The sequence below is a fragment of the Haladaptatus marinus genome, from assembly GCF_051194195.1.
The window spans coordinates 708,369-760,138 of record NZ_JBLZNK010000003.1; the positions used below are offsets into that span (position 1 = coordinate 708,369).

At 59.6% G+C, this 51,770-nt stretch carries 71 protein-coding genes and 2 tRNA genes (2 of these 73 cut by a window edge); 23 read left to right on the forward strand and 50 right to left on the reverse strand.

Annotation, left to right across the window (positions count from 1 at the left end; genetic code table 11):
* The 25 genes from secY to ACN2TU_RS09725 form a co-directional block, all read right to left on the reverse strand.
* Positions 1-1,352 carry the 5' portion of a preprotein translocase subunit SecY gene (gene secY / locus ACN2TU_RS09605; RefSeq protein WP_435154957.1) on the reverse strand. Its footprint begins 115 nt before the window's first position, so the window shows 1,352 of its 1,467 coding nt (coding positions 1-1,352); the start codon lies at positions 1,350-1,352; the stop codon falls past the left edge of the window.
* A gap of 322 nt (positions 1,353-1,674) precedes the next feature.
* Positions 1,675-2,154 carry an uL15m family ribosomal protein gene (locus tag ACN2TU_RS09610; protein WP_435154958.1) on the reverse strand — a complete coding sequence of 160 codons (480 nt, stop codon included), beginning with the start codon at positions 2,152-2,154 and terminating at the stop codon, positions 1,675-1,677.
* A 2-nt stretch (positions 2,155-2,156) separates the two neighbouring features.
* Positions 2,157-2,621: a 50S ribosomal protein L30 gene (rpmD, locus tag ACN2TU_RS09615; RefSeq protein WP_435154959.1), complete on the reverse strand. Its 465-nt coding sequence runs from the start codon at positions 2,619-2,621 to the stop codon at positions 2,157-2,159.
* Positions 2,621-3,268 carry a 30S ribosomal protein S5 gene (locus tag ACN2TU_RS09620; protein WP_435154960.1) on the reverse strand — a complete coding sequence of 216 codons (648 nt, stop codon included), beginning with the start codon at positions 3,266-3,268 and terminating at the stop codon, positions 2,621-2,623. The genes rpmD and ACN2TU_RS09620 overlap by 1 nt, the downstream gene beginning before the upstream one ends.
* Position 3,269: 1 nt before the next feature.
* Positions 3,270-3,824, reverse strand: a complete 555-nt coding sequence (locus ACN2TU_RS09625) for a 50S ribosomal protein L18 (RefSeq protein WP_435154961.1) — start codon at positions 3,822-3,824, stop codon at positions 3,270-3,272.
* A gap of 2 nt (positions 3,825-3,826) precedes the next feature.
* Positions 3,827-4,267: a 50S ribosomal protein L19e gene (locus tag ACN2TU_RS09630; protein ID WP_435154962.1), complete on the reverse strand. Its 441-nt coding sequence runs from the start codon at positions 4,265-4,267 to the stop codon at positions 3,827-3,829.
* The gene (locus ACN2TU_RS09635; protein ID WP_435154963.1) at positions 4,264-4,965 is read right to left on the reverse strand and encodes a 50S ribosomal protein L32e; all 702 of its coding nucleotides are present in this window, start codon (positions 4,963-4,965) and stop codon (positions 4,264-4,266) included. Before ACN2TU_RS09635 ends, ACN2TU_RS09630 begins: the two co-directional genes overlap by 4 nt.
* Before the next feature lie 3 nt (positions 4,966-4,968).
* The gene (locus ACN2TU_RS09640) at positions 4,969-5,505 is read right to left on the reverse strand and encodes a 50S ribosomal protein L6 (protein WP_435154964.1); all 537 of its coding nucleotides are present in this window, start codon (positions 5,503-5,505) and stop codon (positions 4,969-4,971) included.
* 4 nt (positions 5,506-5,509) lie between these two features.
* Positions 5,510-5,902, reverse strand: coding sequence for a 30S ribosomal protein S8 (locus ACN2TU_RS09645; RefSeq protein WP_435154965.1), 393 nt, complete (start codon positions 5,900-5,902; stop codon positions 5,510-5,512).
* Between the two features lie 2 nt (positions 5,903-5,904).
* Complete coding sequence (locus ACN2TU_RS09650) at positions 5,905-6,081, reverse strand: 30S ribosomal protein S14 (protein WP_435154966.1); 177 nt, start codon at positions 6,079-6,081, stop codon at positions 5,905-5,907.
* Positions 6,078-6,596 (reverse strand): 50S ribosomal protein L5, encoded by a 519-nt coding sequence (locus ACN2TU_RS09655; protein ID WP_435154967.1) that lies wholly within the window; start codon positions 6,594-6,596, stop codon positions 6,078-6,080. The genes ACN2TU_RS09650 and ACN2TU_RS09655 overlap by 4 nt, the downstream gene beginning before the upstream one ends.
* Positions 6,593-7,294 (reverse strand): 30S ribosomal protein S4e, encoded by a 702-nt coding sequence (locus ACN2TU_RS09660; protein WP_435154969.1) that lies wholly within the window; start codon positions 7,292-7,294, stop codon positions 6,593-6,595. The genes ACN2TU_RS09655 and ACN2TU_RS09660 overlap by 4 nt, the downstream gene beginning before the upstream one ends.
* Entirely contained in the window at positions 7,291-7,647 is a 357-nt protein-coding gene (gene rplX / locus ACN2TU_RS09665; RefSeq protein ID WP_435154971.1) for a 50S ribosomal protein L24, read from the reverse strand. Before rplX ends, ACN2TU_RS09660 begins: the two co-directional genes overlap by 4 nt.
* Complete coding sequence (locus ACN2TU_RS09670; protein ID WP_049969849.1) at positions 7,644-8,042, reverse strand: 50S ribosomal protein L14; 399 nt, start codon at positions 8,040-8,042, stop codon at positions 7,644-7,646. Before ACN2TU_RS09670 ends, rplX begins: the two co-directional genes overlap by 4 nt.
* Entirely contained in the window at positions 8,042-8,368 is a 327-nt protein-coding gene (locus ACN2TU_RS09675; RefSeq protein ID WP_435154973.1) for a 30S ribosomal protein S17, read from the reverse strand. Before ACN2TU_RS09675 ends, ACN2TU_RS09670 begins: the two co-directional genes overlap by 1 nt.
* Positions 8,359-8,742, reverse strand: a complete 384-nt coding sequence (locus ACN2TU_RS09680; protein ID WP_435154975.1) for a ribonuclease P protein component 1 — start codon at positions 8,740-8,742, stop codon at positions 8,359-8,361. Before ACN2TU_RS09680 ends, ACN2TU_RS09675 begins: the two co-directional genes overlap by 10 nt.
* 1 nt (position 8,743) lies before the next feature.
* The gene (gene rpmC / locus ACN2TU_RS09685) at positions 8,744-8,950 is read right to left on the reverse strand and encodes a 50S ribosomal protein L29 (protein WP_435154977.1); all 207 of its coding nucleotides are present in this window, start codon (positions 8,948-8,950) and stop codon (positions 8,744-8,746) included.
* Positions 8,950-9,843 carry a 30S ribosomal protein S3 gene (locus ACN2TU_RS09690; protein ID WP_435154979.1) on the reverse strand — a complete coding sequence of 298 codons (894 nt, stop codon included), beginning with the start codon at positions 9,841-9,843 and terminating at the stop codon, positions 8,950-8,952. Before ACN2TU_RS09690 ends, rpmC begins: the two co-directional genes overlap by 1 nt.
* Positions 9,843-10,304 (reverse strand): 50S ribosomal protein L22, encoded by a 462-nt coding sequence (locus ACN2TU_RS09695; protein WP_435154981.1) that lies wholly within the window; start codon positions 10,302-10,304, stop codon positions 9,843-9,845. The genes ACN2TU_RS09690 and ACN2TU_RS09695 overlap by 1 nt, the downstream gene beginning before the upstream one ends.
* Before the next feature lie 3 nt (positions 10,305-10,307).
* Positions 10,308-10,733 carry a 30S ribosomal protein S19 gene (locus ACN2TU_RS09700; protein WP_435154982.1) on the reverse strand — a complete coding sequence of 142 codons (426 nt, stop codon included), beginning with the start codon at positions 10,731-10,733 and terminating at the stop codon, positions 10,308-10,310.
* Positions 10,730-11,452, reverse strand: coding sequence for a 50S ribosomal protein L2 (locus tag ACN2TU_RS09705; RefSeq protein WP_435154983.1), 723 nt, complete (start codon positions 11,450-11,452; stop codon positions 10,730-10,732). The genes ACN2TU_RS09700 and ACN2TU_RS09705 overlap by 4 nt, the downstream gene beginning before the upstream one ends.
* A gap of 2 nt (positions 11,453-11,454) precedes the next feature.
* Positions 11,455-11,706 carry a 50S ribosomal protein L23 gene (locus tag ACN2TU_RS09710; RefSeq protein WP_266078300.1) on the reverse strand — a complete coding sequence of 84 codons (252 nt, stop codon included), beginning with the start codon at positions 11,704-11,706 and terminating at the stop codon, positions 11,455-11,457.
* Positions 11,703-12,449, reverse strand: coding sequence for a 50S ribosomal protein L4 (rpl4p, locus tag ACN2TU_RS09715; protein WP_435154985.1), 747 nt, complete (start codon positions 12,447-12,449; stop codon positions 11,703-11,705). Before rpl4p ends, ACN2TU_RS09710 begins: the two co-directional genes overlap by 4 nt.
* 3 nt (positions 12,450-12,452) lie before the next feature.
* The gene (locus ACN2TU_RS09720) at positions 12,453-13,469 is read right to left on the reverse strand and encodes a 50S ribosomal protein L3 (RefSeq protein WP_435154987.1); all 1,017 of its coding nucleotides are present in this window, start codon (positions 13,467-13,469) and stop codon (positions 12,453-12,455) included.
* A 4-nt stretch (positions 13,470-13,473) separates the two neighbouring features.
* Positions 13,474-14,316 carry a putative RNA uridine N3 methyltransferase gene (locus ACN2TU_RS09725; protein ID WP_435154988.1) on the reverse strand — a complete coding sequence of 281 codons (843 nt, stop codon included), beginning with the start codon at positions 14,314-14,316 and terminating at the stop codon, positions 13,474-13,476.
* A gap of 213 nt (positions 14,317-14,529) precedes the next feature.
* On the opposite strand from ACN2TU_RS09725, the gene ACN2TU_RS09730 reads away from it, so the two are divergent.
* Positions 14,530-14,600 (forward strand) — tRNA-Gly (locus ACN2TU_RS09730).
* A 233-nt stretch (positions 14,601-14,833) separates the two neighbouring features.
* On the opposite strand, the gene ACN2TU_RS09735 is transcribed toward ACN2TU_RS09730, so the two are convergent.
* Positions 14,834-15,808 (reverse strand): DMT family transporter, encoded by a 975-nt coding sequence (locus ACN2TU_RS09735; RefSeq protein ID WP_435154989.1) that lies wholly within the window; start codon positions 15,806-15,808, stop codon positions 14,834-14,836.
* 250 nt (positions 15,809-16,058) lie between these two features.
* Here ACN2TU_RS09735 and ACN2TU_RS09740 point away from each other — a divergent pair.
* The 6 genes from ACN2TU_RS09740 to ACN2TU_RS09765 all read left to right on the forward strand — a co-directional run bounded on the left by ACN2TU_RS09740 (position 16,059) and on the right by ACN2TU_RS09765 (position 19,030).
* Positions 16,059-16,129 (forward strand) — tRNA-Gly (locus ACN2TU_RS09740).
* Positions 16,130-16,306: 177 nt separating this feature from the next.
* On the forward strand, positions 16,307-16,930 hold the full coding sequence (gene dps, locus ACN2TU_RS09745) for a DNA starvation/stationary phase protection protein Dps (protein ID WP_435154991.1): 624 nt from the start codon (positions 16,307-16,309) through the stop codon (positions 16,928-16,930).
* 55 nt (positions 16,931-16,985) lie between these two features.
* The gene (locus tag ACN2TU_RS09750) at positions 16,986-17,297 is read left to right on the forward strand and encodes an MTH1187 family thiamine-binding protein (protein ID WP_435154993.1); all 312 of its coding nucleotides are present in this window, start codon (positions 16,986-16,988) and stop codon (positions 17,295-17,297) included.
* Positions 17,298-17,374: 77 nt separating this feature from the next.
* A complete protein-coding gene (mch, locus tag ACN2TU_RS09755) occupies positions 17,375-18,307 on the forward strand; it encodes a methenyltetrahydromethanopterin cyclohydrolase (protein WP_435154995.1) in 933 nt (310 codons plus the stop codon).
* Positions 18,304-18,789 (forward strand): double winged helix-containing putative transcriptional regulator, encoded by a 486-nt coding sequence (locus tag ACN2TU_RS09760; RefSeq protein ID WP_435154997.1) that lies wholly within the window; start codon positions 18,304-18,306, stop codon positions 18,787-18,789. The genes mch and ACN2TU_RS09760 overlap by 4 nt, the downstream gene beginning before the upstream one ends.
* A 67-nt stretch (positions 18,790-18,856) precedes the next feature.
* Positions 18,857-19,030: a hypothetical protein gene (locus ACN2TU_RS09765; RefSeq protein ID WP_435154998.1), complete on the forward strand. Its 174-nt coding sequence runs from the start codon at positions 18,857-18,859 to the stop codon at positions 19,028-19,030.
* A 27-nt stretch (positions 19,031-19,057) separates the two neighbouring features.
* Here the strand turns inward: ACN2TU_RS09765 and ACN2TU_RS09770 are convergent, their stop codons facing one another.
* From ACN2TU_RS09770 to ACN2TU_RS09785, 4 genes are all read right to left on the reverse strand, one after another.
* Positions 19,058-19,402 carry a hypothetical protein gene (locus ACN2TU_RS09770; RefSeq protein ID WP_435155000.1) on the reverse strand — a complete coding sequence of 115 codons (345 nt, stop codon included), beginning with the start codon at positions 19,400-19,402 and terminating at the stop codon, positions 19,058-19,060.
* Between the two features lie 31 nt (positions 19,403-19,433).
* Complete coding sequence (locus ACN2TU_RS09775; RefSeq protein ID WP_435155001.1) at positions 19,434-21,077, reverse strand: GTPBP1 family GTP-binding protein; 1,644 nt, start codon at positions 21,075-21,077, stop codon at positions 19,434-19,436.
* A gap of 90 nt (positions 21,078-21,167) precedes the next feature.
* Positions 21,168-22,319, reverse strand: a complete 1,152-nt coding sequence (locus ACN2TU_RS09780; protein ID WP_435155002.1) for a DUF7827 domain-containing protein — start codon at positions 22,317-22,319, stop codon at positions 21,168-21,170.
* A 183-nt stretch (positions 22,320-22,502) separates the two neighbouring features.
* Complete coding sequence (locus ACN2TU_RS09785; RefSeq protein ID WP_435155003.1) at positions 22,503-23,018, reverse strand: J domain-containing protein; 516 nt, start codon at positions 23,016-23,018, stop codon at positions 22,503-22,505.
* A 77-nt stretch (positions 23,019-23,095) separates the two neighbouring features.
* Here ACN2TU_RS09785 and ACN2TU_RS09790 point away from each other — a divergent pair, with 77 nt between their 5' ends.
* Entirely contained in the window at positions 23,096-23,323 is a 228-nt protein-coding gene (locus ACN2TU_RS09790; RefSeq protein ID WP_435155004.1) for a hypothetical protein, read from the forward strand.
* Positions 23,324-23,344: 21 nt separating this feature from the next.
* Here the strand turns inward: ACN2TU_RS09790 and pyrF are convergent, their stop codons facing one another.
* Positions 23,345-24,142: an orotidine-5'-phosphate decarboxylase gene (gene pyrF / locus ACN2TU_RS09795; RefSeq protein ID WP_435155005.1), complete on the reverse strand. Its 798-nt coding sequence runs from the start codon at positions 24,140-24,142 to the stop codon at positions 23,345-23,347.
* 72 nt (positions 24,143-24,214) lie between these two features.
* Here pyrF and ACN2TU_RS09800 point away from each other — a divergent pair, with 72 nt between their 5' ends.
* Complete coding sequence (locus ACN2TU_RS09800) at positions 24,215-24,871, forward strand: HAD family hydrolase (protein WP_435155006.1); 657 nt, start codon at positions 24,215-24,217, stop codon at positions 24,869-24,871.
* Here the strand turns inward: ACN2TU_RS09800 and ACN2TU_RS09805 are convergent.
* Together ACN2TU_RS09805 and ACN2TU_RS09810 are read right to left on the reverse strand one after the other, a co-directional pair.
* Positions 24,868-25,245 carry a DUF7993 family protein gene (locus tag ACN2TU_RS09805; protein ID WP_435155007.1) on the reverse strand — a complete coding sequence of 126 codons (378 nt, stop codon included), beginning with the start codon at positions 25,243-25,245 and terminating at the stop codon, positions 24,868-24,870. The two genes, ACN2TU_RS09800 and ACN2TU_RS09805, sit on opposite strands and share 4 nt — an antisense overlap.
* A gap of 24 nt (positions 25,246-25,269) precedes the next feature.
* Complete coding sequence (locus tag ACN2TU_RS09810) at positions 25,270-25,716, reverse strand: DUF2240 family protein (protein ID WP_435155008.1); 447 nt, start codon at positions 25,714-25,716, stop codon at positions 25,270-25,272.
* Between the two features lie 91 nt (positions 25,717-25,807).
* Here ACN2TU_RS09810 and ACN2TU_RS09815 point away from each other — a divergent pair, with 91 nt between their 5' ends.
* Positions 25,808-26,185 carry a 30S ribosomal protein S8e gene (locus ACN2TU_RS09815; RefSeq protein WP_435155010.1) on the forward strand — a complete coding sequence of 126 codons (378 nt, stop codon included), beginning with the start codon at positions 25,808-25,810 and terminating at the stop codon, positions 26,183-26,185.
* 78 nt (positions 26,186-26,263) lie between these two features.
* Here ACN2TU_RS09815 and ACN2TU_RS09820 read toward each other — a convergent pair whose 3' ends face one another.
* The gene (locus ACN2TU_RS09820; RefSeq protein ID WP_435155011.1) at positions 26,264-27,262 is read right to left on the reverse strand and encodes a PhoU domain-containing protein; all 999 of its coding nucleotides are present in this window, start codon (positions 27,260-27,262) and stop codon (positions 26,264-26,266) included.
* A 320-nt stretch (positions 27,263-27,582) separates the two neighbouring features.
* Here ACN2TU_RS09820 and ACN2TU_RS09825 point away from each other — a divergent pair, with 320 nt between their 5' ends.
* The 5 genes from ACN2TU_RS09825 to phoU all read left to right on the forward strand — a co-directional run bounded on the left by ACN2TU_RS09825 (position 27,583) and on the right by phoU (position 32,924).
* Positions 27,583-28,602, forward strand: a complete 1,020-nt coding sequence (locus ACN2TU_RS09825; protein WP_435155012.1) for a PstS family phosphate ABC transporter substrate-binding protein — start codon at positions 27,583-27,585, stop codon at positions 28,600-28,602.
* Positions 28,603-28,676: 74 nt separating this feature from the next.
* On the forward strand, positions 28,677-29,633 hold the full coding sequence (gene pstC, locus ACN2TU_RS09830) for a phosphate ABC transporter permease subunit PstC (protein ID WP_435155013.1): 957 nt from the start codon (positions 28,677-28,679) through the stop codon (positions 29,631-29,633).
* A 1-nt stretch (position 29,634) separates the two neighbouring features.
* Positions 29,635-31,311 (forward strand): phosphate ABC transporter permease PstA, encoded by a 1,677-nt coding sequence (gene pstA / locus ACN2TU_RS09835; protein WP_435155015.1) that lies wholly within the window; start codon positions 29,635-29,637, stop codon positions 31,309-31,311.
* Positions 31,312-31,395: 84 nt separating this feature from the next.
* The gene (gene pstB / locus ACN2TU_RS09840) at positions 31,396-32,196 is read left to right on the forward strand and encodes a phosphate ABC transporter ATP-binding protein PstB (RefSeq protein WP_435156164.1); all 801 of its coding nucleotides are present in this window, start codon (positions 31,396-31,398) and stop codon (positions 32,194-32,196) included.
* A 50-nt stretch (positions 32,197-32,246) separates the two neighbouring features.
* Complete coding sequence (phoU, locus tag ACN2TU_RS09845) at positions 32,247-32,924, forward strand: phosphate signaling complex protein PhoU (protein ID WP_435155017.1); 678 nt, start codon at positions 32,247-32,249, stop codon at positions 32,922-32,924.
* 243 nt (positions 32,925-33,167) lie between these two features.
* On the opposite strand, the gene ACN2TU_RS09850 is transcribed toward phoU, so the two are convergent.
* Complete coding sequence (locus ACN2TU_RS09850; RefSeq protein WP_435155019.1) at positions 33,168-33,584, reverse strand: hypothetical protein; 417 nt, start codon at positions 33,582-33,584, stop codon at positions 33,168-33,170.
* A gap of 405 nt (positions 33,585-33,989) precedes the next feature.
* On the reverse strand, positions 33,990-36,212 hold the full coding sequence (locus tag ACN2TU_RS09855; protein WP_435155021.1) for a CDC48 family AAA ATPase: 2,223 nt from the start codon (positions 36,210-36,212) through the stop codon (positions 33,990-33,992).
* A gap of 204 nt (positions 36,213-36,416) precedes the next feature.
* Here ACN2TU_RS09855 and larC point away from each other — a divergent pair, with 204 nt between their 5' ends.
* Together larC and ACN2TU_RS09865 are read left to right on the forward strand one after the other, a co-directional pair.
* Positions 36,417-37,787 (forward strand): nickel pincer cofactor biosynthesis protein LarC, encoded by a 1,371-nt coding sequence (gene larC / locus ACN2TU_RS09860; protein ID WP_435155022.1) that lies wholly within the window; start codon positions 36,417-36,419, stop codon positions 37,785-37,787.
* Between the two features lie 25 nt (positions 37,788-37,812).
* Entirely contained in the window at positions 37,813-38,037 is a 225-nt protein-coding gene (locus ACN2TU_RS09865) for a hypothetical protein (RefSeq protein WP_435155024.1), read from the forward strand.
* A 16-nt stretch (positions 38,038-38,053) separates the two neighbouring features.
* Here ACN2TU_RS09865 and ACN2TU_RS09870 read toward each other — a convergent pair whose 3' ends face one another.
* A complete protein-coding gene (locus ACN2TU_RS09870; RefSeq protein WP_435155026.1) occupies positions 38,054-38,782 on the reverse strand; it encodes a hypothetical protein in 729 nt (242 codons plus the stop codon).
* An 85-nt stretch (positions 38,783-38,867) separates the two neighbouring features.
* On the opposite strand from ACN2TU_RS09870, the gene radB reads away from it, so the two are divergent.
* The 3 genes from radB to ACN2TU_RS09885 all read left to right on the forward strand — a co-directional run bounded on the left by radB (position 38,868) and on the right by ACN2TU_RS09885 (position 40,917).
* On the forward strand, positions 38,868-39,566 hold the full coding sequence (radB, locus tag ACN2TU_RS09875) for a DNA repair and recombination protein RadB (RefSeq protein ID WP_435155027.1): 699 nt from the start codon (positions 38,868-38,870) through the stop codon (positions 39,564-39,566).
* 225 nt (positions 39,567-39,791) lie between these two features.
* Entirely contained in the window at positions 39,792-40,670 is an 879-nt protein-coding gene (locus tag ACN2TU_RS09880) for a homoserine kinase (protein ID WP_435155028.1), read from the forward strand.
* A gap of 40 nt (positions 40,671-40,710) precedes the next feature.
* Positions 40,711-40,917, forward strand: a complete 207-nt coding sequence (locus ACN2TU_RS09885) for a hypothetical protein (protein ID WP_435155030.1) — start codon at positions 40,711-40,713, stop codon at positions 40,915-40,917.
* 11 nt (positions 40,918-40,928) lie between these two features.
* Here the strand turns inward: ACN2TU_RS09885 and ACN2TU_RS09890 are convergent, their stop codons facing one another.
* From ACN2TU_RS09890 to ACN2TU_RS09900, 3 genes are all read right to left on the reverse strand, one after another.
* Complete coding sequence (locus ACN2TU_RS09890; protein WP_435155031.1) at positions 40,929-41,816, reverse strand: Vms1/Ankzf1 family peptidyl-tRNA hydrolase; 888 nt, start codon at positions 41,814-41,816, stop codon at positions 40,929-40,931.
* 90 nt (positions 41,817-41,906) lie between these two features.
* Positions 41,907-42,134 carry a hypothetical protein gene (locus ACN2TU_RS09895; RefSeq protein WP_435155033.1) on the reverse strand — a complete coding sequence of 76 codons (228 nt, stop codon included), beginning with the start codon at positions 42,132-42,134 and terminating at the stop codon, positions 41,907-41,909.
* A gap of 54 nt (positions 42,135-42,188) precedes the next feature.
* Positions 42,189-42,722, reverse strand: a complete 534-nt coding sequence (locus ACN2TU_RS09900; RefSeq protein ID WP_435155034.1) for a DUF5815 family protein — start codon at positions 42,720-42,722, stop codon at positions 42,189-42,191.
* Between the two features lie 179 nt (positions 42,723-42,901).
* Between ACN2TU_RS09900 and ACN2TU_RS09905 the strand changes: the two genes are divergently transcribed.
* A complete protein-coding gene (locus tag ACN2TU_RS09905) occupies positions 42,902-43,168 on the forward strand; it encodes a helix-turn-helix domain-containing protein (protein WP_435155035.1) in 267 nt (88 codons plus the stop codon).
* A 141-nt stretch (positions 43,169-43,309) separates the two neighbouring features.
* Here ACN2TU_RS09905 and ACN2TU_RS09910 read toward each other — a convergent pair whose 3' ends face one another.
* From ACN2TU_RS09910 to ACN2TU_RS09930, 5 genes are all read right to left on the reverse strand, one after another.
* Positions 43,310-43,723 (reverse strand): DUF7124 domain-containing protein, encoded by a 414-nt coding sequence (locus ACN2TU_RS09910; RefSeq protein ID WP_435155036.1) that lies wholly within the window; start codon positions 43,721-43,723, stop codon positions 43,310-43,312.
* A gap of 57 nt (positions 43,724-43,780) precedes the next feature.
* Positions 43,781-44,038, reverse strand: coding sequence for a hypothetical protein (locus tag ACN2TU_RS09915; RefSeq protein WP_435155037.1), 258 nt, complete (start codon positions 44,036-44,038; stop codon positions 43,781-43,783).
* Between the two features lie 72 nt (positions 44,039-44,110).
* A complete protein-coding gene (locus ACN2TU_RS09920) occupies positions 44,111-44,320 on the reverse strand; it encodes a DUF7979 domain-containing protein (RefSeq protein WP_435155038.1) in 210 nt (69 codons plus the stop codon).
* Positions 44,321-44,447: 127 nt separating this feature from the next.
* On the reverse strand, positions 44,448-44,867 hold the full coding sequence (locus ACN2TU_RS09925) for a hypothetical protein (protein ID WP_435155039.1): 420 nt from the start codon (positions 44,865-44,867) through the stop codon (positions 44,448-44,450).
* 79 nt (positions 44,868-44,946) lie between these two features.
* Positions 44,947-46,191 carry an NAD(P)/FAD-dependent oxidoreductase gene (locus ACN2TU_RS09930; RefSeq protein WP_435155041.1) on the reverse strand — a complete coding sequence of 415 codons (1,245 nt, stop codon included), beginning with the start codon at positions 46,189-46,191 and terminating at the stop codon, positions 44,947-44,949.
* A 146-nt stretch (positions 46,192-46,337) separates the two neighbouring features.
* Between ACN2TU_RS09930 and ACN2TU_RS09935 the strand changes: the two genes are divergently transcribed.
* Positions 46,338-46,922, forward strand: coding sequence for a DUF6149 family protein (locus ACN2TU_RS09935; protein ID WP_435155042.1), 585 nt, complete (start codon positions 46,338-46,340; stop codon positions 46,920-46,922).
* Positions 46,923-47,023: 101 nt separating this feature from the next.
* Here the strand turns inward: ACN2TU_RS09935 and ACN2TU_RS09940 are convergent, their stop codons facing one another.
* The 4 genes from ACN2TU_RS09940 to ACN2TU_RS09955 form a co-directional block, all read right to left on the reverse strand.
* Positions 47,024-47,464, reverse strand: a complete 441-nt coding sequence (locus ACN2TU_RS09940; protein WP_435155043.1) for a universal stress protein — start codon at positions 47,462-47,464, stop codon at positions 47,024-47,026.
* A 77-nt stretch (positions 47,465-47,541) separates the two neighbouring features.
* The gene (locus tag ACN2TU_RS09945; RefSeq protein ID WP_435155044.1) at positions 47,542-48,189 is read right to left on the reverse strand and encodes a DUF5828 family protein; all 648 of its coding nucleotides are present in this window, start codon (positions 48,187-48,189) and stop codon (positions 47,542-47,544) included.
* 169 nt (positions 48,190-48,358) lie between these two features.
* The gene (locus tag ACN2TU_RS09950; RefSeq protein ID WP_435155045.1) at positions 48,359-49,528 is read right to left on the reverse strand and encodes an inorganic phosphate transporter; all 1,170 of its coding nucleotides are present in this window, start codon (positions 49,526-49,528) and stop codon (positions 48,359-48,361) included.
* Positions 49,529-49,637: 109 nt separating this feature from the next.
* Entirely contained in the window at positions 49,638-51,017 is a 1,380-nt protein-coding gene (locus tag ACN2TU_RS09955; RefSeq protein WP_435155046.1) for an NAD(P)/FAD-dependent oxidoreductase, read from the reverse strand.
* A gap of 154 nt (positions 51,018-51,171) precedes the next feature.
* Between ACN2TU_RS09955 and ACN2TU_RS09960 the strand changes: the two genes are divergently transcribed.
* Complete coding sequence (locus ACN2TU_RS09960; RefSeq protein WP_435155047.1) at positions 51,172-51,330, forward strand: hypothetical protein; 159 nt, start codon at positions 51,172-51,174, stop codon at positions 51,328-51,330.
* 150 nt (positions 51,331-51,480) lie between these two features.
* Here ACN2TU_RS09960 and ACN2TU_RS09965 read toward each other — a convergent pair whose 3' ends face one another.
* Positions 51,481-51,770 carry the 3' portion of a phosphotransferase family protein gene (locus tag ACN2TU_RS09965; RefSeq protein WP_435155048.1) on the reverse strand. It continues 667 nt past the right edge of the window, so only the last 290 of its 957 coding nucleotides appear in the window; the start codon falls outside the window, past its right edge; it ends in the stop codon at positions 51,481-51,483.

Genomic DNA, 51,770 nt, shown 5'->3' on the forward strand with positions numbered 1-51,770 from the left:
ACTGCACCGATGGTACCGAGCATGTTCGCCATGACGGCCAGCAGGCCGACCAGCGCGCCGCCGAGGACGGTGACTTGCGGGATGTACCGCTCCATCACCTTCTCGATGACGCCGGTATTCTGGCGGAAGCCGGGAATCTGCATGCCGGAGTTCTGAATCTGCTTCGCCGTCGCCTCCGGCCCCATGTCGGTCGTCTCGACCCAGAAGATGGCGAAGATAGCGCCGCCGACCACCATGAATCCGAGGTCGATTGCGACGCGGAGCAGTACCTGCCACGGCTCTTGGGCGATCGTTCCGCCCCACCACATCCAGTCCTGTGGTCGTTGGATTGGTGCGAAGTAGTAGAACAGCCCGCCGGTGGGGTTACCGAATCGGTTGTAGGAGCCGAGCCATGCGGGCATGCCATTTCCGAGTTGACTACTCAGAATGCGCCCGAGGAACTGGATGTTCGCCTGCAGGGCGCGGACGAGGATCATCGGCAGGACGCTCGCGTAGATGAGCTTCACGGGGAAGCGACCGCGGGCACCCTTCACTCGCGCGTGGCTGAGCGGAATCTCGACGCGAACGCTCTCCGCGTACACGACGATGGCGAAGATGAACACAGTGGTCAGAAGGGCGATGAGTTGCCCCTGACCGAGCAGGAGATACTGGATACCCTCACCAGTCAGCAACGACGGGACGTTCCCCGCGTTGCCGGTGATGATGTCAAACCACTGTGGGATGAGACCGACCTGGTTGCCGATTCCACGCGGCGAGAACAGCCCCCCGACGAGGCTCTGGCTGACACCGGCGATGATGAACAGCCCGATACCGCTCCCGACGCCCCACTTGCTCACGATTTCGTCCATGAACAGGACGAGAATCGCGCCGATGAATATCTGCGCGAAGATGACCCATTTAACGGCCATCGCGGAGCCAAGCGTTCCGACAAGTGCCTGCTCCGGTTGGAAGAACCCACCGATGAAAACCATCGGCAGGCCGGTCAGGCAAATCATCACGACGACCAGCAGTTTCTGAAGGCCTTGATAGAGCACTTGGTCACGCGGGTCGTTCGTATCAAGTCCGAGCAGGTCGGCACCGCCGAGCAACTGGAGAACAATGCTCGCGGTAACGATGGGACCGATACCGAGGTGTAGGACGGACCCCTGTGAACCCGCGAGTAGGGAGCGGAACTGACCGAAGAGGTCTGTACTCGTGTTCACCCCGTAGAGAGTGACGTTCGTCAAAAAGAAATACAACACGAGGATTCCTGCCGTCCAAGTCAGCTTGCGCTTGAAGGGGACGTGCCCCTCCGGGCGCTGGACGGCGGGCATCCGTGTTAAAACCGGTTCTGCGGTTTCTTTCCAACCCATTGACTATACCTCCGACTTCATCACACGTATCTCCTTCGACTTCGTAATGTGACAGTCAGTGGGGTTTCCCCCATTTCCCCTCCCGTCGAGGAATCCTCATCTCCCCGGAAAGGCGATATCAAATCGGTTACGAGAACGTTTCAGTGGCTGTCGGGGGATCGGCTTCGACTACCGACGCAGAACCTATCTGTCAATCACATACTTACCTATGCGACGACAGTAGAATCACACGATCCCGACAGCAGAACTGACTGTGTTGGTCGAAAGAACGTTCCCATCGGTAGCGAGGAAATACTATCGCAGAGAATGAATTCGAGTAAGACTACTCGGCTTCGTCTTCTTCGTCGTCGGATGCTTCTTCCTCGGCGCGGTCGCTGAGGACGGCGCTGCCGTCCGCTTCCTCAATGAGTTCGACTGCGGTCGCCGAGAAGGCGTCCGCCGTCACGTCGAGGCTGTTGCGAACCTGGCCACTGCCGAGCACCTTGACGGCGTCGGCGTCCCAGCCATCATCGACGACATCGCGTGCGTCGATTTCGTAGCCGTCGTCGGTCTCTTCTGCGACACCCTCTGCCGCGAAGAGAGCAGCGTCTTCGTCGAGTTTCTGCACGGACACGGTGAGTACCGTCTCCTTTGCGTCTTCGGGTCGTTTGAACCCGTGCTTTCCGAGCGGTTCGTAGTTGTGGAACTCGTGTTTGGCGCGGCCTGCGCGTCCGCGTCCTCCGCGGTTACCCGCACCGCGGCGGTTCTTGTGCGTCCCGCCGCCGTGCGTGCGCGAGCCACGTTGGCGTCGTTTCTTACTCATGGTTATCGCATCGACTTGAGGAGTTCGTTGATTTCCTCAGTCGTGTGTTTGCCGAGTTGGCCACCCTCTTTCGTGGGGTGTTTGATGCCCTCGTGACCACCGCGTGGCGGGTGGAGTCGGAGGACCGGAGTGAGGCCCTGTTCTCGAAGGGTCGTTTCCTCGTCGAGCAGTGCCTCCGAGAGCTCGGCGAAGTCGGCGTACTCCGTGTTCTCTGCGAGCCATTCCTCATCAACGTCGTCGCTTCCTTCGAGCGGTTGTGCTCGCTTGGACAGCACCGTTTCCAGGACTTCCTGGTCGGGTTCGCCGTGTGCGACCCAGTCGTTGACCTTGGTCACCATTCCGCGGTAGGTTTCCGTTTCCGGAACCAGCGCGCAGTGGTTGACCTTGTGGAGATTGAGCATGCCGAGGGTATCGCGGACACCCTGCGTCATGTCGACCTCTCCGCGAACTTGGACGACTGCTCGCATCAGTCAGCCACCTCCGGCTCTTCCTCAGTTCGGGTGCGCGGGCCACGTGCCTGCGACGCGTTCTCGAGGGCGTTGTAGGTCGCCTTGGCGAGGTTGAGTGTCGTTCGCGTGTTGCCGTGGCTTTTCGTCCATGCGTTCTCGATACCGGCGAGTTCGAGGATTTTACGCACGGTGTCGGTTGCCGCGAGACCCAGTCCGGCGGGTGCCGGGATGAGTTCGACTTCCACACTGCCTGCCTTACCGGTCGTCCGGTGGGTGAGCGAGTGCGGTCGGTCGCTGCGGTCTTCCCACGACCCTGCGCCGCGGGGAACGTCGATGATGTTCAGCTTCGCGATCTCGATCGCCTTCTGGATGGCACCGCCGACCTGGTCGTCTCGGCCTTCGGCGTAGCCCACGTAGCCGTCGCGGTTGCCGATGGCACAGACACAGCGGAACTTCACGCGTCGCCCGGAGTCGGTCATGCGCTGAACCATGTTGATGTCCAGCACTTCGTCTTCGAGTCCGGGGAGGAGCTGGTCGACCAGCTCCGGCTCCTTCAGCGGGAGGCCGGAGTTGAGGGCGTCTTCCATCGTGTCGATGTCGCCCTCGGCGACCTTGCGGCCGAGACGGGTCTGGGGTTCCCAGCCGTCGTTGTAGTTTGCACACATATTATTCGTCCTCCTGGAGGTTTGAGAGCACTTCGTCGAAGTGCTCTGGTAGTTCTGTGGCGTCGAAATCCCCACCGTACAGCGACTCGTCTAACTGCTCTGCGTATTCGGCGATGTGTTCGCCGCGGTTACGCGACCAGTCTGCCAGCACGCTGTCGTTGTGCGGGATGTCGAGGCCAGCGTCGATTGCACCTTCCTGTACTGCGAATGCCTTGCTACCGGGTGTTGCCGTGTTGAGGCCGATGTCGAGCACCGCCTCGTCGTAATCGGCATCGAGTGCGCGTTTTCCGAGCAGGTATCCAGTGAGGTACGCGCTGGGGAGATTGCCCGTTGGGGCTTCCCAGCCGTACTCCTCCAGATCGCCGGAGTACGCACTCGCAACCGTGTTATCGCCGTCGGGACCCATCGTGACCAGCTGCGCCCTGACATGCTGGTTGCTCTTCCGAGCGACCAGGCGGGGCTTGCCCGATTTCAGCAGGCGCAACCTCTGATGGTAGTCAGTTCGGACCTCGCGGCGGCGGCGCATCGGCACCTTGTATCGTGGTCCAGTTGCCATTGTTAGTAGTTGTTCTCTATGTAGTTCAGCAGATATTGCACGCTACGGAACTCGCCACCCTTGGACTTGTCGTAGAGGTCACGATACTGTGACTTCGTGATTTCGCCCTCGGCGCGGAGTTCACGCAGTTTGCGTCTCTGCGCACGAACCTTGTTCTGCCACTCCTCTTTCGAGTTCTTGCGGCCGCCCTTCTTCCCCTTCCGGGTGCCCGGCCCCTTGCGGTGACCGTATTTGCGCTTCGCTTTGCGCTCGCGAGCGCGGCCGCGGGAGTTGCTCTTTGCGTCTTTCGCCTGAATCGACCCGTCGTCGACGAGTTCGCGGATGTCCTCACGGGTAATCGCGTCCGCGATGGCACCCTGCGCGTCGGGGTCGAACCAGACTCGGTTCTTCCCAACGTCGAGCACGTCGGCGGCGAGTCGCTTCTGTGCACTCAGGTCACTCATTCTTCAACCTCCACTTCGACGTAGGTCGGATTGAGGACGCGGATTTCCTCTTCCTCGGCGACTTCCTCGATGCGCTCGCGTTTGCGAGCACCGACTTTCGAGGCGATGCGAACCGCTTGGGTGTCGCCGTCCACGCCATCGAGATCATCGACGTTGTGGACGCGAACCTCGTCGAAGCCGCTCGGGTGCTTGCCCCGAACCGACTTCGGCGTGCGGTAGCCCGACTCGACCATGTCACCTTTGCCCTTGATGCCGCGGCGCTGCTTGCTCAGGTTACCCCGAGGTTTGCGCCACGACGTGGGCGTCCGCTTTTTCTTGTGGTAGTCCTGTCGATTGAACTGCGGTTTGCCCTCGCGTTTGCGCTGTTTAAGCAGTCGCGCTTCCTCGTCGCCGAGGCTTGGCGTCTTCTCGGTCAGGCCGCGGGGTTGCAGTTCGGTTTCGACATCCTCGTCCGGTTCCTCTTCCGCTTCGGTCTCGTCTTCGATTTCGGCTTCCGTCTCCTCTTCGACTTCGAGACCACCGACGTCCGCTTTGATACGGGCGGCGAGCGCGTTGCCGATACCGTCGACTTCGGCGAGTTCGCTCTGTTCGGCACCGGCGATGTCCTCGACGGACTCGTAGCCAGCGTCACGGAGCGACTCGGCTTTGCTTTCGCCAACACCGCTGATGTCTTCGATCTGTTCTGGTTCGTCAGCCATCTATCAGGCACCTCCCGTAGACGGCTTCTCAGTAATGTAGACGCCGTCCTGGAACACGCGCGTGTCTTTGCCGCTCACGCGAGTGAGTTGTTCGATGTCCGCGGCGGTCTGGCCCACATCTTCGATGCTTGGGCCGCGCAGGGACAGTTCCTCGTCGTTCACTTCGACGGTGGTGTCCCCGTGGACGTTCGTCCGACGGGGCGCTTTCTCACCGAGGAAGTTCTCGATGACGACTTCGTCGCCCTCGGAACGAACCTGCATCGGGAAGTGAGAGTAGAAGACTTCCATCTTGTACTCCCACTCCTCGGACACGCCGTGAAGCATGTTTCGTACGTGGCTCTCGAACGTTCCCATCGTCGCCTTCGTTTTGGCGTCGGTGGCGTCGCTCTCGATGACCACTGCGTCGTCCTCGACGCTGACATTGATGTTCGGGTACCAGAGCCGTCGTGTGACGGATCCTTCCGAGCCATCAACGGTCAGGTCGAGGTGGTCTACGTCAACGGTCACCTCGTCCGGAATTTCGATTTCTACTCGTGGCATTGTTCTAGTAGACGTACGCGATGACTTGGCCACCGATTCCCTGGTCGCGGGCCTCGTAGTGGCTCATGACGCCGTGGCTGGTCGTGACGACAAGTGACCCGTAGTCCTGGGCGGGGAGGAATCGTTTCTCCCACTTCTCGAAGTCGTCTTTGCCCGCGGAGTAGCGGGGCTTGACCGCACCACATTCGTTGATCGCGCCTTTCAGTTCGACCTCGAAGCGACCGGCTTTTCCGTCTTCGACGAACTCGAAGCCGTCGATGTACCCGTGGTCGTAAAAGACCTCGAGCACGCTGCCGATCTCGTTCGAGGCGGGCTGTACCGTGTGGGACAGATGACCGACACTCTCGGCGTTGTCCACGCCGGAGAGTGCGTTGCTGAGTGGGTCGTTTCCTGCCATGATTATCGGTACTTCTTGAATCCCATGTCGCGTGCGATTTCGCGGAAGCACTGGCGACAGAGGTTGATGTTGTATTTTCCGACCAGACCTTGCTTTCGACCACAGCGCTGGCACGTTTGGAGTTGTCCCGTGCGCTTGGCCGTCTGCTCGCCGGTCGCGTCGTTCTCACTTTCGCTCATTCGTCCACCTCAACGTCGAAGTTGGCTTCGAGGAACGCGATGGCGTCCTCGGCCGTCAGTCGGTGGTTCGACGGAATCTGTCGGGAGACCTTGTCGCGCTTTGCGACGCGGTAGCCCGGTCGAACGAGGTTGACGGTCACGTCAAGCCCGTAGATTCCGACGTTCGGGTCGTACTCCTGGCTCGGGAACTCGGTGTGCTCTTCGACACCGAAGCTGAAGTTCCCGGTCTCGTCGAACTGGGTCTCCGAGAGGTCTGCCAGTGCGAGTGCGGTGTCGAGGAACTCGTGTGCTGCCTCGCCGCGAAGCGTGACCTTTGCACCGATCGGGTCGCCCTGACGGATGCCGAAGTCCGGAAGCGTGGACTTCGCCAACGTGCGGACGCTCTCCTGTTCGGTCACGTCTTCGAGGATTTCCTCGGCGTTGGCGAGTTCGCGACCACCTTCGCCGACGCCCATGTGGACGACGACCTTCTCCACTTTCGGCTCTCGCATCTGGTGGAATTCGGCTTCGCTCATTCGTCATCACCCGTGAAGTTCTCGTCGATGACGACGACGTACTCCTCGACGGTTTCGAACGACGTGTCGTCACCTTCGACGGTGACCGTGTTCGAACCGCTACCGGGCGTCACCGTGATGTCGGTGACTTCGCCAATTTCGCCCGCGTGCTGACCGCGGACGGACGTGACGAGACAGCCCTCTTCGTACGGGAAGTGAGCGAGGATGTCTTTCTCCTCGGTTCCCACGACGATGGAGTCTTTCGTGCTGTAGTCGTCGGCATCGTCCACGCGGAGGTTACTTCCGTCGTGGAGGTTCAGTTGGGTTTCGCCACCGGCTACCTCCGTCTTGTCCTCGATTTTCGCCAGTCGGCCGTCCGCCGCATTTGCGTCGATGGGGGTCAGCGCGAGGCGTCCACCTTCGTCGGGGAAGACGCGGTAGTACTCTTCGCGTTCGGTGAACGCGATGATGTCGAACATGCCGATGGGTCGCTGTTCGTCGCTGATTGCCTCGCCGTTCACGAGAACTGAGTCCTGGTTGAGCGCGTAGCGGGCTTCCTTCTTCGAGTTGGTGTAGCCCAGCACGTCCCGCAGGATGATGAGGAGCGGGACACCGTCACGTCCGTGCGGGCCAGCGCCGGCCTTCACGGTGAACGTGGCGGTCTTTCGCTCGACCGGCCAGGAGTTCGGAACGGAGAGTCGTTTCTGATGGTTGCTCATTCGGTATCACCTTCCAGACGCGCCTCGCGGCGGTCGTCTTCCAGGTTGAGGTCGGTCACGCGAACGTTGCTCGTGTCGAGCGGGCGCGGAACGTCCTCGCCGTCTGCTTTTTCGAGGGTGACTTCCTCGACGTGGATGACAGCGTTCTGCATGTCCACTTCGAGCACTTCGCCCTCTTCGCCGGCGAAGTCGCCGCGCATGACCTCGACCGTGTCGCCCGCGTTGACGCGAACGCTTCGCTGTCCGTACTCCTCGCGGAGGTCGTCGGACAGCGTCGCTTTGACCTGCTGGTGCCGCTTGTGGAGCGGGGCGCGTTCGGTCTGATTTCGCTGTTTGCGTGGTTGTCGGGTCATACTATCATCGTAGCTGTGCTTGCAATACTTCCAAACCGCTCGGCGACTTCCTGCGCGATGGGACCTTTGATCTCCGTCCCTCGCGGCTCTTCGACGTCGTCGATAACGACGGCCGCGTTGTCTTCGAATTTGACACGCGTGCCGTCCGGACGGCGGATGGATTTGCGCTGTCGAATGATAACAGCTTCCAGCACCTGACGGCGCATCTCCGGCGTCCCCTTCGTGACGGACACGGTGATCTTGTCACCGATGCCCGCCTTCGGGTGGCGGCTCTTCGTGCCGTGGTAGCCGGAAACGCTGATGACTTTCAGTTCTCGTGCGCCAGTGTTGTCGGCACAGTTGAGTAGGGAGCCTTTCTCGACGCCCTGTGTCACGTCAGCCTTCAGTGCTTCCATCAGTTGTCACCTCCGAGTGTCTCGACGACGACGTGTGATTTCGTCTTCGAGAGCGGTCGGGTCTCTGCGATACGAACCGTATCGCCGACTTCGAGAGCGAGGCATTCCGGCGCGTGGGCCGGAACGCGGGAGCGACGTTTCATCTGCCGGTCGTATTTCGGCACTGTAACGTCGTACTCTCGCTCGACGACGACGGTCTTGTCCATGTCGGTGGAGGCGACCTCCCCTTCGAGTATCTGTCCGCGAACGGCAAGCGTGCCGTGGAACGGGCAGTCCTCGTCGGAGCAGGTTTCCTCCGGTTCTGGTACGTTCAATCCTAACGCCATTTCGAATTACCTCCAGTTTCGGTACGCAATGCGGGTCGTGAGAGCAGCGTGACTCCATCCACCGTAACGTAGGCTCCGCCCTCGCAAGAGCCAGACTGACCGGAGCGAACTCCGGCAGTTTCCGACCCCAGTTTGGACGAAGTCCCCGTTCCTTCGCAGGAAACGGCGGCTTCATCTGTGAGTGCAAACTCGAATCTCGCGCCCTGCTTCGGTACCTGCCACGACCGAGACGCGGACTCGACGGTAAACGTACGCATCGTCTCGGAAACGACCCGTCCCTCGATACCGACGAGGTCGGGGTTCGTCGCCGAAACGACCCGTACGGGAAGGCCGACGAGTTCGTGTTTCGTGAGCGTCTCGGGTGTCAGTGGCATCTTATTCGAGGTCGCCTTCTTCTTGCTGAATCGTCTTGATTCGAGCAATGGTTCGGCGAAGTTCCTTGATGCGTCCCGGGTTCTCGGGCGCACCACCCGCGGCCTTGACCGCCTTCGAGTTGAGCAGTTCCGTCTCGAGGTCTTCGAGCTCTGCTTCTCGCTCGGCAGGCGTCATGTCGCGGATTTCTTCGGTGTGAAGAATCGCCATTATTCTTCAGCCTCCTCGTCTTCCATCTCTTCGAGCAGTTCCTCGGCTTCGGCTTCGACTTCCTCTTCGAGTTCGTCGAGTTCTTCTTCGACGGACTCGGATTCGGAGTCGTCGGCGTCTGCCGATTCTTCCTCGATGACTTCTTCGACGATCTCTTCATCGACTTCGGTCTCGCCGGGCTCCGGCGATTCCTCGTCGTCGTCTTCGAGTTCTTCGAGCGTTTCCTCATCAGGTTCCGCGATGAGGTCTGCCGTCTCGTTGGCTTCGACTGCTTCCGGAACGAGTTCTTCGGGGTCTGCACCCTCCTCGATCTGGAAGTCGTCGGGCAGGTTGGCTCCCGGCGGGATGATTTTGACGTCCACGCCAATGGTGCCGAGTTTCATCACTGCGACACCCTGACCGTGGTCGACAATCTCCTGTGCGGGTTCACCGTTGTGCTTGATGTAGCCACGGTTGAACTTCTCCACGCGCGAACGTGCGCCCGTGACCTTCCCGGACAGAACGATTTCGGCGCCGAGCGCGCCGGAATCCATGATTCGGTCGATGGTCGTGTGACCTGCCTTCCGGAAGTACCAACCGCGTTCGAGCGCGTTGGCGAGTCGGTCGGCGACGATTCGAGCGTTGAGATCCGGTTCATCGACTTCCTGAACGTCGATCTGCGGATCGTCGAGATTGAACCGCTCGCCGAGTTCTCGGGTGATCTTCCGGATGTTTTTCCCGCCCTTTCCGATGACCATACCTGGCTTTTCCGCCTTGAGGACGATCTGTGTCCCCATCGGGGTTTTGGCGACGTCCATGCCGCCGTAGCCAGCACGGCCGAGTTCTTCCGCGAAGAACTCGTCTATCTGCGAGCGCTGAAGCCCGTCCTGAATAAACTGATGTTCGTCTGCCATTATTCTTCGACCTCCTCAAGGATGAGTTCGACATCCACCTCGGGCGTGTTCCAGGCGGTTGCGCGGCCGAACGCGCGGGGCTTGCGGCCCTGCACTTCACCGACCTTGTGGGCGGCGACGTGCATGATTTCCATCGATTCGCCGTCGAAGCCCTGGGCATCCGCGTTGGCCATGACGTTGTCGAGTAGTTCGATGAACGCCTTGCTGGCCTTCTCTGGGTAGCGACCTGCGTCCCAGCCGTCGATGTCCGAGCGATGGCCGACGCCGCTGTTGTGCTGCTTAAACGGCACCGACCGCTCCTCGTTCACGACCTGCTGGAGGTACGTTTTCGCGTCCCCGGCAGTTTTGCCCTTGATTTCGCGGGCAATTGCCTTGCTGTGCTTGTGGCTCATATGCCGCTCCCGGAGCATCCCTTTCGCTGTGGTGTCCGGGTCGGCATCGACGCTGTAGCTGATTCCCATGGTTTATTTGAGTGGCACGAACTTCGAGGAGCGGGTCGCACCGATGCCCGCTTGTCCGTGTTCGACGGAGTTGCGGGTCAGCTGGAACTCGCCGAGATAGTGGCCCAACATCTCGGGTTCGATGCGTACGCGCTCGAACTCGCTGCCGTTGTAGACGGCGAACGTCTTGTTGACGAACGATGGGAGCACCGGCATGTCGCGCAGGTGCGTTCGAATCGGGCTGTTCGCCGATTCTTCCTCGGTCTTGTTCCGGGCTTTTTCGAGCAGCTTCTCCTGCTCGACGGTCAACCCGCGAAGGATGCTTCGCCGCTTTCGTGCGGGGAGCAGTTCTGCGACTTCCTCCAGGCTCATGTCCTGCAGTTCGTCCAGGTCGTAGCCGCGATAGGTGAACTCACCTTCGCGTCCGGTTCGGTATTCGTTTCCGCTCATTTGTTACCTCCTCGTCCAGTTCGTTTGGACGAGATGTCCCCGACCTTTCGTCCCGGCGGGGCATCCCGCGAGACACTTTTCGGTCGGCCAGGGTGCTGGCGGCCACCGCCACCGAACGGGTGGTCAACGGCGTTCATCGCCACACCACGCACGTTCGGCCACTTGGTGCCGCGCGCTTTCATCTTGTGATGTTTGTTACCGGCCTTGACCATCGGTTTCTCCGTTCGACCGCCACCGGCGACGACGCCGATGGTGGCGCGGCAATCAGGCGACAAGCGCTTGATTTCGCCGCTCGGGAGTTCGACGACTGCGGCCTCTCGGTCGTGCGTGATGAGGTCCGCGCTGACGCCGGAGGCGCGCGCGAACTTACCACCGTCACCGGGCTGGCGCTCGACGTTGCACACCGGAACCCCTTCCGGGATTTCGGCGAGCGGGAGCGTGTTGCCCGGCTTGATTTCGGCGGAAACGCCGACCTGAATCTCCTCGCCCACACCGACGCCTTCCGGCGCGAGGACGAGTCGCTGGTCGCCATCGTCGAATTCGATGGCCGCGACTGGGGCACTGCGGGCAGGGTCGTGTTCGATGTCGACGACCGTACCGGTGACCAAGTCGTTGTCTTCGTTCTGCTTGTGGCTCAGTTCGGCCTTGTATCGGTGCGACGGTGCGCGGAACGTCGGCGTACCGCGACCACGTCGCTGTCCCTGAATCCTGCGTCCCATTGTTAGAACACCCCGATTCGGGAGGCGACATCCTGCGCGTCGTCGTCGTCCGACAGCGCGACAGTTGCCTTTTTCTTCCCCTTCATCGTCACTTGGGTGTTGATTTTCTCGATGGTGACTTCGTACCGTTCTTCGATTTCGTCTCGAATTTCCGGTTTCGTGGCGTCGAGCGAAACGATGAACTGGAGCTTGTTGTCGAAGTCCATCTCGTTCATCGCCTTCTCAGTGACCCACGGGTATTCGATGACGCTCATCGGTCTGCCACCTCTTCGAGTGCGCTCTCGGTCCAGACGGTCAGTCGTCCTGCCTGCGTACCGGGGGCGAGGTCTTCTGCGTTGACCTCACGTGCGGTTGCAACGTCAGCGCCAGCGAGATTGCGTGCTGCACGCGATGGTTCTTCACTGGTGACGAACAGGATCGACTTCGGCGTCTTGTACTTGCGGCCACGGGTCGTCCCGCGACCGGCTCGAACCTTCTTGTTCTCTTCCGCGCGCGTGACGTCGGCGTCGATGCCGACCGCTTCGAGGAAGGAAACGACTTCCTGCGTCTTGACGAGGTCTTCGAACTCGTCGCTCACGACGAGCGGCAGTTCGAGGTCGTCATCGAAGCGGTGTCCGCGCTCGGCGACGCGCTCTGCGTCGACCGTCGCGGCAATAGCGCTGCGGACTGCCTGTTTTCGCTCTTTCTTGTTGATCGAGAGCGTTCGGTCTTTCTCCGCCTTCGGCGGGTGTGCGACACGCCCGCCCACGGTGAATGGAACGCGAGCACCTCGTCCGTTGGTTCGCGGGACGTGGGCCATACCGCGGCCACTGCCCGGCGACTCGGCGGGTGTACGCATCCCGGCGTGCGGGTCGGTGCCGTAATCTTGTTTCCGGTTTGCCTGTGCAGCGAGCACTGCACGCTTGATGAGATCCGTCCGGACAGTCGTGTCGAACACGTCCGGAAGGTCAACCGTGTCAGCCTCCTCGCCATTCAGGTCACGTACTGTTGCCTGCATGGGTTATCCCTGGTTAGACTCCGTACTTACGTAGCGCACCTCGGGGTCGAGGCGCGGTTGGTCAGTCGGTCGAATCGCAGGGCGGAAGCGCACGAGGCGCTTGTTCGGTCCAGGAACCGAACCCTTGATGAGCGCGTACTGGCCATCGACCTCGCCGTAGTTGACGAATCCGCCGTCGACCGAGGCTTCGTCGTCGTCGCCGAGGGAGATGAGGCGCTTGTTGAGTTCGGTACGCTGGTGGTAGCCCATCTGACCCAGCTGTGGAACCGTCGAGCGAACGCGCGACGGATTCCACGGACCGAGGTTACCGATGCGGCGTCTCCAGCCTTGGCGGGCGTGTTTGCCCTTCCGCTTCTGGACGCCCCATCGTTTGACGGGACCCTGCGTTCCTTTTCCTTTCGTGACGCCACCGATGTCGAGGTACTCGCCTGCGCGGAACACGTCAGTCATGTCGTGTTCCCCGCCGTCTTCGAGTACGTCGAGCGCGAAGTCGGCGCGCTCCGTGAGGGAGCCGCCGCCGACGCGCGTTTCCATGACGTCCGGTCGTTTCTTCGGTACGTTCTGCAGCTCACTGGGGACGGTGTGGGTGATGACTCGGAGGTCAGCCACGTCGCCTGCCTCGATGGCGGTGCGGAGTTCGTCCTCCGCAGCGTCGGCGTCGTGATTCTCCGGCACGTTGAGCGTGCGGTCGAGTTCCTCGTGGAACTCCGAACCCCACACTTCCGTCAACGGCTTCTTCCCGTACGGCGTGTCTTCGTAGGCACGAACGGCGACGGCCCGCATCGGGGGCGTCTCGACGATGGTGACGGGAACGGTCTCTTCCATCCCTTCGCGGGGGGAGTTTGCCTCGTCGTTGACCATCACCACGTGAGTCATTCCTGCCTTGTAGCCCGCAAAGCCTTGGAGCGACGGCTGGCCGTCACTCTCGGGCCATGAATTGAAGCGCGGAACCTCGCTGGTTGCACGCTTACGGGGGCCGAAGCCCAGCGAACCTTTTCGTGGTCTGCTTGTTTGTGGCATCGTATCACTCGCTGTTGAGGTTGAGGCACGCGAGGGAGGCGAACATCGCTTCTTCAGTTCGTATGACCTCGCTGCCTTGGTTCGGAACCGTATTCAGCCAGAGGTCGAACCGGGCTGGTACGCCGGATTCGACCGTGGAGATACGCTCGGGGTCTATCCCGAGTATCTCCGGCAGTCCTCGACCGGGCGAACCGAACACGACGGACATGCCGTCGCGTTCGGTTCGCGCAACGATTTCGTCGAGTCGCGCTACGGAGAGCGATTCTCCGAAGCGAGACGTGGCGATTCGAACGCCAGCATCGTCGCGGTCGAGGGCCGCCGAAAGGCCCATGCGCATCACTGTGAACCCCGACTGCGGGGCGTCCACGAGCTTCGCACGAACCGGTCTTCTCGAAGAGATCCTGACGGTAACGCGCTCCCCCTCGCCGACCGTCATTTGCGACGGGACGACGAGCGAAATCGGGTGTTGCAGTCCGCAATTGACCCGAACGCGCCCTTCAGGTCCGACCTCGGTCACGATTCCCTGTCTTAACGACCCCGAACCCTCCGATTCGGAGCCGGTCTGCGATGGTGCGCGGAGCGGCGGCAGAACGCCCACATACTCCAACTCGTCGCGCTTCCCGAATACCTCCTTTCGAAGGTAGGGCGGTGTAGCGGCGTACCGGAGTACGGTTTCGACGAATCCGCCGCCCCATTTTCGCTCGCCTTCCGTATCGGGGAAGACGATGAGGTTGTCCGCCCGGAATATGGTCGCCGCGCGGGCGACGTAGCCGATTTTGCGAGTTGCCTCGCGTTTGTCTTCGGCTTCCCGGACGAGGGACGACGGAACGAGTATGTTGACGGTCATACCGTGACGCTTCGACGCCTCATCACTAGACTGTAGCGAAATTTTCTCAGTGATGGTTAAAAGGGTGACGCTTCCGATTTAGGCGTGTGACTCCGTCACGCGCCCGAAAACATCCGAATTAAGAGAGGTGGGTGAGTGAGTCACACACGAAGGAAGTTCCGACTCGCAAGCCTTATACATCAGTCGGGAATACGAGGAAGTGCAAGCAACATTGCGCTGGTAGTGTAGTGGTATCACGTGACCTTGCCATGGTCACAACCTGGGTTCAAATCCCAGCCAGCGCACTTTTAACGAACTCACGACGACGAGCGAAGCGAGTCGTTGGTGCGAAAAAGTCGTCCTGTGGATTTTGAGCAGACGAGTCACAGCCCGCGCAGGTGAATGAATGTGAGCCAATCAGGAATGTCTCGGCGAGTTCAAATCCCAGCCAGCGCACTTCTATCACGAGTAAATCAGCGAGCACTGCGTAGGCTGTGCTCGCCCACGCGCGGACAATCCGTAACGAATCGAACGGCAGTCAGCGAATATCGGCCGTCGCGTCCTCCCCCTCGTCGCCCGAGACTGGCGATGGCCGGAAGCGTTCGATGACCGTGGTCACTTCGTCGGAGTTCATCAGGAGGAACCCGAGGAAGATGACGAGAAAACCGACGAGTGCCTCCGACGTGAGTCGTTCGCCGAGCATCAACCAGCCCGCGACCGAGGCGACGACCGGAACGACGTACTGAACGAAACTGGCGCGAACCGCACCAACGTCCTCAATGAGCGTGAAGTACATCGGGTAGGCAACTGCGGTCATGAGCACGCCGACGTACAGGAGCGCGGCGAGCGCCGTTATCGTTGGGTTGACCATCGCGATGGACTCGCCGGTAGCGAGACTGACCAGATGCATCGCGGGGGCGGCGACGATCATCGCCCAGGCAGTCAGGGCAATCTCCTCTAGCTGGTGCCTCGACCGGCGGATCAACACCCCTCCTAACGCGAGGCTGATCGCGCCGAGCAGGATGTACTCCTCACCGCGCAGATTTCCGGAGAGGAAGCGGGCTGGACTCGGTTGGACGACGATGGCCACGCCGACCAACGCGACGACGACGCCGAGGAGGCCGAACCGCGAGAGGCGTTCGTCGGTGAGGAGGAGCGCGGCGAGCGCAATGGTGAGAACCGGGTCGAAGCTGAAGATGATCGCCGCAACTCCACTCGTTGATTGCTGGAGACCGAGGAACAACAACGAGAGGGAACCGAAGAGAAAAAAGATGCCTCCCGCGGCGATTCCAATCGCATCCTGTCGCGTTTGCGGCCGCCAGTCGTTCGTTCGCAGTATCGCGTATGCCAGCAGCAGAATAGCCGCGATGTCGAGCCTGAACGCCGCGAACAGCAGCGGTGGGATGAACCCCAATCCAATCTTGATCGCGACGAACCCGAATCCGAGCAGGAGGGCAACGAGCGAGAAGAGTACGGGCGTGCGATTTCGCGTCGCTACCGATTCGACAGACATGGTAACAAATACCACCCCGGGCGAACTAACCGTTGCGGCCGTGAAACGTCGTTCGTATCGGGACGGGCGAGCAGCCTCGCAGTCGTCGCTCACGAACACATTGGCAGTGTCCGACGAGAAAACGAACGGGATGCCTACCGGGTCGAAGGCTCCGCCAACGATTTCGTATCAGCACCCTGTTTGCGTAATGCATTTATACCCACGCGTGGCAAGATTGTACTGTCGCGAAACGCGACGAACGCAACACCACGCGCTGGTAGTGTAGTGGTATCACGTGACCTTGCCATGGTCACAACCTGGGTTCAAATCCCAGCCAGCGCACTTCTCACTGACACAAACTCGTGAGCGACGCCGCTAGGTGTCGCTCATCGTTCGCGTCAGTGGAAATCGTCCTGTGGAGTTGAGCAGACGGGAAAGCCGTTCGGGTCGTAGACTGACTACCATCTCACCCGAAATCCTCTTGCCCGAATCCGTCGTTCAGAGGGTGAGGTGGGGAAAATGAGCCAACGTGAAAACCGACACGACGAACCGAGAGCGCGGATGTTCTTCACACAAAACGACGTGCCCGACCGCGACCGACGAACGCTCGTGGAACTGCTGAATCGGGAACTTGCGGATACGACCGACCTACTGACACAGACGAAGTATGCCCACTGGAACGTCAAGGGGATGCAGTTTTACCAACTCCATCTGCTGTTCGACGATTTTGCGGAGGTGCTGTTCGAGCACTCGGACGAACTCGCGGAGCGGGCGACCGCATTGGGTGGCGAAGCGATGGGAACGGTTCGAATGGCATCGGCGAACTCACGGCTTCCGGAGATTCGAACCGACGCCGTCACCGGCCAGCAGTACGTCGAAACACTGGCGAACAGCGTGGCGATTCACGCCGCGAACCTGCGAGGTGGCATCGAGACCGCACTAACACACACCGACCAAGACACCGCCGACCTACTCACCGAACTCTCACGAGAGGTGGACAAGTACCTCTGGTTCCTCGAAGCACATCTCCAGCGAGAGCCGATACAAGCGACGGTCGAAGAAGGCGGACAGCGGTCGGAGCGAGAATCAGATGGGAATGAACACCCGCGACGGTATCAACAGGGAACGACACCAGTTCGGTAACCACTGCACACACCGAACCCACATTGTCACGTAGCCGGAGGGCGATGACTCGCATATGACGGCAATCGCACTCCTTTCGGTCGCACCAGTTACCGAAGACAGCATGGCGAGCGAAGTCGCGAAGGCGGTGGAAGCGCTGGACGACTTCGACGTTTCCTACGAGACTAATCCTATGGGAACGGTCATCGAAGCCGATAGCGTGGCCGAACTGTTCGCCGCCGCGCAGGCCGCCCACGAAGCCGTGGACGGCGACCGGGTGAGCACAGTCCTCAAAATCGACGACAAGCGCACGCGTGACCAGCGCGCCCAGGAGAAAGTCGATACCGTCGAGGCAGTTCTGGGTCGGGAAGCAAAACGTGACAGGTGAGGGTTCGGTATCGGTGACTCGCCCGAGGACGGCCGACAACCCGGAACTGTTTACCGGATGACGACCAACCCCGTGGTATGGAGAGTCTCAATCGGATGGCCCTCGAACTCGTGGACGAGGCCATCGACTTCGCGGGCGAACTCAACGTCGCTGCCTACGAACTGGAGAACGAAGCGACCGTCCTCGATTTCGGTATCGAAGCACGCGGCGGAACGGAGGCCGGACTCCTCCTCACCGAACTCCAGACCGCCGGCTTGGCGACGATACAAACCCGAATGGGCGATGTCGCCGGGGCACCCTTCCCGTACGTCGAACTCTCGACCGACCAACCTGCGCTCTCCCTGCTCTGCTCGCAGAAAGCAGGCTGGGAACTCGCCGTCGATGACTTCGAAGGATTGGGAAGCGGTCCAGCCCGCGCATTGGTCGCCGAAGAGGACGAATACCGACGCGTCGGCTACACGGATGCCTTCGATTTCGCCGTCCTCGCGGTCGAATCCGACAGGCTTCCGGACGAGGCGGTGGCCGAGCACGTCGCCGACCTCGCAGGTGTCGAACCGAACTCGGTGTACCTCCCTACTTTCTCCACAGGAAGCGCCACGGGGAGCGTGAGCGTCGCCTCACGAGCGGCCGAACTCGCCGTCTTCCGACTTAGCGAACTGGGATACGACCCGCTCGACATCCTTTCCGCGAGAGGGTCGGCCCCAGTCGCGCCGATCAGTTACGACGAAGCGACCGCAATCGGGCGAACGAATGACGCCCTCGCGTACGGTGGCAGAGTCCATCTCACTGTCCGCGAGGAGTTCGACCGATTCGACGAACTGCCATCGACGGCGAGCGACGAGTATGGCACGACGTTCCAGACGTTCTTCGACGACGCCGACTGGGACTTCGACGCGATTCCGGAGAGCGTCTTCGCCCCGGCACAGGTGACGGTGGACGTAGTGAACGGGCCGACGCACGTCCTGGGTGAGACGAACCACGACATGCTGGCGGACAGTTTCGACTTGTGAAGTTCAAACTCGTCCCCGAAGCGCCCGCGGAGTTCGACTTCGTCGCGGAGACCCAGCGTGCTGTGCCGCTGGTGCCCGGCACGGAAGACGACTGTTGTGCCCGTCTGATGAACCGACTCGACTTCCCGAGTCGGGAGATTGCTCGAACGTGGCTCACCTTCCTCCGGGCGCTCGAACTGGCCGAGGAGACACAGTCGGGGTTTGCCCGGCTGCGTCGTGACCCAGACCGAAACGAACTGGCCGAGGCGTTTCAGTCCCGGGTGTACGGCGTTTCGACCGTTCTCTCCGTGTTGGAAGAACACGGCCCACTCACGGAGCAGGCCGTGTTCGAGAAGTTCCGCGATGAAATTCCGACGTGGGAACGCCACAAAGACCCGAGTCGGGCAGAAAACGTGTGGCGCGAACGAGTCGGTAACATGTTGGATTGGGCGGTGTTGTTGGAACTGGCGGAGCGAGAAGACGGCGAATACCGGCGGGCGTAATCGCGCAAAATTTCGCGGCGACTCTCCAGCAGAAAAACTATATCATATCTTATTTGTATATTATTGCATGGGTTTGCCGAAGGGGCTGTTGTTCGGTCTGTACACCGTCGTATTCAGTATTATGCTCTGGTGCATCGGCGGTATTTTCGTCCCGAATCCGGCTCGAATGGGTATCGTCGGATTGATTGCTATCTCTGTCGGCGTCGGCACAGCATACTACAGAACGTACGCTAAGAACTGAGAGGAAGCGGCGGTCAAACGATATCAATTACTCGTCGGCTTGCAAAGACTGATAGCCGAGCATGACAAGCATGATCAACCCCGCCACACCCATGAGGAGCGAAAACTGGTCGCGGCCAGCAAACACGTAGTTCGTCACCGACCAGAGAACGATACCGCTGAAAAACGCCACCCGCCATCTCAGGGTTCGCATGATATCCCGGAATACGCCGACGAAGAGGACGCCCACGAGGTACAAAATAGTAACACCCTCCAGTAATCCCCCCACAGTTTGTTCGGAGACCAACCCAACGACGGAGACGAGTGCGACCAACAGAAGGACTGCGGTAAACGCTTTCGTGACGGTGACCGCATCGAGTCGCAGTTTCGACATATGAACCCCTCCGGGAGGCGGGAAAATAAACCTACTCGACTGGTGTTACGTCTGTAACAGTGCCGACACCTTTGCTCTGGCCCTCGCGGAAGACGAATCGTTGGCCCTCTTCCACGAGGTAGGGGCGGAACTTGAACCGGACAGTCGTCGTTCCCTTGTCACCGGGGAGGAGGTGGCCACCGTCCGGTTCGAAGACGGCGGTTTCACTGATGGTTTCGAGGTGGACGACCGGTTCGTAGCCGGTGCCGATTCTGGTTGGATGGTTCAGCACCATTACCTCGGCCTCGAACTTCCGAACCGCAGCGAGCTCGGTGTCCGGCGGAAGTAACACCATCCCGCGCTCGATATCCGCCTCCCGTACCCCTTTCAGTGCGATGCCGACGATTCGGCCCGCCTTCGCCTCATCGACGCGATGGTAGTGCATCTCGATGGAGCGAACCACTACCTCGCGGAACTCGCCATCCGGCATTGGACCGAGGAGGAGTTCGTCGCCCGCCTCGACCGACCCGGAGTTGATGGTGCCACTCGCGACTGGGCCGACGCCCGTCACGCTGTAACTGCGGTCGATGTACATCCGGAACTCGCCGCTGTCGGCGGTGGTCTTCGGCAACTGCTCGAACATCGCGTCCAGGGCGTCCATTCCGTCCATCGTGACCGCGCTCGTCAGCAGGACGGGAACCACGTCTTTGCTGATCTCCTCGATGGCGACTTCGACGCCGTGGCGGTCGACCCGAAGGGGTGTCTTGCCGACTTCACGGAGCAGACGCTCGACTTCCCGTTCGACTTCCATCGCACGTTCGTCGTCCACCATGTCGGTTTTCGTGATGGCGACCATGGTCGGCAGTTCGGTCGCCAACAGGATGCCGAGGTGTTCGCGTGTCGTCTTCGTCGGCCCGTCGTCGGCCGCAACGGTCAGGAGGCCGTAGTCGAGTTTCTGGCCGACGAGACCGCGAATCGTCGTTCGAAGCCACGGTTCGTGGCCGACGGTGTCGACGAAGGAAACCAGTCGGTCGCTCTCCTCGACGATTCGTGCCCGGTCGGATTTTCGGTGCGGGTTGTCCATGTGAACCGGCCCATCCCCGTCGAACCCGTAGACTGCGTAGGAGAGGTCTGCACTGAGTCCGCGCTGGACTTCGTGGGGTTGTACGTCGAGGTAGCTTCGGGTTCCACCCTCGCCGTCGTCCGACTGTCCGGTGACGAGACTGCCCACGAGGGTGCTCTTCCCGTGGTCGACGTGGCCGGCGGTTCCCACGACGATGTGCTCGCTGTCGGTTTCGAGAACGGCACCCTCGCGGATGGTAGCGACGCCGACGATGCCACCAGTCCCGTTTCGCGTCGAGGCACGCGTACTGGTTTCGGTGGCGTCGATACCCCACGTTTGTACATCTTCGATGTGTGCGCCAGCCTCCTCCGCGAGAAACGAAAGCACGTCCATCGACTCCGAGAACAGGTCGGGGTCGATTCCTGCCAGTCCCCCGTCGTCGGTGACGCCGACCACGTACGTCGCCTTGCCGTTCCCTGAGAGGACGCGGTGGCGTAACTGCGCGGCCAAGCTTTCCATTCGCCCTTCGGCGAGGTGGATTTCCCTCGTCAGTCGCTCCTTGAACTCAACGCTACCGCCCTCCTGCTCTCCTTGGTCGAGAGCGCGCTGTAAGGCGGCGCGGTCGGCGCTCATACGCGCGAGTTAGGGACGGTCAGTCAAAAGGTTTGCCCGCGTTACAGGATAGTCGACATCGGTTGGATATAGAGCACTCGAGGGTACTACTTACAGTTCGACGGCCAAATTTGAATCCCGAGCGAATTCGATACGAACGCCGCCGTGTTTCACCCGGTCGCTCACTACGAGGGTTGCATCGGTCGCATCGGCATCGATGGAGACCACCGTCCAGACGGGTTCCGTTTGCCCCTCGCCGATTACCGTCGGGGAGAACGCGGTCACGTTGATGGTCGTCCCCGGTGCGAGCGTCGTGTTGCCGCCGATGGTCGTCTCATTTGCCACGACCATCACGTCGCCAGTGTAATCGAGCGTCACCCGGCGTTCGACCACGCTGAAACTCGTCGTCGCGAGTTCGGATTCCGCGACCATCGGGTTGCCCGCACCGATTTCGAACGTCACCTCATACTCCTCCCCGACTTCGATGCTGTGGGCCGCCGTATCGACAATTAGATAGAGGGTGTCGGTTTCTTCGTCCCAGAATCGAGTCGCAGTATCGCCATCGAACTCGTTCGGAACCGTATTTCGGTTGCTGTTCGACTCCCGAAACGTGACGGAGACGTTCTCGTCACTCCCGTTGAGATTCGCGTGTTCGATGAAACCACCGAGACCAGAGACGTCGACCCCGAGAACGAACTGGTCGCCGCTCGCAATCGTCCCGTTGGCGTCCGTTGTCGCTACGGATTCGTTCAGTTCTTCAACTGATTCGAACGCCGAAATATCCGTGTCTGCGGGGAGAACCAACGTCCGCGCGTCGCCCGTTTTCCGCTCTTTTACGGTAAACGACCCGACATCCTGCCTGACGCCATCGACGGTGACGTTCATATCGTACGTACCCGGTTGGAGCGGGCCGACTTCCGACGGAACCCGCGCGTTCGGCGTCCCCTTGAGTCTACCCTTGACCAACGTGACCAAGTCGTTAGGGTCGTCGGCCCGATACGTGTTGAGTGCGAGTGTTGTCGTTCCTGCCGTCACGTTGGCCTGAACCCAGAACCCCTTGGCCTTCGATCCGATGTTCACTGTTGCGGCCTTGCTCGTGCTGACGGTTATCTCGATAACGTCACCGCGGTGGTCACTGACTGTGGAGTCGGTGAAACTGGCACTGTGTCCGTTCACCACGTCGGTAGACGCGAGCGGCGCGACGACGAGAGAACAAAGGAGCACCGCGACCAGCCACGTAGCGGCGTTCGTTTTAAATCCCACTAACAATCACCTCTCAGATAATATCGGAGGTGAAATTCCGAAGATCGAGGGTTTCGGCATATCTAAGGGTTGATAGCCGTGGACGATAGCGTCGGCATGAGTTACTAAGAAGTGTGTTATGAACCGACTGTAATAAATTCGTCCGTCAGTACCGCGAGTGATAATCGGCGTCGCCGCCGATACTCAGCGGTCGTTTCGAACCCGTTCGTACGCTCGATTGACGCGCTTGAACGCCTCTTCGTTGCCGTCCGCTCGGTCGGGGTGGACGGTTTTTACCTTTTCGCGGTACGCCTCCTTAATCGCGTCGTCGTCGGCACCGGCGTCGAGGCCGAGGATTCTGTAGGCTTCCGCCGGACTCGGACCGGGCGAACCGTTGACCGTCGCGCGTCTGCGCTCTCCCTCGCGAGCCTCCCATCGTGCTCGTCCGCGGGTTTGCTGACGGGTCCGCCGTCGCGATTGCTCTCGAAACCCGCCGGGATTCGGCCCGAACCCGCGATTCGGGTCGTGGTACGCGGCCTCGCGCTCGACTTTCTTCTGCAGTCGTCCCGTCGCGTGATACCACAGGATGGCCGTCGTGATGGCGAACGGTATCGCGAACACCACGAGAAACAGGTTGTACCATAACCCGAGGATGGAGAGCGAGACCGTAATCCCGGCGAAGACTGCGGCAATCCCGAGCAAGAGACGCGACCTGTACACATTTTCGCTACGGGTGGATGCGTGTTAAGCCTCTCGCCGCCCGCAGACTGAAAGCCATGGACGACCAACGAGGAGACATGAGCGTCACTGGACTGTGTCAACTCTGTGAGGTCGCGGAAGCGACACACGACTGCGACCGCTGTGGTGCCCTCGTCTGTTCCGAACACTGGAACCGCGAGAACGGTCTCTGTGTCGAATGCACGGCGGAAATCGGCGGTGGCGGGGGCGGACAACGAACACCGGAGGGGCCGGGGAGCGAGGACATTCGGCCGCCGGATACGGACGACGAAACGCATCAGCTATGACGAAATCCGTTTAGAACCGACCTACCGATACTGATTCAACTGCTTTTTCAATTGCTTCGCCGCCTGCCCCGAAGCTTTGTGGAAGTCTTTACCAGCATTCTCGCCCGCGAAGATGATTCCCCGCGAGGAGTTGACCAGTCCGGCACCGTCCGCTGTAGCGTAGGTCGCCGCCGCTTCCACGTCGCCGCCCTGTGCGCCGACACCGGGAACGAGGAACGGAAGGTCGGGGACACGCTCACGTACTTCCTCCAGTTCGTCGGGCGTGGTCGCACCGACCACGAGTCCGACGTTCCCGTTGGCGTTCCACAGATCTGCGAGCGAGGCGACCCATTCGTATATCGTCTCGCCGGACGCCAATTCGAGGTCTTGGATATCCGTTCCGCCGGGGTTCGAGGTTCGACAGAGGATAAACACACCCTTGTCTTCGCGCGAGAGGAACGGGTCGAGCGAATCACGGCCCATGTAGGGGTTGACCGTGATGGCGTCGGCCATGTCGAGCAAGTTCGCGTACTTCCGCGCGGTGTTGCCGATGTCGCCACGCTTTGCGTCTAACAGCACGGGTACGCCCTTTCCATGCGCGTACGCGATGGTCTCCTTGAGGGCTGCCCAGCCATCCCCGTCCTCGTAAAACGCGACGTTCGGCTTGTACACTGCTGCGTGTTCGTGCGTCGCGTCGATGATTCGACGGTTGAACGCCCAGCGCGGCAGGTCGTATTCGTGAAGATGGTCGGGGATTCGGTCGAGGTCGGCATCGAGTCCGACAGAGACGATGCTGTCAATAGTCACAATGCGCTCCCCGAGCCGGTCGAAGAAGTTCATACTCCGAACTTTTCGTGGTGGGTCATGGATGTATCGAACTGATAAAGAGCACTCGCCCCATAGATGTATCAAATGCGCGTGAACGCTGTGGGCTTTGACCTCGATGACACGCTTGCGGTAACCGACCGACCGCGAGCGACGCTTCTCTCGGATGCGACGGACGCGGTGAGCGCCCCGTCGCTCTCGCGCGATGATTATCTCGACGCCCACAGTCGGCATCTCGCGACGGAAACACGGGAACCAATTTTCGACGACCTGCTCCCCGAAGAGAGCGACATCCCTTCGGAGCGGCTCACGGAAGCCTATCGAAACGCGATTCTCGACGCCCTCACGCCGCTCACCGGCGTTCCGAGTTTGCTCGATACGCTCCGGCAACACTACCGCGTCGGACTGCTCACAAACGGGCCGGTCGTCGCTCAGCGTGGGAAAATCGCCCAACTCGGCTGGGAACCGTACTTCAATACGACCATCGTCACGGGAGAACTCGAAGCCGGGAAGCCTGACCGACGGGCGTTCGAAGCCCTCTGTACCGAACTCGATGTTCCAGCCGAAGAAACCGTCTACGTCGGAGACGACCCCGAAATGGACATTCGAGGTGCGAGCGACACCGGAATGACGACGGTGCAGGTGTTGTATCCCGACGGCCCGGAACCGGAACCGGTTGCCGATGCGTACATCGACCGCGACGAACTCGTGTTGGGGCTTCCCGACCTGCTTTCCTCGCTTTAGTTGGCGTCGAGTCCAGCAATCAGCGCGTCAACAGCGCGTTTGACGTGCGCGCCCTGCTCGACAAAAATCAGAACTCGCGGGGGTTTGACCGCTTTCGGTCGGACGCGAAGGTTCGCTTCTCGTGCGGATTTCTCCGCAGATTCGATTCCTTCGGAGAGTTCCATCCGGATTCGGTCGGGGTGGACGAACACGCTTGCCACCTGGTCGCCGTCCCGTTCGACTTCGTACGCTAGCGCCCCGTCTTCGGTCGGTTCCACGTCTCTGTCCGCGTTCACGACGGCGAGCGAGTCGAGGGGCGGGTCTTCGCGCCCGTCGAGTTCGGAGGAGAGAAGTTGTGCGATGCGCATGCCGTCGGTGGTTCTTTCCTCGACCATATCCCGCGTTGGCGGAGGGAAGGTTTACGTCTTGAGGTCGGAGAGCGCCTCCTCGGCTTCGCTGCTCACGTCGATTCCTTTTCGCCGGGCGTAGACGACCGCCGCCGCTTCGACGGAGAGAGCCGCGCTCCGTTGTAGTTCGTTGACTTCCGCGACGGCGGTTTGCTTCGTCGTCCCGTGCGCGACGATTTTATCGAGCACTTTCTCGAAGGTCGATTGCTCCTGTAAGAGGCTTTCGTCCGGTTGGAACTCGTCCGGGATTTCGACCTCGGCCGGGTCGAACTCCGCGACGAGTTTATCGCCATCGTGCGAGAGGAGTCTCTGCCCGCTGGCGATATCGACGAGACGTTTGGCTTGGTCGGGTGAAAACCAGTCCCGGTCGAGCGACAGCGCGACGACGAACTCGCTTTCACGCATTCGTTTCCGCCCGTTTTGTTGGAACGGCGCGGCGACAGCTATCCGCAAACTCATCGTCCGGCGGAACTGGATGTGGCGGCCTAAATCTGCCGATGTCGAACCGCGAATCGAGTCATTGAAGTATTTCGTGGGCAACCTTCACGACATGAAAGACCAAGGACGCTCCACGCGAAAGCGAACTGGTGGCCGACTGAAGCCCCTCCGAAAGAAAAAGAAGCACGAACTCGGTAATCAGCCGACCGAAACACAGGTCGGCGAGCCGCGCTTCCGCACGACGGACGCCCGCGGCCGCAACACGAAGATCCGCGCGCTCACGACCGACAGCGTCAACGTGACCACGGACGGTGAAACCGTCAACGCGACGATTCAGGACGTGCTCGAAAACGGCGCGAACCCGAACTACGCCCGCCGAAACATCATCACGAAAGGTGCAATCATCGTCACGACCGAAGGCAAAGCGCGCGTGACCTCGCGTCCCGGCCAGAGCGGACAGGTCAACGCAGTGCTCGTCGACGACGAGTAATCGAACTGCCGCCTTCTTCGATTCGCTGCTTCTACGGAGAGCGACTGCGCGGGCGAAAGAAATGCTAAAATCGAGTGTTCAGGGACGCGGTGCGGCCTTTTGCAGTGCCGTTTCGGCGACGTTGCCGCCGTAGTCGGCACAGCGGGAGAGCGAGTCGACGACGAGTCCGAGCGACTGGGCTTGCTTTGGGTCTTGTTCGCGGAGCAGTTTGTCGATGGAGCGCGCGTGTTCATCGATTTCCAGAATCGATTGGCGTGCTTCGTTCGCGAGCCGGGTCGCTTCGTCGCTGTCGTCGGAGAAGAGTGCGTCCATCGCGGTATCGATGACCTCGGTCGCGTCGTCGTGCAGTTCTTCGAGGCTTCCGATGACATCTTCCGGCGGAACCGACGACATCTGAAGCGTGAGACGACCGATTTTGGCCGCGTGGTCGGCGATGCGTTCGAGTTGCCGCGCGCTGGAGTGATAGTCGAAACACACCTCGCGAGACATCCCGAGTTCCTCCGTCGCTTTCGCCGTTCGGAGTGCGGCCCGGAAGATACGGGAGACGACGTACCACAGACGGTCAACGTCTTCGTCGCGGGTGATGACATCGCGTGCGATATCCTCGTCGTTCTCCGCGAGGGCGGTGATGGCATCGTCTAACATCGAGAGCGCGATGAGCCGCATACGCGTAACGGCGTTGTGAATCGATAGCTCCGAGGAGTCGAGGAGGTCTTGAATCACGACCTTGTTGCCGGTCTCTTCGAGGACTTCGAGACCGACGAGACCCTGGGTCGCGGAGCTGATAGTGCGGCGCTGTTCGGTCGTAATGCGATTGGATTCGAGCGTGATGATGTCGAACCCGCTCACGTACATCGTCATGACCGCGCGGTTCAGCTCCTCGTCTTTGAGGTCTCGGATGTCGAGTGAGCCTTCGAGTTGGTCTCGCTCGTTTTTAGGAGTGAGCAGTAACGAGTCCGATTCCGGATAGAACTCGACGACACTTCCCGCTTCGATGCCGTTGTCGGTTGCCCACGTCTTCGGAAGCGAAACGGTGTACGTCGAACCACCAGTAACCTGTACCTTGCGCGTCTCCATGTTCATACGTGGTTTCGACCACACTATAAATCCAACTATCTCTATATACAAGAGCGGGTAGAACACTATCTGGCTCGATAATATAGCTCCAAACTATATGAGCCGCGCTCAGAGAACTATTCAGAGCAATAGTGATGAGAAATTATAGAATAAATACGCCGCATAAATCCCATCGGTTGGCCGATATCACGATTTTATGGCCAACTGGGCGGTTGAAAACTGTATCAGAAACACGTGGCCATTCGTAGAACAATAGCATACCTAGAGATATATAGAAATAATAGCAACGTATTATTACGTTCTGTTCCTCAAACCGAGTGATGTCAGGTAAGTCGTCAAGCGGCGTTTCGCGGCGTAAATTCATCGTGGGCGCAGGTGCATCGGGAGCAATCGCACTCGCGGGATGTACGAAAAACAATGCTGGCGGAGAAACCACTGATGGTGGCAACGGCGGCGGTGGCGACAACAGTGGCGACCAGAAACTGAGCGGTCAGGTCAAAATCGCAGGCAGTTCGACGGTGTTCCCACTGGCACAGGCGATGCGTGACAAGTTCATTCAGGATCACCAAAGCGTGAACATCAGCATCAAGTCCACCGGCAGTGGTGGCGGGTTCGCAAACCACTTCTGCCCGGGCAAGACAGACTTCAACAACGCCTCCCGACCGATTAAGGACGAGGAGAAGTCCACGTGTCAGAGCAACGACGTCGAACCCGTCGAACTCAAGGTTGCGACGGACGCACTCACAGTCATCGTCAGTCCGAAAAACGACTTCCTCGACTCGATGACTGTCGATGAACTCAAACAGGTTTGGCAGGGCGGTAGCAACAAGGCCACGAAATGGAGCGACATCAACTCCGACTGGCCGGACAAAGAGATGAAGCTCTACGGACCGACCGAAGCGTCCGGTACCTTCGACTACATGCACGAGGCAGTCGTCGGCGAGGACACCAAACACCGACTCGACCACCAAGCGACCGAACAAGACCGCCAAATCATCGACGGTGTCAAAGGCGACAAGTTCGCGCTGGGCTACCTCGGATTCGCGTACTACAGTGAGAGCAAGGACGAAGTGAAGGCCGTCGGAATCGACAACGGAAACGGCCCAGTCAAGCCATCGCTCGAAACGGCAAAGTCCGGCAAGTACAAGCCACTCGCCCGACCGCTGTTCACCTACCCGAAGGTTTCCGCGCTCAAGAACAAAGCGCAGGTGGCCGCCTTCGCCGAGTTCTGGATGAAGAACTCCACGAGCAAGAAAATCGTCGCCGACAACGTCGGCTACGTCCCGCTCGGAGACGACGAACAGAAAGAGCAGATGGACAAGCTCAAACAGCACATCTAGTAAACTTGTCGGACGAACTGCGAACGCGACGATAAACGAAGGCCTTTTTCGGATACGACCGGAGAACATACACAATGAGTACTGATCGAATAACACAAAACCTTACAAGACGGACTGGAAATTCGTCACGGGAGCTTTTAGCACGCCTGTTCTTTTTAACGTGCGCACTCCTGTCCATAATTACGACGGTTGGCATCGTCCTGCTACTGCTCAACGAAACGTCACGCTTTTTCAGTGAGACGGCGTGGATAGTGGGTAGTACGAAAGAGACAATCTCGATGGTTGATTTCTTCACGAAGACGACGTGGAGACCCGGTAACGGCCAGTTCGGTGTGTTGGCACCGTTGACCGGAACACTGATGGTAACTATCGGTTCTGCGGTTATCGCACTTCCGCTGGGTGTTGCGACCGCGCTCTATCTCAGCGAGTACGCGAGCGAGCGGGCACGGTCAGTACTGAAACCGGCGCTCGAGATACTCGCAGGTATTCCAACTGTCGTCTACGGGTTCTTTGCGGTCATCTACATTACGCCACTACTGGAGCCGATATTCCACCTGCAGTTCTTCAACATCATGTCCGCGTGTATCGTCGTGGGAATCATGATTATCCCGATGGTCGCCTCCGTCAGCGAGGACGCGATGAGTGCGGTGCCAGACGACCTTCGGCAAGCGGGATACGGAATGGGCGCGACGAAGTTCGACGTTTCGGTCGGTATCGTCATCCCGGCGGCCATTTCCGGCATCTTCTCGTCGTTCATTCTCGCGCTGTCGCGTGCCATCGGCGAAACGATGGCAGTGACGGTCGCCGCAGGGAACGTTGCAAACTTCCGTAACCCACTCAATCCCTTCGCGTACACGGGACCGAACATGCCGATGACGAAGGCTATCGTTGCGTCGCTAACTGGTGACTTCACCGGCGGCGGATTGGCGTACCGAAGTGCCTTCGCCGTCGGTTTCACGCTGTTCGTCGTCACACTCATAATGAACGTCGTTAGCGACCTCATCGCCGAACGGTACAGGGAGGAATACTGAGATGGCAACCGAAATTCAACGAGAGACGACCACGTTCGAGCAAGTCAGCCGGACGACCGGGCGACTGTTCAAGTATGCCCTCTTAGGGGGAACGCTCGTTGGCATCGTCGCGTTGGCGATTCTCCTTGCATACGTGGTGAACGACGCGATTCGACCACTATCCGCGGCTCCGGGGTGGTATCTCGTCTTCTTCCTGACGTTGGTCGTGCCAACCGTGGGAACCGTCAGCTATCTCAACCAACGTGACGACGCCTCGCTCTCTGTTGGTGCAACGGCGTTCGGACTCCCACTCGTCGGCGTCGTTTTCGGTGCCGGGATTTCGGCGGTGTTCATCGACGTTATTTCGCCGCTCGTGCTACTCGCGTATCTGCTCGCGTTCGCGGTTGCGATAGCGATTCCGATCGGAACGAGTTATCTCGACGTGGAAATTCCGTTCACAGCGTGGTTCGTGCTTTCCATCCTCGGATTCGTTGCGTCGTTCGCTATCGTTCCGGGATTCGTCCTCGGATTCCCATTCGTTCCGACAGACGGGATTTCCATGGGAATTTCGGTCGGCGTGATAGCCGCACTGGCCGCACGGTCGTACGTGAGTAGCCGATGGGACGGCGAGCGAACTGCCGATATCGCCGCAGTAATCTCGTTTCTTGCGTGCGTAATTGCGGCCCCTGTCGGTCAGGTTATCGGCGTCGGTGCCATTCCAACACCGATGCTCGTCGCCATGGCGGGTGTGCCGCTCGGCTTGTACGTTGCGGACATTTCCGCACATCGAACCACGGAGCGGGTTGGGCTTTCGCTCCCGATAGCCATCGTCGGGGGTGCCCTGCTCGGCGCATTCCTCGTCAAGACCATGGGATTCGCCGGTCCACAATCGTGGCTCAGTTGGCGGTTTATCACCGCACCGAGTACGAGTTCGCCTGAAAGCGCAGGATTCTATCCTGCCATCGTCGGGTCGGTGATGTTGATGTTCGTCGTCGCACTCGTCTCGTTCCCCATTGGGGTCGGTGCCGCCGTCTATCTCGAAGACTACGCACCGAACAACCGACTGACGCGAATCATCAAAATCAACGTCTCCAACTTGGCAGGGGTCCCGAGTGTCGTGTACGGCCTGCTCGGAGCGGGTCTCTTCGTCAATTATCTCGGCCCGGGCGTTCCAGTCCTTCCCCCATCCGTTGCGAGTGTCTTCGGATTGGAGCCAATATATGTCGCCGGGAGCCTGTTCGGTTCCGGTACCATCGTCGTGGGTGGTTTGGCGCTCGCGCTCCTCATCCTGCCAATCATCATCATCTCGTCGCAGGAAGCGATTCGAGCGGTTCCGGACGACATGCGACAGGCATCGTACGGGATGGGAGCAACCCAGTGGCAGACAGTCAAAAACGTCATCCTCCCGCGTGCGTTCCCCGGCATCCTGACTGGGACGATCCTCGGACTCGGACGAGCAATCGGGGAAACCGCACCGCTCTTGATGATCGGTGCGGCGGCAGTTTCCGGCCTTCCGACGACGTTCGATTCGGTCGTTGCGGCAATGCCGATGCAAATCTACGCGTGGACATCGATACTCCCCGACGACCTGTTCTACCAGCGAGTGGCACCGGCAGGAGTTATCGTGCTCCTCATCGCCATGCTGACTATGAACTCGGTTGCGATTGCACTGCGGAACAAGTTTCAGAGAGGGGAATAAACAATGAGTCAAGAGAACATGCAGAACGAGGAAGCGAGCGGAAGAGAACGAGCGGAAGAACCGTCCGACTCGATGACCGACGAGATGGTCATCGACACCGAAGTGGACTCGGGAAGCGTCAACCGCGCGGACACGCAACCAATCATCACGTCCAAGGACGTGAAGGTCTGGTACGACAACGACCAAGCGCTGCAGGGAATCGACATGGAGATTCCCGAAAACCGCGTCACCGCGATGATTGGCCCATCCGGATGTGGGAAATCCACATTTCTCCGGTGTATCAACCGGATGAACGACCTCATCGACGCAGCGCGCGTCGAGGGTAAACTCACCCTGCGCGGGAAGAATGTCTACGACAGCGACGTCGACCCCGTGGCGCTCCGCCGCCGCGTCGGCATGGTATTCCAGAAGCCGAACCCATTCCCGAAGAGCATCTACGACAACGTCGCCTACGGCCTGGACATTCAGGACAAGGACGGCGACTACGACCAAATCGTCGAGGAGTCGCTGAAGCGTGCCGCGCTCTGGGACGAGGTAAAGGATCGACTGGACGAGTCCGGTCTCGAACTCTCCGGCGGGCAACAACAGCGGCTCTGCATCGCACGTGCGATTGCGCCCGACCCGGAAGTCCTACTGATGGACGAACCCGCGAGCGCGCTCGACCCCGTCGCAACCTCGAAGGTTGAAGACCTCATCGCCGAACTCGCCGAGGATTACACCGTCGTCATCGTCACTCACAACATGCAGCAGGCGGCGCGTATCAGCGACAAAACCGCCGTCTTCCTGACGGGCGGTGAACTGGTCGAGTTCGACAACACGCAGAAAATCTTCGAGAACCCCGAACACGAGCGCGTCGAGGATTACATCACGGGCAAGTTCGGATAAGATTCATACTGACGACTCTCGAACACACTACCAACTCTCAGACACAACCTATGGCACGCAAAAGCTACCAACAACAGCTAGTGGATCTCCGAGAAAACGTCCTCTACATGAGCGAGGTCGTGATGGAGCGACTCCGTCTCGGACTCAACGCACTCGAACAGAAAGACCATGACCTCGCCCAAGAAGTCATCGAAGGCGATTACGAGGTGAACGAACTGTATCTCGGCCTCGAACAGGACTGCATCGACCTCCTCGCACTGCAACAACCGGTCGCGAGCGACCTCCGGATGATCGCTGCGTCGTTCAAAATCATCACCGACCTCGAACGAATCGGTGACCTCGCGGTGAACCTCGGCGAGTACACGCTCCAAGCGGACCACGACGTGTTCCCCGAAGTCGATATACAGGAACTCGGGAACGTCACACTCGAAATGCTGGAGACGACGATGGACGCCTACGCCGACGACAACACGGACGCCTGCTACGCCGTCGCTGACAGCGACGACGACTTGGATAAACTCTGTGAGCGTGCCAGCGCGCTCGTCGTCCGCGACCTCATCGAAACCGAACTCGAGGAGAACACCGAAACGGAAATCGAACGACTCCTCCAGGACGTTTCCCGCCTCCTGCTCACTATCCGTGACTTGGAACGCATCGGCGACCACGCGGTCAACATCGCCGCACGAACCTTCTACATGGTCGAAAACGACGACGAACTCATCTACTAGACACACCGTTTTCTGCGGTCGGGGTTCGAGACGGACGCCGCACGGCGTCCGTCTCAGCCTACCTCCCTGGGAAAATCTGCACTAAAAGCACTGCGTCACCTCCTCCGTCACTTCGAAAACTCGCGGCGTTCGTTTTCTCGCTCCGTCGAAGGTTCCATGACCTGGATAATTGGAGATTTTCCGAGGAGTGGGTTAGCCATTAGCGGTTGTGTAGTTTGTTGATTTTGAGGTTAGCCACACGAGCTACGTAGTGAGTTTCCATATCGTTGTCCCGATTGCGAATCCAGTTGTCCCAAGGATTGCGGCGGCGATGATCCCACCAGTGAACGCGATAACGATTAATTCTGGCAACTCCGGTCCCGAACCGGTCAGTCCGATACCACCGTAGTTCAGGAACACACCGACCACAGGAGCGAAAACGAGCATCCAACTGATTGCGACTCCACCGTTGGAATACGCTTGAACGACGATGAGAACGAGGAGCAAAACGGCGTATCCTTCCCACCAGAGGACATCTAGAATCGTCGGAGAGTCGAGTTCCTTGATAGCCGCGAAGAAAACCAGCGAGGATAGGAAGAGCCCTACTGCCACGATTCCCCATCGCTTCGTCAACTGTTCGTTTCTCCCGGTGAGGATGGTTTGCGTGGATGCGGAGAGCATACGCGAATAGTGACAGACACTCTATGAAACCTTTCTGTAGGCGAAGATACCGGGACACGAAAAACCTCGATATAGGAAGGGATGCAACCGATCAAAATCACCGAACCAACCACGAGAATCAACAGGTGACACAACCGCCAGCGGTCAGCAAGTGACACGACCATTAGCGGCTAGCACTCTCTGCGAGCGAGGAACGAAGTGACGAGAGAGCGGGCCAACGACTGAACGGAATTCGGCAGACTCGTCCCGCGAGTCTACCGTGACGAAGTGAACGAGAGTAAGGAAGTGCTTGCCGCTGCCCATGTGAGCAGAAACGTCTTCCGGTGCTTTTGATGAACGTTTTACAGGGAGACGGACGAAGCCAGCACGATTCGCGCTGGCTTCGTCCGTCTCCCTGTAAAACGTCTATTGGAAGCCGATCCGCCCGCCCGTCTGGCGTTGCGGGCCGGACGAGCCACCCTTGAAGTCCTGTTCGATCTCTGAATAGTAATCAAGCAGATCCTCGGTAATGGTGGCGCGCACGCTCTCCATCGCCTTGCGGAAGTGACGCATTTCGACCTCTTCGGCGTCGTCGTCCTCGCGCAGGGCCTCGATTGCGGCTTCTCGCGCGATGGATTCCAGGTCGCTGCCGACGTAGCCGTCGGTCATCTCCGCGAGTTCGCGCAGGCTCACATCGGGCGCGAGCGGCGTGTCCTCGGTGTGGATTTTGAGGATTTGCTCGCGGCCTTCCTCGTCGGGTTGGCCGATCATGACGAGGCGGTCGAAGCGACCCGAGCGAATGAGTGCCGGGTCGATCATGTCCGGGCGGTTGGTCGCGCCGATAACCATCACGTCGCCCTTCTCCTCGAGGCCGTCGAGTTCCGTGAGCAACTGATTGACCACGCGCTCGGAGACGTTGCTCCCAACCTCCTGGCTGCGACCAGGAGCGAGGCTGTCAAGTTCGTCGAAGAAGATGACCGTCGGGCTGACCTGCCGCGCTTTGCGGAAGGTCTGGCGGATAGCCTTTTCCGATTCGCCGACCCACTTCGACAGCAGTTGCGGCCCACGAACGCTGATGAAGTTGGCGTTCGTCTCGTTGGCGACGGCTTTCGCCATCAGGGTCTTCCCGGTTCCCGGCGGTCCATAGAGCAGGACACCGGACGGCGGGTCGATACCCATCCGGTCGAACTTTTCGGGCGAGGAGAGCGGCCACTCGACGCTCTCTTTGACCTGACTCTTGGGGTCTTCGAGGCCGCCGACGTCGTCCCACGAGACCTTCGGGAGTTCGACCAGCACCTCGCGCATCGCGGAGGGTTCGACCTCGTTCAGCGCACCTCTGAAGTCCTTGCGTTTGACGATCATCCGGTCGATGAGCGACGGCGGGATGGACTCCTCGTCCAAATCGATTTCGGGGAGGTAGCGCCGGAGCGCCTTCATCGCGGCCTCCTTCGTCAGGCTTTCGATGTCGGCCCCCACGAATCCGTGGGTGTCGTTCGACAGGTCGGGGAGGTTGACGTCGTCCGAAAGCGGCATTCCGCGGGTATGAATCTGGAGGATTTCGGTGCGGCCTTCCTCGTCTGGCACGCCGATTTCGATTTCGCGGTCGAAACGACCCGGGCGTCGGAGTGCCGGGTCAACCGAATCGACGCGGTTGGTCGCCGCGATGACGATGACCTGTCCGCGCGCTTCGAGACCATCCATCATCGTCAGCAGTTGGGCGACGACGCGGCGTTCGACTTCGCCGGTCACGTCCTCGCGCTTCGGTGCGATGGAGTCGAGTTCGTCGATGAAGATGATAGATGGCGACTCCTCGGCGGCGTCCTCGAAGATTTCACGCAGTTGCTGTTCGGACTCGCCGTAGTATTTCGAGATGATCTCCGGACCGGCGATCGAGAAGAAACTCGCGCTGGTTTCGTTGGCGACTGCCTTCGCCAGCAACGTTTTCCCGGTTCCGGGTGGGCCATGGAGAAGCACCCCTTGTGGCGGCTCGATGCCGAGCTTTTGGAAGATTTGTGGGTGCTTCATCGGGAGTTCGACCATCTCCCGCACGCGCTGGATTTCGTTCTGGAGACCGCCGATGTCCTCGTAGGTGATGCCACCGCCGGTCTTCTCGAAGCCCGAAATCGGCTCCTCGCGGAGTTCGACTTCGGTGTCCTCGGTGATGAGGCAGACGCCTTGCGGGTCGGTTTCGACCGCGATGAGCGGGATGGCCTGCCCGGGCGAGCGCATGAACGGATGGTTCGTGCTCGACATGACGGGCACAATATCGCGCTCGACCACGGGGCGTTTCAGAATCTGGCGCTTGACCATTCCGGCAGCGTCGCTTCCGAACTGGACGCTCGCTTCCTCGGGGGGAGCGAGCACCAGTTTGTCGGCCTTTTCAGCCTCGGCTTTGCGGATTTCGACACGTTCGCCGATTCCGACATCGGCGTTCTGGCGTGTGAAACCGTCGATACGGACTGTATCGGTGTTCCAGTCCTGTCGGTCGGCACGCCAGACTTTCGCCGCCGTCGTGTCGCCGCCTTCGATCTCGATTATGTCTCCAGGGCTCAGCTTCAGATGCAAGAGCGTATCCGGGTCGAGACGGGCGATGCCGCGTCCCGAATCGTTCGGATACGCCTTCGCAACCTCCAGTTGCACTTCGTTCATGATTGTTCAGTCACGGGGGATAGTTGTGGGTGATAGTTCGCGGGGCATAAGTCCTTTGCTACCGGGGCTTTCGGCCACGCTATCTGCCGATATCGCTGGACGGTGCCCGCGTGCGATGGTTGACACTACGGGATAGCAGTACAAAGGGATAGTGGTGCCGACACGACCGGTGGGATTTTCGCGTTCCGGAACGCCGTGGAACGTATGAGGACGCTTGCGTTCGACGGTCGAATGGGGGCCAGCGGCGATATGATTCTCGGGTCGTTGCTCGACGCCGGAGCAGACCGCGATGCACTCGCGCCAGTGGAAGACGCCCTCGTCGTGGAATATTCGGTCGAGAGAACCGTCAAAAACGGAATTTCGGCCACGCGAGTTCACGTCTTGCTGGCCGACAAAGAAGCGGCGGAAGTGGGCGAAGACGGCTACGACGAAGAACACAATCACCAGGAGGACGACCACCACAGTCACGACGAACATCAGCACGACCACTCTCACGATGAGCATTCTCATGGCCATCACCACGGAGAGGGACACGACCACAACGACCATCACGACCACAAGCATGCGGAAGGTGCTGGCCCGGTACGAACTTACCGCGAAGTGATCGACCTGCTCGAATCGATGGGACTCGACGGCGACATCGAAGCGGACGCGAAAGCCGTCTTCCGGATTCTGGGCGAGGCGGAGGCCAACGTCCACGACACCGACCTCGACTCGACACATTTCCACGAAGTCGGGGCGGACGACGCCATCGCGGACGTCGTCGGTTCCTGCCTATTGTTCGCCGACCTCGATGCAGAACGAGTCGTGACGACGCCACTCGCGACTGGCGGCGGACAGGTCGAGATGAGCCACGGAACCTACCCGATTCCGGCTCCGGCAGTGGTCGAAATCGCAACAGGGGCGAATTGGTCGCTCTCGGGCGGACCGGTTGAGGCGGAACTACTGACGCCGACCGGTGCGGCGATTCTGGCACATTTCGCCGACGGTGTGGAGACGCTTCCCAGCCTGAACGTAGAGCAATCGGGCTACGGCGCAGGTGGGTACGATTTCGACGAACATCCCAACGTCCTGCGGGTGCTTGCTGGCGAATCGCCGGACGGAGGCGGACTCATTCGCGACGACATCACCGTCCTCGAAACGAATCTGGACGACGCGCCACCGGAGGTGCTCGGCGGATTACAGGAATCCCTCGCGAGCGCAGGCGCGAGAGACGTCTCCATCCTGCCTGCGACGATGAAGAAGTCGCGTCCGGGCCACCTCGTGAAGGTCATCACGAAACCCGAAGACGCGGAGCGAGTCGCCAACAAACTCGCCGAGGAAACCGGCACGCTCGGTGTTCGCGCCTCGGGCGCACACCATCGGTGGATTGCCAGCCGGGAATTCGAGACGGTGACGCTCGAAATCGATGAATCGGAGTACGACGTAACGGTGAAGATTGCCAGCGACGAATCCGGGTCGGTGTACGACGTGAGCACCGAATTCGACGACGCCCTCGGCGTTGCACAGGAGACGGGTGTTGCGGTTCGAGAAGTGATGCGCCGGGCGGAGACCGCGATACACGAAAACCTATAACCCCCGACAAGTCGTAGATGGCGGCATGGTTCTCGTTCGCGTGCAATGCCCTTTCGATAGCTGTGACGGAATGGGTGAATTCGAAACCGACCCCGAGGGCAAAATCATCGCCCGCGAGAAGGGACATGTCGAACTCGACAAGTTCCAGAAGGTCGGCAAGCAGCTCCTTTCAGGAACCATACTGAAAGAGGAGTTCCTCCAGTGTCCGGTAGACGAAGCCCACCAGTACACCGTGCTGGTAGAACTCTGATTTTCGGAATTCGACCTTACTCTTCTCGATGCTCGGCGAGTGCTTCCTCGATAGTCAACTCGCCCGCCGCGACCCGGCGGGCGAGTTGCTCGTCGATTTCACGGTTGTCCTCGGAGTGCTCGCGAGACCGACGCTTGATGACGCCGAGTTCGCCCTGTGTCGGTTCGATGTCGCGCTCCTCCACGACTTCGCCGTCCAGTCGCGCGATGTTGACCGCCGCGAGCACGTCGCCCATGCCGCGCGCACCAGTGCCGAGAGAGGGTGTCGTGCCGGTTTCGTCCACGAGTTCGACCAGCACGTCTTCGAGTTCACGGATGAGTTGTGCGCCCTGCAAGCGCGCGCCGTCGCCGATTCGAACGACGGGGTCGATTGCGTCTTCGATCTCTTCGCGGACGACCTCCGCGGCGTCCGCGAGAGGAACGTGAAACGCCGAAACGACGAGGTCGCCCGACAGAACCGCGATTCCGGGCCGCGTTCCGGGGTCGATACCGATGATAGTTCTCCCCGATTCGCCGCGGAGAAGTGCGAGCGCTTCCTCGACCGCTTTTCTGGGCTGGTCGGGGGCTGCGACGACGACCGGAAGTTCCGTGTCGACATCGTCGTCCTTGGCTCGGATGCAGATTTGTGCACGCTCCGGAAGGTCGTCACCGGGTTCGATGGTCGTGAATTGGACGCCTCTATCGCGCAGTTCGTTCACAAGGTCGTGGTACACTTCGAAATCGGCGGTCGCAACGACGACTGTCACTACTCGCCATTGGCTGGGGTGGAACAAAATCGCCACGGTCGCGCCGAAACCGGAACTTTTTGCGTGAGAAGGGCCAAGACCGGATGTGACCGACGCCGAGAAACTGACGACCGGGTGCCCGCCCGTGGACGACCTGCTCGGGGGCGGACTGGAACGTGGAACCGTAACGCAGGTGTACGGGCCGCCCGCCGCCGGGAAGACGAACGTGGCACTGGGGGCCGCAATCGAAACTGCACGAGACGGCGGAACCGTGGTGTACATCGACAGCGAGGGACTGTCAGTCGAGCGATTCGAGCAAGTCGCCGAAGCGAGGGTGGACGATGTGGACGAAGTCGCCTCCCGCATCGTCATCAAGGAGGTTCTCGATTTCGCGGAACAGGAGGAGGCAGTCAAGGATATCTCCGAATTCGCTGAACGCGCCGACCTCGTCATCCTCGACAGTGCAACCGGGTTCTACCGACTCCAACGCGGGGAGGACACGGAGGGCGGCGAAGCACTTCGTCGGGTTGCCAGTCAGGTAACCCATCTGCTCTCGCTGGCGCGAAAGCACGACCTCGGCGTCCTCCTGACGAATCAGGTGTACACCGACCCGGATTCGGACGGTACCCGACCGCTTGGCGGACACACGCTGGAACACTGGACCGGCGTCGTCCTCCGAGTCGACCGCTTCCGTGGCGGCAATCGCCGAGCCACCCTCGAGAAACATCGGTCGAAACCCGCCGGTGGCCGCACTCAATTCCGAATCACCGATGCCGGACTGGAAGGCGTCGAAGAGACGGTGTGAACGTCGGCGTTCCGTTTCGTCTTTTCGGAACTGCTGTGACCGCGAATCGAACGGATTCACAATCGGTTCCCTTCGCCGTGATTGGGATCCTGAGCGCCGAATAGCAATTTCGTAATGTCGTCAACGGCGTATTTCGACAGCGAACCACCCAACCCTAACTGACACCCGTATCGCAAAAACGTGTTCGAGGCGAAGGCTTTTCACCCTGGTTTTTAAATGTACGCTATGGTCACCGTGCGGGCACCAGCAACGAGCGCCAACCTCGGAAGCGGATTCGACGTGTTCGGACTGGCGCTCGAACGACCCGGGGATGTGATTCGGGTCGAGCGTGCACCCAAAACGACGATAGAAGTCACCGGTGTCGGGCGGCAGTACATTCCGGAAGATCCGGTGAAAAACACCGCCGGTATCGTCGCCAAGGAACTCGATGCACCGGCGCATATCGAAATCGACAAAGGAGTCCGTCCGTCGTCCGGACTGGGGTCGTCCGCGGCGAGTGCGGCCGCCGCCGCAGTCGCGCTGAACGAACTCTACGACTGCGGACTCACGCCGACCGAACTGGTTCGTATCGCCGCAGAAGGAGAGGCCGCCGTTTCGGGCGAAGCCCACGCCGACAACGTGGCACCCGCCATTCTCGGCGGGTTTACTATCGTTACCGAAGACGACATAACCCAAGTCGATGCCTCGATTCCGGTCGTCGCCTGCCTACCCGAACTCGTCATCTCGACGCGGGATGCACGACAGGTCGTCCCGAAGTCCGTCGGAATCGACGAACTCGTTGGAACTGTCGGCAACGCTGCGACGCTCACGGCGGGGATGGTGCGAAACGACCCCGAACTCGTGGGGCAGGGATTACGAGACAACTCGCTCACGGGGGCACGAGAATCGCTTATCGACGGATTCGATTCGGTGCGGGAGTCCGCGCTCTCTGCGGGCGCAACCGGTGTCGCCGTGAGTGGGGCCGGTCCGAGCGTTCTCGCTGTCTGCCACGACGGAAAACAGGGTTCGGTAGCGAGCGCGATGCTTGACGCTTTCTTCGACGCGGGTGTCGAAGCGCGGGCCTACCAAACGTCAGTGGGCGGCGGTGCAACGATTCTGCGATAACGTCGTAACAACCACGGTGTTCCCTCAGGAAGGTGAAAATATGACGGACTTAGACCGTTGTCCCGACTGTAGCGTTACGCTCGAACCCGTCAAATTCGGGATGGCTGATGCGTGGAAACCGTACGTGAAAACGAACGAACGCCGAGAAGGACTGCTCGGCTCGCTCGGTATGAACGAGAAGAACGAAGTTCGAACACGGATGTGCCCCGAATGCGGCCGCCTGATGTTCCACGCCGAACTCGACTGACAACTGTTTCGCTAAATCCGATACAGGCGCGTCGTCCAGAATTCGTGAAACGCGTCGTCCAGTGCGTCCGCCGGGGCACCCGTCGCATCGACGGGTTTCGTTCGGTCCGCTTCCTGCCGAAACTCCGAGAGCAACGTCCGTTGGCCGACGACATACAATCGCTCAGCATCCCGATTTTCGATATCCTCCCGACAGCGTTCCAAATGCTCGTCGATTTGGGCGTCCCGTCTGCGTTCGAATCGGGCCTGTGAAAACCCGCCTTTCGAGTGGTCGCCTTTCACGTCGCTCTCGAATCCCGAAACCGACTGCCGGTCACGGCCTTTGTACTCGCCGAGGGCGAACAGGTCGGAACGGACGAGTGCCAGCGCAAAGTTCCCCTCGGGGCGGAACCATCCGGCCTCGAACTCGAACCCATCATCCCACGTGACGAACGATTCCGGTGGATTCGGCGGGACGAGTGCGGCGCTGATGAGTCCGGCGTCGTCAGTCATGACGAGACACGGGGATGCACGGGCGACAAGTGAGGCATGGTCGGCAAACCCCGAGTGGATTGCATCAGGCAGGTCGTCAGCAACCATCGCGGTCAGCGCACCTTCGGGTTCCGTCTCGACCGATTCGAGACGGGCAAGAACGGCGTCAAGTCGTTTCCCACCGAGGGTTTCGACGCCGCGAAAGTCGATGTCATCGTCGTCATCTTGTAGGCGTTCGACCCGGTCTTCGAGTGCTTCGATTCGGTCTTCGAGGCGGTTGGCTCGTTCTTCGGCGTTCTGTCGCTCGGTCGCCGCCTCCGCTCGGCGCTCCTTTTCGGCGTTCCGTTGTCGTTCGAGGTGGTGTTTTTCCTCTTCGAGTTCGTCGATTCGCTCCTTCAGCTCCGCACGCCCGAGCAGCTCGTCCAGCATCGACTCGAATGGCGTGTCCTACGGTCTTGTAGTTTGGTGTGTTGGAAAAACCGAGACGACGGATGAAAAAACGACGGACGACCGGCGTGATTACACACCTTCGCCGAGTTCGTACTGGTAGGGTGATGAGCGAATCACGGTCACATCACCGTACTGGGCCTGTCTCCCGAGTACGGTCGCGACTTCGTGCGCGCTTTCGAATCCTTCACCGTGCTCGTCCAACAGTGTGAGGATTTCACGCGCCGTGAGGGGTTCGTTAGTGCCAGTCTCCGCGATAACTGCCTGGATCTGGTCGAACGCCTGCCCCCGAACGTACATATTTCATACTAGTGATGAATCGTACTTAATCTTCAGTCAGACGTGCGTCAGACGCTACGCCGGGCGGTCGTGTGGCCCCGTAAAGTCCCGTTCTTTCCGGTACTGATCGACGAACTCGGCCACATCAAAATTGAGCATATCCGCCTCGAACTGGCTCATCGCGTCCTCGTTTTCGGCGTGGCTGACGGCGTGTTCCATCAGTTCGACGAGGAGTTCGACGACGATTTCGTGAAGTCGCCGCGAGTCGAAATCGGTGACCCATACCATTGCGTAGCCCACATCGGGATTTTCGGCAACGTCCTCGGCGATCACTTCGCTCGGGAACTCCTCCAGCACGACGCCCATGACGTGCAGGGTTCCGAACTCCCCGGCGTCGTCGGTCGTTTCGATGGTTTCGCGGAGGATATCTACGAGGAACTCCGGAACGAATCGTGAGGGCGGGTGAATATCCATCACGACTGCGTGCGAGTCGCCGCAGTCGCAGTCGTACTCGCGCATTCCCATGTCGAGCCGCTGGATGGAAACCGATTCGCCACACGGGAGGTCGAGCGTCGCACCGTTGCTTCCCGGCACGCGCGGTTCTGCCATAGCCGAAGGTTCGTCCCTTACGAGTTTAAACGACGTGATTGTCGGTTGCGCACCACTGCATCGCCATCCAACACATGACGGAACCGTAGAGGTAGCGAACAATAGCTCTCGGTTCGGACGGTTCGGAATATATTGCACTCTTAGCGAGCTACTTGGTGGTCGAAAAATTATGGGCTGATATGGCACAGGCAAGCCGGGCTCCCGGCCGACTTCAGCCGACCGACGAGCGAATCCTCCATCTGCTCGACACCGAGGGCATGCAGGTTCGCCTCGACATCGAGCAGCAGCTTTCCCTTTCCGGGCTCGTGACGGCGAGACACTGTCGCTCCCTTGCCGACCGCGGCCTCGTCCGCAACTCGAACTGGTGCTGTTACGAGATTACGGAGCACGGTCGGCAGTGTCTGCGTGCGAATTCCGTTTTGAACGTCTTACGACGAAGTTCTTGAGAAGCGGACGAATTCGTGGCTACATTTGGATTACGGAGCAACCCTCAACAACCGGTACAGGGAGTACTCTACGCTTTGTAATCACGGTCGATACGGCTCCAAAATCGCCCTCGTCAGAACCTCAAAAACTGCACCGAAATCCTACGGCCAGTCGTCGCGAACGTCCTCTTCCACCGCGTCATCGTCGTCGTCCTCGTCCGAGGCGAGCGTCCAGTCCGCGGCTTCCGCGGCGTCTTCGACGTGCAGGAACTCCCAGTCGTGTTCCTCGGCGAGCTCGCGGTCTTCGTCGGTCATCGCGACGAAGACGTGGCGGTCGGTGTCGAACTGGGCTTTGACGCTGTCGAGACTCTCGGCTTTGCCTTTCGGGCCGGAGAAGAAATCCTGCCGAATACGATTCTTTCGGGTGAAGTTCGTCACCACGTAGGTCGGTTGGTCGGAGATAACGCCGACGTACTGGGTCCAGCGCCGGGCGTCATCGAACACCGTGCCGGGACTCGCCAGTTCCTTGAGCGCCGACAGTTCGAACGCCAGCGTCATCTCTCCGTTTCCGTTCATATCTCTACATCCCGTCCTGCCGGAGAAAACGGCTTCGGTTGTTCTGCCACCGGTGGCTTACACCACGTCGATGCGGTAGTAGTCGATGAACACGACTGTCGTATCGGTGTCGATGTCGTCCGCCAACGCCCGTGTGACCGGGACGGCCATCTCTTCGCCATCGAACTCCATGAGGAGGGTCTGTGTCTCTTCCGCCAGTTCGTCGAAATGGCGGACTCGCGTCTCGGGAGCCACAGTTTCGGTTCGTCGGACGACGAGACTATTCGTACCACCGTTCGGGACAGTGTCAACACTAGTTGTCGTATTCGAAGCCATTGATATATGGTAACAATTGTCGTGGCACGTCTTAAATGTTGCGGCAATATGATGAAAAACAATGAGGATCAGCTATGAAAAAGAAATTCTGTAATATCCGACATATTTTACGAACTCGCCGTCGCTGAACTGGAGCGCGGTATTCGTATCGAGTGGTCGGTTACCTCGCTCGATCATGTTCGGGAACTCCTGTTTCGCGCTTCCCTCGAGTTCGTCATAGTGCCGGACGCAAGCGTCGTCCGGAATCGTTTCCGCCGGTTTGACTGTTATCCTTGGGTTCACGACACCACCAGATCAGAGTGGTCTTTGATAACAATTGTCGTGTTACTCCTTAAATCTTCACCTTGTGAGTAATCTCTTTCTCATATATATATATATATATATATATATATTTCGTCTCTACGGCGATTTACCTGCCGAAAAGAAGCGACTCCGGGCGAAAAAGCTGGTCGTACAGCAGAAAACAAACGACCGGCGTTACCAGCCAAAACCCGTATGTTACCGTCTGAGAGGTAACGATAGCCGCCGAGAGTATGGCCCACAGAAATGGGCTGACGATGGCACTCGCCGCGATAATCAGCGCGAACACGAATCCAGCGAGAAAGAACGCTCGCCGGAGTCTCGGCAGTTCGTATCCGTTTCGAAGCAGTGCCGTTTCAGCCCCGGAAATGAGGATGTACGAAAACAGAATCGTGATGGGCGCGAGCGCAACCTGTCGAGCGTCGGTTAGCCATGGATTCCCATCGGCGTACCAAGAAAAGACGCTCGCGGAGAGCCAACCAAACCAGACGGCAATGATTACCCGCGATGTTTTCGACGATTTTCTCACATCATCCAAAACTCGTCGGTAGATGATAATTATTCGCTTTTTTACCTGAAAGACGACTCGGAAACCGACCGCGTCGAACCTACTGTTCCGGCGGAAGCGCGAGTTTATCCGGGTCGAAATCCTTTTCGAGCAAGATTTCTTTCTGGTCTGCAACCTCGACTTCGTTCCGGATGAGGTCTTTGTACTTACCCTGCGGCGCGATGTCACCGATGAGGACGCCACCGATGAGTTTGCCGTCCTTGAACGAGAGACGCCGCCACTCGGTATCGCTGTACTTTGCCTCGCATTCGTCGTCGCCCATCGTCGGGAATCCGAAGGAGAGGAACGGGAAGTCGAAGTGGGTGATGGAGTAGGAGGACACCCAGCGGAACTCCTCTTTTTCGTCGTCTTCGGCGACCATGTTCTTACCGGCGATGGCACCCTGCTGTTTCGCACTGCCCCACGACCCGTTCTGGGCGTACTCGTCCAGAATCACGTCGTAGTAGCGCGTGATGTCACCCGCAGCGTAGATGTCTTCCACGTTGGTCTGCATGTACTGGTCGACGACGACGCCGTTGTCGGTCTTCACACCGCTCCCCTGGAGGTATTCGGTGTTGAAGTTGAGACCGATGGCAATGCCGACGAACTCGCTGTCGTACTCGTTGTCGTCCGCATCCAGCGTGGCGACCACGTTGCCGTTGTCGTCCGTCTTGAACCCGTTGACGCCGCTTTCGAGAACCGGCGTGACGCCTTTCTCTTCGAGCGCATTGTGGATGATTTCCGCACCATCGAGGCTCAGGCCGTAGCGCCACCAGCGATTACCGCGCATGATGTAGTGGGCTTCGACGTCCTGTTCGCCACAGATTGCGGCGAGGTCGATGCCGAGCAGACCGGCACCCACGACGACGCCGGTATCTGCCTGTTCCGCGTTTTCAGCGATGCGTCGGGCGTCCTGGAACGTCCAGAAGTGATGGATGCCATCGGCGTCACTGTTGTCCACCGGCAATTGGGTCGGCGTCCCGCCCGTGGCGACGAGCAGTTTGTCGTACTTGAACGTGCCACTGTCGTGAGTATGAACCTCGTGTGCATCCGCGTCGATATCCGTGACGAACGTGTTCAGTTCGAGGTCGATGTCGCGTTCTGCGTACCAGTCTTCCTCGTGGATGGAAATCGGGGCTTCGGGGAGTTTGCCTTTGGCGAACTCCTTGATGAGAATTCGGTTGTAGAGGGCTTCGCCCTCGTCGGTAATGACGGCAATGTCAGCGTCGGGTTTCGCCTCGCGGATGGTCTCCGCCGCGGAACTGCCCGCGATACCGTCGCCGATAATCACGTACGATTCGCTCATGTGGGAGAAGTTCTGCGTCAGGGTTAAAGTGGATTGCTATCTCGATATTGGTGTCAAACGCCAACACACCGATTCGAGTCGGTGAACCGCCTGCCCCTAACGAGTGTGCCGGGACGTTGAAGACGCTCGCGTTCCAACCCCCGTCCATGAAAATCCGTCAGAATGCCCGTCACTTCGCGTCGAGAAAGGCGTTGGAACTGCCCGTCGTGAGCGACGTGGTGAAATCGAAACTGGTGGACTTGCACACGAAAATCTTCCTCAAGAAGGCAGACCCCGACCACCGGGAAGAACGCAGGGAACGCCTCGACGCCTTCTTCGGCGCAACGATGGATTCCTATCTCGCGGCGCTTCAAGAGGGTGCGCCGGAGGCGGAAGCCCGCGAAATCACCCACATTCAGGCCAACTTCGATTTCTACAACCACGGCTGGACGGAGATGATGGAATTCCCCGGCGACGAACTCGAAGACCACTACGAGCGCTACGAAACGTTCTTCGAGCGGTACGGAATCACCATCGCCGACCCACTCGGCGAGTTCGAACCGGAAGAGATGCCCGAAGCGCCGTCAACCCCGGAAAAACTGGAGAATCCCGAACATCCCCACGCCGAAGGCGGTTTCGCGGACGACGTGTACGTCCAGGGCGACGACGGCAAGGTTCGAATCGGCGGACAGGATGAACCCAAGGATGTGGACATCTCGGATGCGGTCGGTGTGGACGAAAGCGAAGCGTAGGTCGATCGATTCCCGATTTTCGTGACTTCAGACAGGGTTTCGGCAATCCGAGACGAAATAGCGTCGGCGACCTGCTGAAACCGACGCCGTTGCTCACGAAATCACGCGTCTTCGTTCTCTCTGAGTCGAACACAGACCACGGGAACCGTCGTCCGCCGAACTACTTTTTCGGTGACGCTGCGCCGAAGCGGATACAGGATTCCCTTTCGACCATGCGTTCCCATCACGATGAGGTCGATGTTTCGGGCGGTGGCGTAGTCGAGAATCGCTCGGTGGGGCTTGCCTTCGGCGATCGAACCGGCAGTCGTCTCGATTCCCATCTCCTCAGCCCGTCGAATCACGTCCTCGACCATCTCCTGTGATTGGGCTTCGAACTCGTCGAACATCGCTTCTTGCGCATCGTCCGTTTCGGCATCGCTCGTATCTACGACCGAGACGGTGTACAGGTTCGCCTCGTACTTCTCCGCCAAGTCGAGCGCGTGTGGAATCGCGTTTTTCGCCGCCTTGCTCCCGTCGATAGGAATGAGGATTCGTTCGTACATAGCAATTATTCGTGACAATAATCAATAGGACTGTCGTGTATTCAATCGGCTATGAGAGAGGTTGAAACAACTAGTGCTCATTTGGGTGATTCGGTACCTTCCGCCGCTTCGACCGAATCGGTCTTTTTCGGGGTTTCCCCCCGCCACCGTTTTTCCTCGTCGTACTCCGCGAGGCGGTCACGAACTCGGTCTTTGAGGCCATCGTCGTTGACGTTTACTTCGAAGGCGTAGGGTTCGTCACCGTCGCGCGTGCGTTCGACGTTGGCACTGACGAGTTCGTTGTCGAAATACACCGGTGAGACTTTCGTCATGACGTGTTTGTACACCGTCTCTTCGACCGTTCGCAGTGCTTTTCGTCCCGCCGTATCCACTGCGCGAGTCGCACGCTCGATCGATTCTTGCCCTTCGTCGATTGCGTCCTCCAAATCTCCTTCCACGAGTTCGGCGACCGTATCCTTCAGTTCGTCTCCTGCGGCATCCACGTCTTCACTCGGCGATTTTCCGGCTTTCTCACCCTCCCCCTCGGCCGGACTTGCCTGTTCCGCGGTTTTCTCCGTTACGTCCTCGCTGAGGCGTTCGTGAACCTTTGGACGCCACTCGTTCCAGTCGTCGAAGTCCGACCCGTCGATTCCCTCGTCCTCAAGCGCCTTCGTGATGCGCTCGCCGTGTTCGACGACGGTGACCCAATCCCCTCGCTTTTTGAACCCTGCAACACTCTCTTCCATACCATGTGGGACGCTCGCTACGGGCATCTACATTTCTGACAACAAAGAGAGTACAGGTTGTTGGTGCAACTGGACGACAGTGAAAGACTATCGTAGTGCCGACGTGGTTCCGCACGATGGCGGGTCGGTAACGGAGCGATGGCGGTACGGAGACGACATAAAAAATTGATTACATCATCTCCACGACGGCAAGCACTCCGAACGCCAGGACGAACGAAAGGAGTAGCGAGACGACCCAACCGACGATGGTGTAGAGGATTTTCCTCGTGCTCGTCCGTTCCCCACCGACAGCATAGCCGCTTCCGACGACCGCGCTCACGATGATTTCGTTGAACGAGACCGGAATACCGAACAGCACCGCGGTCTGTGCGATCGCGAACGCCGGAATCAAGGCGGCGGTCGCCCGCCGCGGCCCGAGCGACGAGAAATCCCGAGCGAGTGCCTTTATCATCCGTGGCGCGCCCATCCACGCGCCGAACATGACGCCGAGACCGCCGAAGACGAGCACGACCAGAAGGGGCAGTTCCAACGGCGTGAGCATCGGAACGAGCGGTCCGACCGCGAGTCCGACCTGACTCCCGCCCGCCGAAAACGACACTAGCGCACCGATTCCGAACAGTAGATGTCGTTGGCCTCGCCTGACGCTCAACCGAACTTCCAACAGGAGGACACCACCAACGAGGATGCCGACCAACACCGTCACGCCGACGAGACCGAATAGTGGCGAAAGCGGCAGTTCCGCCGACAGAATCGCCGCAATCGATGCACCACCCTGTGACGGTGCGAGGAACGTAAACGGTGAATTTGCGAGGATGAGACCGACCAATCCGCCGAATAACGGAATCGTGTACTCGTCAGGTACGTCGTCGCGCCGAATCAGCCGTGCGAGTCCGTAGGCGGTTCCACCACAGACGAACGGCGTAAGAACCCACAGCAAGAGAATTTGTTGATATTTCGCGTACGCTGGCTGCCCGCCGAGCGCGAGTCCAACGCCGATAACCGCCCCCGTAGCGGTGAACGCGGTTGCGAGCGGATAGCCCGCGAAGATACCGATTGCGACGAGACCCGCCGCGACGATGAGCGCGATAACCGCCGCGGTCGGCGAAAGCGATACTCCTTTGATCAGCCCGGCGGCCATGGCCTCCGTGACGTTTGCGCCCTGCAACACCGCCCCGGCGATGCCGAACGCGCCCGTAAAGAAAGCTCCGCGCATAATCGTCATCGTTCGAGCGCCGACGCTCGGCGCGTACGGCGTCCATCCTGCACCGACAGTCCACGCCATGAAGAAACTCGCTACCGCGCCGACGCTCAACAACAGCAACTGCTCGGCCCCCACCATAGTGGGTAGTACTAGCGACAGAAGAGCAAAAATTCGCGCATGGAATCATATTTCGGGAACGACGCGTTCGATTCGCGTTCCGGGGCTGAACGATGGTGATTTCTGTCCGTTAGTTCGGACTGACGACCTGCTTTCTCCCCGCAATCCTGTCGGCACATTCGTAGCCCGCGACGATGCCGCCGTTCAGACTGCGTTCCGGATACTGCGCCTTGCTCGCCATTCCGGCGTAGTAGATGCCGTCGGCGATGTCGCCGCTGAGGTCGTACGGGACGACCATGTCGAGATAGCCGCGTTCGTAGACCGGCGCTGCGCGGGGGTTGCGGGCAAGCCGGAACTGTTTTACTGAGTCACGGTTCCACAGTGGGAACATCCCTTCGATGTGGCCGAGCCACAGGTCTTCGATTTCGTCGTCGTTCATCTGCCACAACTCTTCCTCGTAGTCCTGAATGTAACTCGCGACGTAGAGCAGGTGGTCGCCGCCGTAGCGTTCCGGCGGGATGTAGTTCGTGTGCTCGATGAGCGCACCGAACGGGGCCTCGTGGCCGATGTTGAGCCAGTACGTGTCGGTGAGCGATTCGTCCATCGTGACCAGGGCACAGACCGCACCTTGGAAGTCGATGTCGCACTCGTAGCCCGTGAGATCTTCGAGCACATTGGGCATCGCCGCGACGACGACGTCGTCCACGTCGTGTGTTTCGGTGACGGACTCTTCGTCCACGGTTCCCCCGTCCGCCGCAGTCGCTTCCATGGCTTGTGTCACTTCAGTCGTGAGCGACTGAACCGCCCCACTCTCGGTGTCGATGTCGCTGACGCGCACGCCGGTCGTGATGTTCTCCGTACCGACTTCTTCGATGAGCGCGTCGATGAGGCGACCGAATCCGCCGCGCAGGTAACCGAGCGGTTCGCCTCGCAAGAGGTCACGCTCGCCCCGGAACTTGATTCGTCCGAGGAGCCACGCCGCGCTCACGTCTTCCTTTCGACTCCCGAACTTCGCGTCAAGAAGCGGGCCGAAGAAGTTCTCGTAAACGCCACGGGAGGTGTGTTCGATGAGGAACTCGTCGATGGGTACGTCCTCGAAGTCCTCCAATCGTTCGTAGGTGTCAAACTTCGGAATCCCGCCACGGACATCGATTTCCTGCGTGAGCAGGGTCAGTCGGAACTTGTCGTAGGCGCTCATGTGCGGGTAGGCGAGGATTTCCCATGGTTTGTCGAGGGGGTGGACGACACCATCGACGTAGTAGGCGTTTTTCCCGATAGGCCACTCCAGATCATCGCCGAGTCCGAGTTCGTCGATGAGGTCGATGATGGTTTCTTCCGACGCGGAGAGATGGTGGTAGAACTTCTCGATGCGGTCGCCGTTCGTCTCGTACGTCGCGGCGAGTCCGCCGAGGTCGTTGCTCGCTTCGAACACCTGCACGTCGTAGTCGTGCTGTTGGAGGCGGTAGGCGGCGGCCAATCCGGCGATTCCCCCACCGACGATACCTATCATAGCAGTCAGGTTCGTCGGCGTGTGGAATACGTCTTACGACCCCACGATCGGGAAGGTATATTTCGCCAACGGGTTTCGAATGTTCGTTTTTCCATTACCTGCGCGTTTTCAGTAATGGAGAAGACGGTTATTCGAGTAGAATGGCGTGCTTTACATGGAAACTGCCACAGGAACCTCCGATTCGAAACAGTGGGCATGGGGCGTCACATTCGGGAGTGTGGTACTCGCAGCTCTCCTGCACTTCATCGGTGGTTCCAGCGTGGAGCAAATCGCGGGTCTATTTATGATTACCGCGATTCTCGGTGCAGTGTAGCTTCTCTATGAAGGGGGCAGAAGCGAGAACCGCCGTTGAAAGATAAAGACAGCCAGCGAGAAAAGGAGATGAAAGCAGAGGCGGGTGGATACGGCGGAAACGGTGGCGGACTGTAGCCAGCGACGTTTGCACTGAACACCTGAACAGCGATTACGTGAGTTTTTCGCAAGTGTGGGACAGTCGAGTGTCGAACTCCTCGCGGACACCTTCCGCGAGTTCATCTATCGGTTGGTCTACTGTGGGCGCCCACTCGTCGAACGTCTGTGGAACGAGCAGGTAGGCAATTGCCCAGTACAGCGGTCGGTACCGGTCGATTCCGTCCGGAAGACTTCCGGACCGTTCGCGGTAGCCGTCGTACAGCGCGTTCATCAGTGCGTCTCGTTCCTCCTCGGGGACATCGACCTGGTCGATGAGGTGACCGACCGCGTCCGTGAGGTCGA

Bases quoted from the DNA above. Each gene is read 5' to 3' on its own strand.
- ACN2TU_RS09900 (WP_435155034.1), bottom strand. From the start codon at position 42,722: ATGGCAGAACCGCGCGTGCCGGGAAGCAACGGTGCGACGCTCGACCTC.
- ACN2TU_RS09955 (WP_435155046.1), bottom strand. From the start codon at position 51,017: ATGATAGGTATCGTCGGTGGGGGAATCGCCGGATTGGCCGCCGCCTAC.
- pstC (WP_435155013.1), top strand. From the start codon at position 28,677: ATGAGTACTGATCGAATAACACAAAACCTTACAAGACGGACTGGAAAT.
- ACN2TU_RS09960 (WP_435155047.1), top strand. From the start codon at position 51,172: ATGGAAACTGCCACAGGAACCTCCGATTCGAAACAGTGGGCATGGGGC.
- ACN2TU_RS09945 (WP_435155044.1), bottom strand. From the start codon at position 48,189: ATGGAAGAGAGTGTTGCAGGGTTCAAAAAGCGAGGGGATTGGGTCACC.
- ACN2TU_RS09935 (WP_435155042.1), top strand. From the start codon at position 46,338: ATGAAAATCCGTCAGAATGCCCGTCACTTCGCGTCGAGAAAGGCGTTG.
- ACN2TU_RS09670 (WP_049969849.1), bottom strand. From the start codon at position 8,042: ATGGAAGCACTGAAGGCTGACGTGACACAGGGCGTCGAGAAAGGCTCC.
- ACN2TU_RS09890 (WP_435155031.1), bottom strand. From the start codon at position 41,816: ATGCTGGACGAGCTGCTCGGGCGTGCGGAGCTGAAGGAGCGAATCGAC.
- ACN2TU_RS09625 (WP_435154961.1), bottom strand. From the start codon at position 3,824: ATGGCAACTGGACCACGATACAAGGTGCCGATGCGCCGCCGCCGCGAG.
- ACN2TU_RS09630 (WP_435154962.1), bottom strand. From the start codon at position 4,267: ATGAGTGACCTGAGTGCACAGAAGCGACTCGCCGCCGACGTGCTCGAC.
- ACN2TU_RS09690 (WP_435154979.1), bottom strand. From the start codon at position 9,843: ATGGCAGACGAACATCAGTTTATTCAGGACGGGCTTCAGCGCTCGCAG.
- rplX (WP_435154971.1), bottom strand. From the start codon at position 7,647: ATGACCCGACAACCACGCAAACAGCGAAATCAGACCGAACGCGCCCCG.
- ACN2TU_RS09675 (WP_435154973.1), bottom strand. From the start codon at position 8,368: ATGGCGTTAGGATTGAACGTACCAGAACCGGAGGAAACCTGCTCCGAC.
- ACN2TU_RS09865 (WP_435155024.1), top strand. From the start codon at position 37,813: ATGGTTCTCGTTCGCGTGCAATGCCCTTTCGATAGCTGTGACGGAATG.
- ACN2TU_RS09815 (WP_435155010.1), top strand. From the start codon at position 25,808: ATGAAAGACCAAGGACGCTCCACGCGAAAGCGAACTGGTGGCCGACTG.
- ACN2TU_RS09765 (WP_435154998.1), top strand. From the start codon at position 18,857: ATGGGTTTGCCGAAGGGGCTGTTGTTCGGTCTGTACACCGTCGTATTC.
- dps (WP_435154991.1), top strand. From the start codon at position 16,307: ATGAGCCAACGTGAAAACCGACACGACGAACCGAGAGCGCGGATGTTC.
- pyrF (WP_435155005.1), bottom strand. From the start codon at position 24,142: ATGAACTTCTTCGACCGGCTCGGGGAGCGCATTGTGACTATTGACAGC.
- ACN2TU_RS09680 (WP_435154975.1), bottom strand. From the start codon at position 8,742: ATGCCACTGACACCCGAGACGCTCACGAAACACGAACTCGTCGGCCTT.
- ACN2TU_RS09695 (WP_435154981.1), bottom strand. From the start codon at position 10,304: ATGGGAATCAGCTACAGCGTCGATGCCGACCCGGACACCACAGCGAAA.
- rpmD (WP_435154959.1), bottom strand. From the start codon at position 2,621: ATGCGAGCAGTCGTCCAAGTTCGCGGAGAGGTCGACATGACGCAGGGT.
- ACN2TU_RS09700 (WP_435154982.1), bottom strand. From the start codon at position 10,733: ATGAGCGGAAACGAATACCGAACCGGACGCGAAGGTGAGTTCACCTAT.
- ACN2TU_RS09610 (WP_435154958.1), bottom strand. From the start codon at position 2,154: ATGAGTAAGAAACGACGCCAACGTGGCTCGCGCACGCACGGCGGCGGG.
- ACN2TU_RS09775 (WP_435155001.1), bottom strand. From the start codon at position 21,077: ATGAGCGCCGACCGCGCCGCCTTACAGCGCGCTCTCGACCAAGGAGAG.
- ACN2TU_RS09880 (WP_435155028.1), top strand. From the start codon at position 39,792: ATGGTCACCGTGCGGGCACCAGCAACGAGCGCCAACCTCGGAAGCGGA.
- ACN2TU_RS09810 (WP_435155008.1), bottom strand. From the start codon at position 25,716: ATGAGTTTGCGGATAGCTGTCGCCGCGCCGTTCCAACAAAACGGGCGG.
- ACN2TU_RS09895 (WP_435155033.1), bottom strand. From the start codon at position 42,134: ATGTACGTTCGGGGGCAGGCGTTCGACCAGATCCAGGCAGTTATCGCG.
- ACN2TU_RS09710 (WP_266078300.1), bottom strand. From the start codon at position 11,706: ATGAGCGTCATCGAATACCCGTGGGTCACTGAGAAGGCGATGAACGAG.
- ACN2TU_RS09800 (WP_435155006.1), top strand. From the start codon at position 24,215: ATGCGCGTGAACGCTGTGGGCTTTGACCTCGATGACACGCTTGCGGTA.
- ACN2TU_RS09640 (WP_435154964.1), bottom strand. From the start codon at position 5,505: ATGCCACGAGTAGAAATCGAAATTCCGGACGAGGTGACCGTTGACGTA.
- ACN2TU_RS09635 (WP_435154963.1), bottom strand. From the start codon at position 4,965: ATGGCTGACGAACCAGAACAGATCGAAGACATCAGCGGTGTTGGCGAA.
- rpl4p (WP_435154985.1), bottom strand. From the start codon at position 12,449: ATGCAGGCAACAGTACGTGACCTGAATGGCGAGGAGGCTGACACGGTT.
- ACN2TU_RS09825 (WP_435155012.1), top strand. From the start codon at position 27,583: ATGTCAGGTAAGTCGTCAAGCGGCGTTTCGCGGCGTAAATTCATCGTG.
- ACN2TU_RS09660 (WP_435154969.1), bottom strand. From the start codon at position 7,294: ATGAGCAACCATCAGAAACGACTCTCCGTTCCGAACTCCTGGCCGGTC.
- ACN2TU_RS09820 (WP_435155011.1), bottom strand. From the start codon at position 27,262: ATGGAGACGCGCAAGGTACAGGTTACTGGTGGTTCGACGTACACCGTT.
- pstB (WP_435156164.1), top strand. From the start codon at position 31,396: ATGGTCATCGACACCGAAGTGGACTCGGGAAGCGTCAACCGCGCGGAC.
- pstA (WP_435155015.1), top strand. From the start codon at position 29,635: ATGGCAACCGAAATTCAACGAGAGACGACCACGTTCGAGCAAGTCAGC.
- ACN2TU_RS09705 (WP_435154983.1), bottom strand. From the start codon at position 11,452: ATGGGACGCAGGATTCAGGGACAGCGACGTGGTCGCGGTACGCCGACG.
- mch (WP_435154995.1), top strand. From the start codon at position 17,375: ATGGAGAGTCTCAATCGGATGGCCCTCGAACTCGTGGACGAGGCCATC.
- ACN2TU_RS09750 (WP_435154993.1), top strand. From the start codon at position 16,986: ATGACGGCAATCGCACTCCTTTCGGTCGCACCAGTTACCGAAGACAGC.
- ACN2TU_RS09790 (WP_435155004.1), top strand. From the start codon at position 23,096: ATGAGCGTCACTGGACTGTGTCAACTCTGTGAGGTCGCGGAAGCGACA.
- ACN2TU_RS09905 (WP_435155035.1), top strand. From the start codon at position 42,902: ATGGCACAGGCAAGCCGGGCTCCCGGCCGACTTCAGCCGACCGACGAG.
- ACN2TU_RS09910 (WP_435155036.1), bottom strand. From the start codon at position 43,723: ATGAACGGAAACGGAGAGATGACGCTGGCGTTCGAACTGTCGGCGCTC.
- ACN2TU_RS09720 (WP_435154987.1), bottom strand. From the start codon at position 13,469: ATGCCACAAACAAGCAGACCACGAAAAGGTTCGCTGGGCTTCGGCCCC.
- ACN2TU_RS09915 (WP_435155037.1), bottom strand. From the start codon at position 44,038: ATGGCTTCGAATACGACAACTAGTGTTGACACTGTCCCGAACGGTGGT.
- ACN2TU_RS09650 (WP_435154966.1), bottom strand. From the start codon at position 6,081: ATGAGCGAAAGTGAGAACGACGCGACCGGCGAGCAGACGGCCAAGCGC.
- larC (WP_435155022.1), top strand. From the start codon at position 36,417: ATGAGGACGCTTGCGTTCGACGGTCGAATGGGGGCCAGCGGCGATATG.
- ACN2TU_RS09850 (WP_435155019.1), bottom strand. From the start codon at position 33,584: ATGCTCTCCGCATCCACGCAAACCATCCTCACCGGGAGAAACGAACAG.
- ACN2TU_RS09805 (WP_435155007.1), bottom strand. From the start codon at position 25,245: ATGGTCGAGGAAAGAACCACCGACGGCATGCGCATCGCACAACTTCTC.
- ACN2TU_RS09655 (WP_435154967.1), bottom strand. From the start codon at position 6,596: ATGAGCGAAGCCGAATTCCACCAGATGCGAGAGCCGAAAGTGGAGAAG.
- ACN2TU_RS09940 (WP_435155043.1), bottom strand. From the start codon at position 47,464: ATGTACGAACGAATCCTCATTCCTATCGACGGGAGCAAGGCGGCGAAA.
- ACN2TU_RS09855 (WP_435155021.1), bottom strand. From the start codon at position 36,212: ATGAACGAAGTGCAACTGGAGGTTGCGAAGGCGTATCCGAACGATTCG.
- ACN2TU_RS09950 (WP_435155045.1), bottom strand. From the start codon at position 49,528: ATGGTGGGGGCCGAGCAGTTGCTGTTGTTGAGCGTCGGCGCGGTAGCG.
- ACN2TU_RS09735 (WP_435154989.1), bottom strand. From the start codon at position 15,808: ATGTCTGTCGAATCGGTAGCGACGCGAAATCGCACGCCCGTACTCTTC.
- rpmC (WP_435154977.1), bottom strand. From the start codon at position 8,950: ATGGCGATTCTTCACACCGAAGAAATCCGCGACATGACGCCTGCCGAG.
- ACN2TU_RS09620 (WP_435154960.1), bottom strand. From the start codon at position 3,268: ATGTGTGCAAACTACAACGACGGCTGGGAACCCCAGACCCGTCTCGGC.
- ACN2TU_RS09930 (WP_435155041.1), bottom strand. From the start codon at position 46,191: ATGAGCGAATCGTACGTGATTATCGGCGACGGTATCGCGGGCAGTTCC.
- phoU (WP_435155017.1), top strand. From the start codon at position 32,247: ATGGCACGCAAAAGCTACCAACAACAGCTAGTGGATCTCCGAGAAAAC.
- ACN2TU_RS09725 (WP_435154988.1), bottom strand. From the start codon at position 14,316: ATGACCGTCAACATACTCGTTCCGTCGTCCCTCGTCCGGGAAGCCGAA.
- ACN2TU_RS09645 (WP_435154965.1), bottom strand. From the start codon at position 5,902: ATGGCAGGAAACGACCCACTCAGCAACGCACTCTCCGGCGTGGACAAC.
- ACN2TU_RS09885 (WP_435155030.1), top strand. From the start codon at position 40,711: ATGACGGACTTAGACCGTTGTCCCGACTGTAGCGTTACGCTCGAACCC.
- ACN2TU_RS09770 (WP_435155000.1), bottom strand. From the start codon at position 19,402: ATGTCGAAACTGCGACTCGATGCGGTCACCGTCACGAAAGCGTTTACC.